General features: G+C 43.6%; 54 protein-coding genes (1 of these 54 running past the window's edge). 10 read left to right on the top strand and 44 right to left on the bottom strand.

The annotated features are described in order from the left end of the window. The 19 genes from trpB to Q4592_RS11680 form a co-directional block, all read right to left on the bottom strand. Positions 1-118, bottom strand: partial view of a tryptophan synthase subunit beta gene (gene trpB, locus Q4592_RS11770; protein WP_303513162.1) — the 5' portion only. It extends 1,106 nt beyond the left edge of the window; 118 of the gene's 1,224 nt are visible here — the first part of the coding sequence; the start codon lies at positions 116-118; the stop codon falls past the left edge of the window. A 154-nt stretch (positions 119-272) separates the two neighbouring features. Then, the gene (gene glmU / locus Q4592_RS11765) at positions 273-1,634 is read right to left on the bottom strand and encodes a bifunctional UDP-N-acetylglucosamine diphosphorylase/glucosamine-1-phosphate N-acetyltransferase GlmU (protein ID WP_303513160.1); all 1,362 of its coding nucleotides are present in this window, start codon (positions 1,632-1,634) and stop codon (positions 273-275) included. A 90-nt stretch (positions 1,635-1,724) separates the two neighbouring features. Next, positions 1,725-3,164 (bottom strand): ATPase RavA stimulator ViaA, encoded by a 1,440-nt coding sequence (gene viaA, locus Q4592_RS11760; protein ID WP_303513159.1) that lies wholly within the window; start codon positions 3,162-3,164, stop codon positions 1,725-1,727. Positions 3,165-3,167: 3 nt separating this feature from the next. Continuing rightward, positions 3,168-4,817, bottom strand: a complete 1,650-nt coding sequence (locus Q4592_RS11755) for an ATPase RavA domain-containing protein (protein ID WP_303513157.1) — start codon at positions 4,815-4,817, stop codon at positions 3,168-3,170. Positions 4,818-5,016: 199 nt separating this feature from the next. Continuing rightward, the gene (locus Q4592_RS11750) at positions 5,017-5,442 is read right to left on the bottom strand and encodes a F0F1 ATP synthase subunit epsilon (protein WP_137673524.1); all 426 of its coding nucleotides are present in this window, start codon (positions 5,440-5,442) and stop codon (positions 5,017-5,019) included. 31 nt (positions 5,443-5,473) lie between these two features. Next, positions 5,474-6,850, bottom strand: coding sequence for a F0F1 ATP synthase subunit beta (gene atpD, locus Q4592_RS11745; RefSeq protein WP_137673525.1), 1,377 nt, complete (start codon positions 6,848-6,850; stop codon positions 5,474-5,476). A 37-nt stretch (positions 6,851-6,887) separates the two neighbouring features. After that, positions 6,888-7,751, bottom strand: coding sequence for a F0F1 ATP synthase subunit gamma (gene atpG / locus Q4592_RS11740; protein ID WP_137673526.1), 864 nt, complete (start codon positions 7,749-7,751; stop codon positions 6,888-6,890). A gap of 29 nt (positions 7,752-7,780) precedes the next feature. Next, positions 7,781-9,322 carry a F0F1 ATP synthase subunit alpha gene (gene atpA / locus Q4592_RS11735; protein ID WP_137673527.1) on the bottom strand — a complete coding sequence of 514 codons (1,542 nt, stop codon included), beginning with the start codon at positions 9,320-9,322 and terminating at the stop codon, positions 7,781-7,783. Between the two features lie 14 nt (positions 9,323-9,336). Further along, complete coding sequence (atpH, locus tag Q4592_RS11730) at positions 9,337-9,867, bottom strand: F0F1 ATP synthase subunit delta (RefSeq protein ID WP_303513151.1); 531 nt, start codon at positions 9,865-9,867, stop codon at positions 9,337-9,339. 19 nt (positions 9,868-9,886) lie between these two features. Then, a complete protein-coding gene (gene atpF / locus Q4592_RS11725) occupies positions 9,887-10,360 on the bottom strand; it encodes a F0F1 ATP synthase subunit B (protein ID WP_137673529.1) in 474 nt (157 codons plus the stop codon). A gap of 34 nt (positions 10,361-10,394) precedes the next feature. Continuing rightward, on the bottom strand, positions 10,395-10,649 hold the full coding sequence (gene atpE, locus Q4592_RS11720) for a F0F1 ATP synthase subunit C (RefSeq protein WP_137673530.1): 255 nt from the start codon (positions 10,647-10,649) through the stop codon (positions 10,395-10,397). Between the two features lie 51 nt (positions 10,650-10,700). After that, positions 10,701-11,513 carry a F0F1 ATP synthase subunit A gene (gene atpB / locus Q4592_RS11715; protein ID WP_137673531.1) on the bottom strand — a complete coding sequence of 271 codons (813 nt, stop codon included), beginning with the start codon at positions 11,511-11,513 and terminating at the stop codon, positions 10,701-10,703. Next, positions 11,503-11,907 (bottom strand): ATP synthase subunit I, encoded by a 405-nt coding sequence (locus Q4592_RS11710; RefSeq protein ID WP_137673532.1) that lies wholly within the window; start codon positions 11,905-11,907, stop codon positions 11,503-11,505. The genes atpB and Q4592_RS11710 overlap by 11 nt, the downstream gene beginning before the upstream one ends. A 262-nt stretch (positions 11,908-12,169) precedes the next feature. Beyond that, the gene (locus Q4592_RS11705) at positions 12,170-13,090 is read right to left on the bottom strand and encodes a ParB/RepB/Spo0J family partition protein (RefSeq protein WP_137673533.1); all 921 of its coding nucleotides are present in this window, start codon (positions 13,088-13,090) and stop codon (positions 12,170-12,172) included. Positions 13,091-13,107: 17 nt separating this feature from the next. Further along, positions 13,108-13,899 (bottom strand): ParA family protein, encoded by a 792-nt coding sequence (locus Q4592_RS11700; RefSeq protein WP_137673534.1) that lies wholly within the window; start codon positions 13,897-13,899, stop codon positions 13,108-13,110. An 11-nt stretch (positions 13,900-13,910) separates the two neighbouring features. Further along, entirely contained in the window at positions 13,911-14,537 is a 627-nt protein-coding gene (gene rsmG, locus Q4592_RS11695) for a 16S rRNA (guanine(527)-N(7))-methyltransferase RsmG (protein WP_303513140.1), read from the bottom strand. A 9-nt stretch (positions 14,538-14,546) separates the two neighbouring features. After that, entirely contained in the window at positions 14,547-16,436 is a 1,890-nt protein-coding gene (mnmG, locus tag Q4592_RS11690) for a tRNA uridine-5-carboxymethylaminomethyl(34) synthesis enzyme MnmG (protein ID WP_303513138.1), read from the bottom strand. A 366-nt stretch (positions 16,437-16,802) separates the two neighbouring features. Further along, positions 16,803-17,246, bottom strand: a complete 444-nt coding sequence (mioC, locus tag Q4592_RS11685; RefSeq protein WP_303513136.1) for an FMN-binding protein MioC — start codon at positions 17,244-17,246, stop codon at positions 16,803-16,805. A 194-nt stretch (positions 17,247-17,440) separates the two neighbouring features. Beyond that, positions 17,441-18,319, bottom strand: coding sequence for a LysR family transcriptional regulator (locus tag Q4592_RS11680; RefSeq protein ID WP_303513132.1), 879 nt, complete (start codon positions 18,317-18,319; stop codon positions 17,441-17,443). A gap of 156 nt (positions 18,320-18,475) precedes the next feature. Between Q4592_RS11680 and Q4592_RS11675 the strand changes: the two genes are divergently transcribed. Further along, a complete protein-coding gene (locus Q4592_RS11675; protein ID WP_303513131.1) occupies positions 18,476-19,198 on the top strand; it encodes an oligogalacturonate-specific porin KdgM family protein in 723 nt (240 codons plus the stop codon). 58 nt (positions 19,199-19,256) lie between these two features. Here Q4592_RS11675 and Q4592_RS11670 read toward each other — a convergent pair whose 3' ends face one another. The 11 genes from Q4592_RS11670 to Q4592_RS11620 all read right to left on the bottom strand — a co-directional run bounded on the left by Q4592_RS11670 (position 19,257) and on the right by Q4592_RS11620 (position 28,707). Beyond that, positions 19,257-20,261: a cytochrome d ubiquinol oxidase subunit II gene (locus tag Q4592_RS11670; RefSeq protein WP_137673540.1), complete on the bottom strand. Its 1,005-nt coding sequence runs from the start codon at positions 20,259-20,261 to the stop codon at positions 19,257-19,259. Continuing rightward, positions 20,258-21,649, bottom strand: coding sequence for a cytochrome ubiquinol oxidase subunit I (locus Q4592_RS11665; RefSeq protein WP_303513127.1), 1,392 nt, complete (start codon positions 21,647-21,649; stop codon positions 20,258-20,260). The genes Q4592_RS11670 and Q4592_RS11665 overlap by 4 nt, the downstream gene beginning before the upstream one ends. A 30-nt stretch (positions 21,650-21,679) precedes the next feature. Continuing rightward, a complete protein-coding gene (locus tag Q4592_RS11660; protein WP_303513126.1) occupies positions 21,680-22,240 on the bottom strand; it encodes a GbsR/MarR family transcriptional regulator in 561 nt (186 codons plus the stop codon). Positions 22,241-22,497: 257 nt separating this feature from the next. Further along, on the bottom strand, positions 22,498-23,862 hold the full coding sequence (gene mnmE, locus Q4592_RS11655) for a tRNA uridine-5-carboxymethylaminomethyl(34) synthesis GTPase MnmE (RefSeq protein WP_303513124.1): 1,365 nt from the start codon (positions 23,860-23,862) through the stop codon (positions 22,498-22,500). Between the two features lie 87 nt (positions 23,863-23,949). After that, positions 23,950-25,590 (bottom strand): membrane protein insertase YidC, encoded by a 1,641-nt coding sequence (gene yidC / locus Q4592_RS11650; RefSeq protein WP_303513122.1) that lies wholly within the window; start codon positions 25,588-25,590, stop codon positions 23,950-23,952. 8 nt (positions 25,591-25,598) lie between these two features. Further along, positions 25,599-25,853 carry a membrane protein insertion efficiency factor YidD gene (yidD, locus tag Q4592_RS11645; RefSeq protein WP_137673571.1) on the bottom strand — a complete coding sequence of 85 codons (255 nt, stop codon included), beginning with the start codon at positions 25,851-25,853 and terminating at the stop codon, positions 25,599-25,601. After that, positions 25,823-26,176 carry a ribonuclease P protein component gene (rnpA, locus tag Q4592_RS11640; protein WP_137673572.1) on the bottom strand — a complete coding sequence of 118 codons (354 nt, stop codon included), beginning with the start codon at positions 26,174-26,176 and terminating at the stop codon, positions 25,823-25,825. The genes yidD and rnpA overlap by 31 nt, the downstream gene beginning before the upstream one ends. A gap of 4 nt (positions 26,177-26,180) precedes the next feature. Continuing rightward, a complete protein-coding gene (rpmH, locus tag Q4592_RS11635; RefSeq protein WP_016400276.1) occupies positions 26,181-26,315 on the bottom strand; it encodes a 50S ribosomal protein L34 in 135 nt (44 codons plus the stop codon). 217 nt (positions 26,316-26,532) lie between these two features. Continuing rightward, complete coding sequence (locus tag Q4592_RS11630) at positions 26,533-27,279, bottom strand: amino acid ABC transporter ATP-binding protein (protein WP_303513111.1); 747 nt, start codon at positions 27,277-27,279, stop codon at positions 26,533-26,535. Between the two features lies 1 nt (position 27,280). Continuing rightward, a complete protein-coding gene (locus Q4592_RS11625) occupies positions 27,281-27,949 on the bottom strand; it encodes an amino acid ABC transporter permease (RefSeq protein ID WP_303513109.1) in 669 nt (222 codons plus the stop codon). Next, the gene (locus Q4592_RS11620) at positions 27,949-28,707 is read right to left on the bottom strand and encodes an amino acid ABC transporter substrate-binding protein (RefSeq protein ID WP_303513105.1); all 759 of its coding nucleotides are present in this window, start codon (positions 28,705-28,707) and stop codon (positions 27,949-27,951) included. Before Q4592_RS11620 ends, Q4592_RS11625 begins: the two co-directional genes overlap by 1 nt. A 227-nt stretch (positions 28,708-28,934) precedes the next feature. Between Q4592_RS11620 and dnaA the strand changes: the two genes are divergently transcribed. The 5 genes from dnaA to Q4592_RS11595 all read left to right on the top strand — a co-directional run bounded on the left by dnaA (position 28,935) and on the right by Q4592_RS11595 (position 35,633). Continuing rightward, positions 28,935-30,338 carry a chromosomal replication initiator protein DnaA gene (gene dnaA, locus Q4592_RS11615; RefSeq protein ID WP_303513102.1) on the top strand — a complete coding sequence of 468 codons (1,404 nt, stop codon included), beginning with the start codon at positions 28,935-28,937 and terminating at the stop codon, positions 30,336-30,338. Positions 30,339-30,358: 20 nt separating this feature from the next. Next, on the top strand, positions 30,359-31,462 hold the full coding sequence (dnaN, locus tag Q4592_RS11610) for a DNA polymerase III subunit beta (RefSeq protein ID WP_303513099.1): 1,104 nt from the start codon (positions 30,359-30,361) through the stop codon (positions 31,460-31,462). A 10-nt stretch (positions 31,463-31,472) separates the two neighbouring features. Beyond that, positions 31,473-32,558 carry a DNA replication/repair protein RecF gene (recF, locus tag Q4592_RS11605; protein ID WP_303513096.1) on the top strand — a complete coding sequence of 362 codons (1,086 nt, stop codon included), beginning with the start codon at positions 31,473-31,475 and terminating at the stop codon, positions 32,556-32,558. Further along, positions 32,551-34,968 carry a DNA topoisomerase (ATP-hydrolyzing) subunit B gene (gyrB, locus tag Q4592_RS11600; protein ID WP_303513094.1) on the top strand — a complete coding sequence of 806 codons (2,418 nt, stop codon included), beginning with the start codon at positions 32,551-32,553 and terminating at the stop codon, positions 34,966-34,968. Before recF ends, gyrB begins: the two co-directional genes overlap by 8 nt. Before the next feature lie 188 nt (positions 34,969-35,156). After that, complete coding sequence (locus tag Q4592_RS11595) at positions 35,157-35,633, top strand: Hsp20 family protein (RefSeq protein ID WP_303513092.1); 477 nt, start codon at positions 35,157-35,159, stop codon at positions 35,631-35,633. Positions 35,634-35,688: 55 nt separating this feature from the next. Here the strand turns inward: Q4592_RS11595 and Q4592_RS11590 are convergent, their stop codons facing one another. From Q4592_RS11590 to fadB, 14 genes are all read right to left on the bottom strand, one after another. Beyond that, entirely contained in the window at positions 35,689-36,936 is a 1,248-nt protein-coding gene (locus tag Q4592_RS11590; protein ID WP_303513089.1) for a valine--pyruvate transaminase, read from the bottom strand. Positions 36,937-37,089: 153 nt separating this feature from the next. Continuing rightward, positions 37,090-38,928 (bottom strand): alpha-amylase, encoded by a 1,839-nt coding sequence (locus Q4592_RS11585; protein WP_303513087.1) that lies wholly within the window; start codon positions 38,926-38,928, stop codon positions 37,090-37,092. An 85-nt stretch (positions 38,929-39,013) separates the two neighbouring features. Beyond that, entirely contained in the window at positions 39,014-39,463 is a 450-nt protein-coding gene (locus tag Q4592_RS11580) for a hypothetical protein (RefSeq protein WP_137673583.1), read from the bottom strand. A 240-nt stretch (positions 39,464-39,703) separates the two neighbouring features. Beyond that, a complete protein-coding gene (gene glyS / locus Q4592_RS11575; RefSeq protein WP_303513084.1) occupies positions 39,704-41,782 on the bottom strand; it encodes a glycine--tRNA ligase subunit beta in 2,079 nt (692 codons plus the stop codon). A gap of 10 nt (positions 41,783-41,792) precedes the next feature. Continuing rightward, complete coding sequence (glyQ, locus tag Q4592_RS11570; RefSeq protein ID WP_137673606.1) at positions 41,793-42,698, bottom strand: glycine--tRNA ligase subunit alpha; 906 nt, start codon at positions 42,696-42,698, stop codon at positions 41,793-41,795. 131 nt (positions 42,699-42,829) lie between these two features. Continuing rightward, positions 42,830-43,081, bottom strand: coding sequence for a sulfurtransferase TusA (gene tusA / locus Q4592_RS11565; RefSeq protein WP_137673585.1), 252 nt, complete (start codon positions 43,079-43,081; stop codon positions 42,830-42,832). 174 nt (positions 43,082-43,255) lie between these two features. Further along, entirely contained in the window at positions 43,256-44,368 is a 1,113-nt protein-coding gene (locus tag Q4592_RS11560; protein ID WP_303513082.1) for an ABC transporter ATP-binding protein, read from the bottom strand. 6 nt (positions 44,369-44,374) lie between these two features. Next, positions 44,375-45,229: a carbohydrate ABC transporter permease gene (locus tag Q4592_RS11555; protein ID WP_137673587.1), complete on the bottom strand. Its 855-nt coding sequence runs from the start codon at positions 45,227-45,229 to the stop codon at positions 44,375-44,377. Between the two features lie 2 nt (positions 45,230-45,231). Further along, positions 45,232-46,104, bottom strand: a complete 873-nt coding sequence (locus Q4592_RS11550) for a carbohydrate ABC transporter permease (protein WP_201798740.1) — start codon at positions 46,102-46,104, stop codon at positions 45,232-45,234. Between the two features lie 106 nt (positions 46,105-46,210). Continuing rightward, the gene (locus Q4592_RS11545) at positions 46,211-47,461 is read right to left on the bottom strand and encodes an ABC transporter substrate-binding protein (protein ID WP_303513074.1); all 1,251 of its coding nucleotides are present in this window, start codon (positions 47,459-47,461) and stop codon (positions 46,211-46,213) included. 138 nt (positions 47,462-47,599) lie between these two features. Then, complete coding sequence (locus Q4592_RS11540; RefSeq protein WP_137673590.1) at positions 47,600-49,039, bottom strand: ATP-binding protein; 1,440 nt, start codon at positions 49,037-49,039, stop codon at positions 47,600-47,602. After that, entirely contained in the window at positions 49,029-49,745 is a 717-nt protein-coding gene (locus Q4592_RS11535) for a response regulator (protein ID WP_137673591.1), read from the bottom strand. Before Q4592_RS11535 ends, Q4592_RS11540 begins: the two co-directional genes overlap by 11 nt. A 131-nt stretch (positions 49,746-49,876) precedes the next feature. Continuing rightward, positions 49,877-51,040, bottom strand: coding sequence for an acetyl-CoA C-acyltransferase FadA (gene fadA / locus Q4592_RS11530; protein ID WP_303513069.1), 1,164 nt, complete (start codon positions 51,038-51,040; stop codon positions 49,877-49,879). Positions 51,041-51,054: 14 nt separating this feature from the next. Next, the gene (fadB, locus tag Q4592_RS11525; protein WP_303513066.1) at positions 51,055-53,214 is read right to left on the bottom strand and encodes a fatty acid oxidation complex subunit alpha FadB; all 2,160 of its coding nucleotides are present in this window, start codon (positions 53,212-53,214) and stop codon (positions 51,055-51,057) included. Between the two features lie 271 nt (positions 53,215-53,485). On the opposite strand from fadB, the gene pepQ reads away from it, so the two are divergent. From pepQ to hemG, 4 genes are all read left to right on the top strand, one after another. Further along, positions 53,486-54,811, top strand: coding sequence for a Xaa-Pro dipeptidase (pepQ, locus tag Q4592_RS11520; RefSeq protein WP_303513063.1), 1,326 nt, complete (start codon positions 53,486-53,488; stop codon positions 54,809-54,811). Next, positions 54,802-55,431, top strand: coding sequence for a YigZ family protein (locus Q4592_RS11515; protein WP_303513062.1), 630 nt, complete (start codon positions 54,802-54,804; stop codon positions 55,429-55,431). Before pepQ ends, Q4592_RS11515 begins: the two co-directional genes overlap by 10 nt. Positions 55,432-55,500: 69 nt before the next feature. Further along, positions 55,501-56,958: a TrkH family potassium uptake protein gene (locus tag Q4592_RS11510; RefSeq protein ID WP_137673596.1), complete on the top strand. Its 1,458-nt coding sequence runs from the start codon at positions 55,501-55,503 to the stop codon at positions 56,956-56,958. A 2-nt stretch (positions 56,959-56,960) separates the two neighbouring features. Continuing rightward, positions 56,961-57,494 carry a menaquinone-dependent protoporphyrinogen IX dehydrogenase gene (hemG, locus tag Q4592_RS11505; RefSeq protein ID WP_303513058.1) on the top strand — a complete coding sequence of 178 codons (534 nt, stop codon included), beginning with the start codon at positions 56,961-56,963 and terminating at the stop codon, positions 57,492-57,494. The last annotated feature ends 177 nt before the right edge of the window (positions 57,495-57,671 follow it).

Below are 57,671 nucleotides of genomic sequence, written 5' to 3'. Positions count from 1 at the left end.
GGTACGCCTGGTTAATATCGTTCATCACCGCTTGTAACTCTGGTGGAATAAAGCTGCCACCATACTCACCAAAGTAACCTTCGCTATTTGGTAGCGTGTGCTCAAACTGTTTATTCATGGTCTATCCCTACAGACAAAAGCCTAGTTATACCTAATAAAAGTAAGGATTTATGTGCGCTAGTTACAGCTTCAAAAGATTCAATTTTTTATAAAACGGTCCCTAAAACAAAAAAAGCGACCTAAGGTCGCTTTTTTAACAGAGTATTAATTAGTTAAGACTTTTTAACTGGTCGTTGCCAACCGCTAATATTACGCTGTTTGGTACGAGAAATAGCTAAGGTTTCTGGCTCTACATCGCTAGTAATAGTAGACCCAGCCCCTACCGTTGCGTTCTTACCCACAGTAACTGGCGCTACTAACTGAGTATCACTGCCAATGAATACGCCATCTTCAATAATGGTTTGAAACTTGTTTACACCATCATAGTTACAGGTAATCGTGCCGGCACCAATATTCACTTTTGTACCCACCGTAGTATCACCTAGGTAAGTTAAGTGCCCAGCTTTAGAGCCTTTGCCTAATGTTGATTTCTTCATTTCTACGAAGTTACCCACATGAGCGTCTTGCTCTAATTTAGCACCAGGGCGTAGGCGAGCAAATGGACCCGCTGAAGCATCAGCCGCTAAGCTCGCTTGCTCAATAATGCTGTTAGCCTTAATGGTTACGTTATCGCCAATCTCACAGTCAATTAAAATGGCATTCGCTTCGATAGTTACATTGTTACCAATGGTAACTTTACCTTTAATAATAACGTTGATGTCGATGAAACAATCGTTGCCAATACTTAACTCGCCACGTAAGTCAAAACGATTAGCATCGGCTAGGCTAACGCCATCTCGCAATAACTGCTCCGCTTGTCCTTTCTGGTAAGCGCGCTCTAAACCATTAAGTTGAACCCTGTCATTTACCCCTTGAACTTCAACAATAGAGTCTGGTTGAACCGCTTGTACCACGTTGCCTTCTTTCGTCGCCATTTCAATAATGTCGGTAACGTAATATTCACCCTGAGCATTATCGTTACTTAACTGAGCTAACCAACGGGTAAAGTCATTGCTGTTTGCCACTAGCACACCGGTATTTACTTCGGTAATAGCCAGTTGCTCTGGAGTGGCATCTTTATGCTCTACAATCGCTGCTACGCTGCCGTTTTCACGCACAATACGTCCATATCCAGTAGGGTCAGCTTGGTCAACCGTTAGCAAGCCAATACCATTGTTAGGCAAAGCTTCGATCAAACGTTGAATTGTTTGCTCGCTAATCAGTGGCGTATCGCCATATAACATCACAACCGGCTGATTAGCAACGAAGTGAGGGGCAGCTTGTTGCATCGCATGGCCCGTGCCTAGTTGCTCAGCTTGTTCTACCCAGTTTAAACTTGGGTCTTGGATTTGCTGTTGAATTAAATCGCCGCCATGGCCGTAGATAAGGTGAATGGCATCAGGTTTCAGTCTTTTAGCGGTATCGATAACATGTTGCACCATTGGTTTGTCTGCTAATTTGTGCAGAACCTTAGGTAATGTTGAACGCATCCTTGTTCCTTTACCCGCAGCCAAAATCACGACACTAAAATTCATTTTGTTTCCTTTTTTACGGCTAATTTTTCCCAATTAACCAATCTGATTCGATAACCCAACAAGTGTAAGCGAAACTGATTCGCTTTGGAATTAGCGTTTAAACAAGCGCTGAATGGGTGAGCGAGTGTAGTCCCACAAATGATCGAAAATTTGCATTAGCTCTGGATTACCGTAGCTAGATAAGTTTAAGGCATGGAACCGGTTTTTCTCTGCTTTTAGCTGCTCGATTTTTTGCGTTAAGGCTGCTGGCGGCGCGGGAGCAATAAAATCTGATAGCACCACTAAATCAGCATTTTTATATTTGTCATCGAGCATCTGTTCGATGGCTCGTTCAAGCGCAGACGGCATATCTGTGCCGCCATGAAAACTATAAGACAAGAAATTGAGAACTTCTCGCAGACCATCTTTTTTAGTGAGTTCGTAGGTAATGAGTTCGGTAGAAAACATCACTACATAGCAATCGCGCTCTTCCGCCAAGGCTATCTGCATCAAACCATAGGCCAGAGCTTTAGCGCATTTCTCAGGGAAACCTTCCATAGATCCCGAGCTATCAATCGCTAAAATAAACGGGCCTTTATCTAACATGGCTTGTTCAGCAGCTTTTTTGTGGGTTTTTACTTTGCGTAACTTACGCTGCTTACCCTGCATATGGTAATTCATTAATTGATGATCGACTAAGTGCTTATAGAAAATCACTTCGAGCTCAGGGTAGGCCAAAAACATGGTTTCATTGGGCAGTAATTTGGATAAATCATTACCTTCATGAATACCCACAATATCGTCGGTCACTTGATCTAACTGTTCTTCAACCAGCTCAAGTTCTTCCACTGGAGCTTTGGAACTATTAGGGTCACTTACTTGGTCAGCCATTCTTCCTAGCTGCTCAGCTATTTTTTGCAAACCCTTTTGCCCTTTTAAAAAAGCGGCAAATTGCTGAAGCAGATTGACTTCAGTTTTACTGAGTTTAGCGGCAGCCATATCCCACAGACGGCCAAGTTTATTAGCGTCGCCAGACTCGGTCATTTCAGGCATCGCGTTTAAGGTATCAACTCGCTGATAGAGATCAGTTAACAAGGCTTGTTTGTGTTGCTTCACTTCATCACTTTGGGCTTGTTTAAGCTCAGCGGCAATGCTTTCAAACCATTGGTTGCAAAAATAACTCTGAAACATAGGGCTGTAACGATGATGAGGGTGGGCGGCTAATTCGCTGGCTTTACCAAAGAAAGCCGAACAAACGCTGAGTTGTATAAGAATATCGTCCAGCCGTTTTACAAATTCAGTACTGTCTAATTCAATAGACAATTGATAGAGCGCGATCTCTTCGGCGAACTTTTCTTCAATAGTTACTTGACCAAGTTGAGCGCGAATTTGGTTTTTCCATTTGCTCACTTGGCTTTTCATTGCGCTTTGAATACCGGGGCTAGATTCTGCAATCATCATTAGCTGCGGGCGCATCATCACTTCACGCACCGCTTCGTCAAGCAGTCCCGATTCGGCCAACATAACCCCAAATTGCAGGCTATCTAGCATAGATTATTCAAAAAACTCGTTTATATTGCGCATTCTGTAAGCCTGCTTGTCCAATAACTCACTCACTGCATTCACCATTTGGTCCACTTCCATTAAGCTTATTTCAATCGCTTCTGGGAGTTGGTTAGCAATGAAATTATGCGGTAAAGCCCCGTGAAATTGACCACGACAACGCTTCAACTCAAATTCCGCCTGTTTGATGGTAGCCAATACCGCGTCAATTTGCTGCTGCCAACCTTTAACCAGCTCTTCTGCTAAAGCTTGCTGTTTAGCTAAACCGAGTAATAGCGGTCGGTTGGCAATATCTTTAATCACCAACTGGTGATTAATATCAATCTCAAATTGTAGTCGACATAATTCAGAACCTTGGTTAATTCGACCCAGCATTTCACAACTGCCGCTTTTTATTTTCTTAGTAAACTCTGCTGCATCAACGTATACCCAACGGGTTTCACCTTTATCTTTTTCACTCACCGCTAGGTTGCTTTGCAGAACCACTAACTTAAACAATTCACCGCCATGTTTGTTGGCGTAACGTTTAGCGTTGCCAAAATCAAACTTGTATTGGTCTTTACGCAAACCGGAGTCATGGGTGAACTGCACACGCAGTTGCTCACAAATATCGTCTACCGTAGCGTTATAGTGGCGCTCTGCGCCCTCAGCAAGCTCTTTAAGCTTAAGCTGGTCAAAGGCATGATTAACCGCATAATCACTGATACAGGTCTGTACAAATTGCCGATCTTCTAAGTTATGCCACAGACAGTCTTGTAGCAGGATGAGGTCCAATGGATTGATTTCTGAACGACCATTAAAAAACGCACTGGTTTGCAGTAAGTGAACCGACTTTTTCCAGCGCCTGTCCGATACATACAAATCGCTAATAATGGTGGCATCGCCTGCAACTGGTGAGCCTTGTTCAATCAGGCCTTTAATCAAGTATATTTTTTCAAAAACACTATCGCTCATGCTTACTTGGCCAAGTTGATTTTGCCAAGCTTGATACTCAGAATCCTTAATCACTAAGTGTTCAGGAATATCCTGCAGAGTTTGGTTGTCTAACAGTAGCGCTTTAAAGTTATCTTTGTGCTGAATACGGTTTACAAATACCCGCAGTAACATACGGTCATAAAGTGCTTCTAAGCCGCTGTCTTCTTCGGGTAATTCGTTAGACGCAGAGATAAGTAAGCGCATCGGTACCGGTAGGTTTTCATAGCTATTTCTAAAGGTACGCTCGTTAACTACGGTAAGTAGAGTATTAAGAATTGCAGGTCCGGCTTTCCAAATTTCATCGAGAAATACGATATGTGCAGTGGGCAAGTAACCTTCGGTTAAACGCACATACTTGCCGTTATCTTTGAGCTCTTGAATCGATAAGGGGCCAAATACTTCTTCTGGCGTAGAGAAGCGAGTCATTAGGTAATCAAAAAAGCTTTGGCTTTCAAACGCTTTAACTAAACGTTTGGCAATCATGCTTTTGGCTATGCCTGGCGGACCCAATAGGAATACGCTCTCTCCTGCTAAGGCCGCTAACAAACATAACTTAAAGCTTTCTTCACGCTCGTAAATGCCCGCCGAAAGGGCCTTAATAAGGCCTTGAATACGCTCCGACAATAACGCTTTATTAGCCTGATTTAATGGCGCAATTGTTGCCATAACCATCCTTTGCCTTTTTGGTCGCAAAGCTCTCGCTCTGTCAGCCAACTATTGTAAATGTACTAATTAACACTGTTAACTAGCGGTCTGTATTAAAACCTATAGTAGCGGGTAAATTGCGATCTTTCGTTGATGTTAACATCATTTTACACAGACAAAAAAGGCGCTCTGAGAGCGCCTTTTTATTATCAAACTAAACCTATCGGATGTTTTTTCCGAGGATTTCGATAACCTGAAGTTGAGCCATCGCTTTGGCTAATTCAACTTGAGCTCTCGCAAAATCCACATCGCTGTTTGGATTGCTAATGCTTTCCTCAGCTGCTTGTTTAGCTTGCTGGGCTTTGGCTTTATCGAGCTCGTTGCCTCGAATCGCGGTATCAGCTAGTACGGTTACATTTCCTGGTTGTACTTCCAAGAAACCACCCGAGATGTAAATCACCTCTTCGTGACCGTGCTGTTTTACCATGCGAACCATACCAGGCTTAATTGGGGTTAGTAGTGGAGCATGACCATGCAATACTCCTAACTCACCCTCTTCACCGGTTACTCGTAGATGTTCAACGCGACCCGAGAAAATCTTCTCTTCGGCGCTAACCACGTCCAAGTGAACTGTCATCGCTGCCATTTCAGCCTCCTGTTACGCCAATTGGCGAAGCTTACATATTTTTGGCGCGCTCAAGCACGTCATCAATATCGCCTGCATACAAGAACGCTTGCTCTGGAATATCGTCGTAATCGCCAGCCAATAGGCCTTTAAAGCTACGGATAGTATCTTTAAGCGGAATAAGTTTACCTGGGTTACCAGTGAAAACTTCGGCTACGTGATAATCTTGAGTTAAGAATTTCTCAATCTTACGCGCACGAGCTACGGTTTGTTTGTCTTCTTCAGACAATTCATCCATACCTAGAATCGCAATAATATCTTTCAATTCTTTATAACGTTGTAGTACACCTTGAACGCCACGAGCAATGTCGTAGTGCTCTTGACCAACCACTAGTGGATCTAACTGACGAGAGTTTGAGTCCAATGGGTCAATGGCAGGGTATAAGCCCATAGCAGCAATGTTACGGTTTAGAGTAACGGTTGCGTCTAAGTGAGCAAAGGTGGTTGCTGGAGATGGGTCAGTCAAGTCATCCGCAGGTACATATACCGCTTGGATCGAAGTAATCGAACCAGTCTTAGTAGATGTAATACGTTCTTGAAGAACACCCATTTCTTCAGCCAGTGTTGGCTGATAACCTACCGCTGATGGCATACGACCTAACAGTGCAGATACTTCGGTTCCGGCTAAGGTATAACGGTAGATGTTGTCGATGAACAACAATACGTCTTTACCTTCGTCACGGAACTTCTCAGCCATAGTCAAACCAGTTAACGCTACGCGTAAACGGTTTCCTGGTGGCTCGTTCATCTGACCGTAAACCATGGCTACTTTATCTAGTACCCCGGCTTCTTCCATCTCGTAGTAGAAATCGTTACCTTCACGAGTACGCTCACCAACACCAGCAAACACAGATAAACCTGAGTGTGCTTTAGCGATGTTGTTGATTAACTCCATCATGTTTACGGTTTTACCTACACCGGCACCACCAAACAGACCAATTTTACCACCCTTAGCGAATGGACAAATCAAGTCGATAACTTTAACGCCCGTTTCTAACAATTCGTTAGACGTAGCTTGCTCTTCGTAAGAAGGAGCAGCACGGTGAATTTTGTAGCGCTCTTCAGTCTCAATTTCACCTTTGTGGTCAATTGTATGACCTAGTACGTTCATAATGCGACCTAGGGTGGCTTCACCCACAGGTACTTTAATCGCGTCACCAGTATCAACCACTTCTAGGCCGCGACGAATACCTTCCGATGCACCCATACAGATACAACGAACTACGCCACCACCAATCTGCTGTTGAACTTCAAGTACGAGATCTTCGCCTTGAACTTCTAGAGCATTGTATACCTTCGGTACACTGTCATGTGGAAATTCAACGTCCACAACAGCGCCAATTACTTGGACGATGTTACCGTTACTCATGTTGATTCCTCTAAATATTTTTGCTTAATGCCTCGCCTTAAACGGCTGCAGCTCCCGCAGAAATTTCGCTCAATTCTTGAGTAATTGCTGCTTGACGTTCTTTGTTGTAAATCAACTGAAGATCGTCAATTAAATTACCCGCATTGTCGGTTGCCGCTTTCATTGCAACCATTCGTGCAGCTTGTTCACAAGCGAGGTTTTCTACCACACCTTGATAAACTTGAGATTCGATATAACGTACCAATAAACCGTCGAGTATTTCTTCGGCACTTGGTTCATATAAATAATCCCAACTGCGAGACGCAATTTCTGGGTCATCTGCTTTAGGCAGCGGCAATAATTGGTCCATTGTTGGTTCTTGTACCATGGTGTTAACAAAATGGTTATACACCACATAAATGCGATCCAATTTGCCTTCATCGTAGGCTTCAAGCATCACTTTTACGGTACCGATTAGCTCTTCAACGGTTGGGTTATCACCCAAGCCTGAGTTTTGAGCTACCACATTGCCACCGTGGTTATTAAAAAATGCGGTTGCTTTTCCGCCAATAACGGCTAAATCAGCTTCAACACCTTTATCTTTCCACTGCTGCATGTCTGTAACAACTTTCTTAAACAAGTTAATGTTTAAGCCGCCACACAGACCGCGATCAGTAGACACCACGATGTAACCAACACGCTTAGCTTCTCGTTCTACAGCATACGGATGCTTATATTCGAGTTTACCAAGCGCGATATGACCAATTACTTTGCGCATAGCTACTGCGTAGGGGCGGCTGCTTTCCATGCTGTCCTGAGAACGACGCATTTTACTCGCTGCAACCATCTCCATCGCTTTGGTAATTTTTTGAGTGTTTTTAACACTACCAATCTTACCTTTAATTTCTTTAGCGCCGGCCATATCTATTCGCTCCTATTCGTCAGGGTTGATTACCAAGATTGCGTAGATTTAAAGCTTTCTAACAAGCCTTTAATCGAAGCTTCAATCTCGTCGTTGTAATCGCCTTTTTCGTTAATAGATGCCAATAGATCAGCATGCTCGTTGTTAGCATAAGCTAGCAACGCGGTTTCAAAATCAACAATCTTGTTAATTTCGATATCCATTAAGAAACCTTTTTCCGCTGCGTATAAACCTAGCGCCTGCTCAGCTACAGATAATGGGCTGAATTGCTTCTGCTTCATTAGCTCTGTTACTTTTTGGCCATGGTCTAACTGCTTACGGGTTGCATCATCTAAGTCAGATGCAAACTGAGCAAATGCCGCTAATTCGCGGTATTGCGCCAGTGCGGTACGAATACCACCAGACAGTTTCTTAATAATCTTAGTTTGTGCAGCACCACCAACACGAGATACCGAAATACCTGGGTCAACCGCCGGACGAGTACCAGAGTTAAACAACTGGCCTGTTAGGAAGATTTGACCATCGGTAATCGAAATTACGTTGGTAGGTACGAATGCAGATACGTCACCGGCTTGAGTTTCAATAATCGGCAATGCCGTTAATGAACCTGATTTGCCTTTAACTTCACCTTTAGTGAACTCTTCTACGTATTTCTCGTTAACTTGAGACGCACGCTCTAATAGACGAGAGTGAAGGTAGAAAACATCACCAGGGTAAGCTTCACGACCAGGAGGTCGACGTAGTAGCAATGAAATTTGACGATAAGCAACTGCTTGCTTAGATAAATCATCATAGATGATTAACGCGTCTTCACCGCGATCACGGAAGTATTCACCCATAGTACAACCCGCGTAAGGCGCTAGGTATTGTAATGCGGCTGAATCAGAAGCAGATGCTGCAACAATCGTGGTGTATTCCATTGCGCCATATTCTTCTAACTTACGAACAACGTTCGCGATAGTTGAAGCTTTTTGACCAATAGCAACGTACACACACTTAATGCCAGAGCTTTTCTGGTTAATGATGGTATCTACAGCGATAGCTGTTTTACCGATCTGACGGTCACCAATAATCAACTCACGTTGACCACGGCCGATTGGAATCATAGAGTCAATCGCTTTAATCCCTGTTTGCACAGGTTTGTCTACCGATTTACGTTCCATTACGCCAGGTGCAATAACTTCGATTGGCGAGAAACCATCGTTGTCTACTGCGCCTTTACCATCAATTGGCTCACCCAGTGTATTAAGTACACGTCCTAGCAGGCCACGACCTACAGGAACTTCCAAAATACGACCAGAACTTTTAACTTTATCGCCCTCTGCTAAATCAGCATAAGGACCCATTACTACAGCACCAACAGAGTCACGCTCTAGGTTTAGTGCGATAGCATAACGGCTACCAGGAAGCTCAATCATCTCGCCTTGCATTACGTCGGCAAGACCATTAATACGAATAATACCATCACTTACAGAAACGATAGTACCTTCGTTACGAGCTTCACTGACAACTTCGAACTGTTCAATTCTTTGCTTGATCAGTTCACTTATTTCAGTGGAATTCAGTTGCATACTCTATTCCCCAATTACGCTTGCAGTGCGTCGGATAGTTTTGCCAATTGCCCTTTTACAGAGCTATCAATCACCAAATCGCCAGCGTGAACAATCACTCCAGCCATTAGCGAGGCATCAACACTACAGTTAAGCTTCACTTTGCGTGATAAACGCTGTTCCAAGGAAGCACTAATTTGCGCTTGCTGCGCGGCATCTAGTTCTGTAGCAGAAACAACATCAGCTGTTATTTCTTTAGCCAATTCGGCCTTGTACTCCAAAAATAGTGCTAACACAGCAGGCAACGCGTCTAAACGTGCATTTTCAGCCATTAACTTAATTAAGTTAAGGCCATGCTCGTTAAGCTGCTCAGCACATACAGTGGTAAATAAATTAACCAAAGTACCTGCAGATTCCTTTTTCAGTTGCACAGAAACATGCTCGTTGGCTGCCACTTCGGCAACAAACGCTAACATTTCAGTCCACTCATCTAAGGCTTTGTGCTCAACGGCAAAATCAAACGCAGCTTTAGCGTAGGGACGAGCAATGGTGGTTAAATCAGCCATAAGCTCTACCTTTTATCCCTTATTTCAGCTCAGCGACTAGCTTATCAACAATATGCTTGTTGGCTTCTTTGTCGATTGAACGCTCAAGAATTTTCTCAGCGCCAGCGATGGCTAAAGCAGCGACTTGTGCACGTAACTCTTCACGAGCACGATTACGTTCTGCTTCAACTTCAGCATTACCTTGAGCAAGAATTTTCTCACGCTCTAGGTTAGCCAACTCTTTTGCTTCGTCGATGATTTGAATTTTGCGCTTATTAGCTTGCTCAACAATCACAGCAGCTTCCGATTTAGCATCTTTCATTTGCTCAGACGCTTTCGCTTGAGCTAATTGAAGATCTTTACCGGCACGTTCAGCGTCAGCTAAACCATCCGCAATTTTCTTTTGACGAGCTTCAATCGCGTCGATTAATGGTGGCCATACGTATTTAACGCAGAACCAACAGAAGATCGCGAACGAAATAGCTTGTCCAAACATGGTTGCATTGATATTCACAACGACACCTCCCTATTTGTTAGGAATCGAAGGATTAACCTAACAAGGCAACAAACGGGTTAGCGAATACGAAGAATAACGCGATACCCACAGCAATCATTGAGATCGCATCTAGTAGACCAGCAATAATAAACATTTTAGTTTGTAGTGCAGGGGCTAGCTCAGGTTGACGGGCTGATGCTTCTAATAATTTACCGCCTAAAAGTGCAAAACCGATAGCAGTACCAAGAGCGGCCATGCTCAGCATGATTGCAACAGCGATAATAGTAAAACCAACAACAGTTTCCATGAATTTCTCCAAAAGTATTTATTAGGTTAAAACAGTTTTTATTAAACTTAATTAGTGATCTTCATGGGCTAAGGCTAGATAAACTATCGTTAGCATCATGAAAATAAACGCCTGAAGCACAATGACCAAAATATGGAAAATTGCCCATGGAACAGAAAGTGTCCATTGAGCCCATAAAGGAACAAGTGCGGCAATAAGAATAAAGATCAATTCACCTGCATACAGGTTACCGAACAAACGCAAAGCGAGCGAAAATGGCTTGGCCAATAAAGTGACCGTTTCCAATAAGAAGTTAAAAGGAATAAAAGCCCAGTGATTAAAAGGTTGAAGCGTAAGCTCTTTAGTAAACCCTTTAACACCCTTCACTTTAATACTGTAAAAAATGATTAAACCAAACACGGCAATAGACATGCCTAATGTAATGTTTAAATCAGTGGTAGGTACAATTTTAAAGTACTCAGCGCCCATCAGTCCGGCGACGTGGGGTATAAAGTCAACAGGGACTAAATCCATCAAGTTCATGAGGAAAATCCACACGAAGATGGTTAAGCCAATTGGCGCAATAACACGGTCAGTGCGATGGAAGGCATCTCGTACCGCCCCATCAACAAACTCAACCATCATTTCAACAAAACATTGAAACTTGCCAGGTACGCCAGTTGTTGCTTTTTGCCCAGCCTTATAAAAAAGAAATAAGAACAAGGCACCCAAGCCAACTGAAAACAGGAGTGAATCAATGTGCCAGGTCCAGAACCCTGCATCCTTACAAGCGTAATTAAATGCCAGACCGCCATCGGCCATACACATTTGAGCGTTTGTCAGGTGGTGCTGGATATAGCCTGAAACGTTACCTTCAGCAGCCATTTATCATCCTATTTTTGTTACTAAGAAAAATAGAGGCAGTCCATTGCGTTAACGTACTAAGTATAAAACCAAGCAATAGGGCCAAAGGCTCTACATTTAGCAAGGCAAATACCAGTATGAACATTATGGCTGTAAGAGAAAGTTTTACGACTTCCCCGAGATAAAAACTTAATACTACGTATTTTTGATGTCTAGCGCCGACAAACATAAATGCCATCAACGTAAACAACGCATTCGGTAGTAAGAAGATCAAACCTCCGATTAACACAGAAACAGCAACGTCTTTATCAAAAAAGAAACCACTTTTAAGTGTTAGCAGTGCGACAAACCCTGTCTGAAAAATAACAAAATATAGCGCCTTAAGGCGAACTTCTGTTGTTAAAGACCCAGACATTCTCGACCTCTACTAGTTTTTACATTTAACCCATTACCTAAAAATAGGTAAAAAGGGCTTGCGAAAAAGCCTAATGATTATACGTTGAAAGTGTGGTTTTGCAATCAGTAGCGGTGTCCAAGACACTAATTTGTAACAGGCTATATAAACAAATAGCGGTTATTGTTAAATTTTGTGTTACAAACCAGTGATTTTGGTCATTTTAAGGTGAAAAGAAGGTAAGTGAGATCAAGGAAATGTAGGCGAAGATAGTTTATAAAAACTAAAGTGTTTCATCAGAATCGATGAAGAGCGCCAAAATAGCATCTAACTCATCCAAATTAGCATAATCAATAACCAGTTTTCCTTGGCCTTTCTTATTTTGTTGGATTTTAACGCCAGCCCCTAACCGTTCGCTTATTCTTTGCTCTAGTCTGTTAATGTCTGGATCAACTTTAGCTTCGGGTTTAGGTGCTTTAGGGTTCAAAACAGTCTTAACTAGCTTTTCAGTATCGCGCACCGTTAGGCCTTTGGCTGCCACATTTCGAGCCGTTTCAGCTTGAGTTTCGCCACTTAACGCCAGCAACGCACGAGCATGACCCATTTCAATGTCGCCATGCTCCAGTAAGATTTTTACGTCTTCGTCTAAGCTATTTAAGCGCAATAAGTTAGTCACGGTTGTACGTGATTTCCCCACAGCTTCAGCCACTTGTTGGTGGGTTAACTCAAACTCGGTCATTAAGCGATCTAGCGCCACCGCTTCTTCCATGGCGTTAAGGTCTTCACGTTGAATGTTTTCAATCAGCGCAATAGCCACTGCATTTTCATCACTAACGTTCTTAATTAAACAAGGCACTTCATGCAGGTGAATTTGCTGTGAAGCACGCCAGCGGCGCTCTCCTGCAATAATTTCAAACTGGTTTTCACCCAACTCTCGAACCACAATAGGTTGAATAACACCTTGTGCTTCAATCGAATGGGCAAGTTCTTCAAGGGCTTCTGCCGACATGTCTTTACGCGGCTGGTATTTTCCAGGACGTAGCCATTCAATGGGTAATTTGCGTAAATCTCCGCGGTTTTGATCAACGGTTTGTTGATTAGAATCGGCTTTTGTATCTTCTTCAACTTGGCGTTGACGAGCGTTATTACTGGTACTCAGTAATAAGTCTAAACCTTTGCCTAATCCACGTTTTCTCGCTGACATGTCTTTATCCGTATTCATTAATCGACAACCACTGCTTCGGTTTCTTCTTCGTGTCGGCGAATAATTTCACCGGCTAAAGCGAGGTAAGCCTTAGAACCATTTGATGTTTTATCATAATACATGGCTGGTTTACCAAAGCTAGGCGCTTCGGCCAAACGTACATTTCTTGGGATCACAGTACGGTAAACTTTCTTACCAAAGTGCTGTTTAAGTTGATCACTCACATCTGAGGACAAACGATTACGAGGATCAAACATAGTTCGAAGAATCCCTTCAACTTGTAGATCTGGATTTACTACCGAGGCTAACTTACTAATGGTATCTACCAAAGCCGTTAAGCCCTCTAAAGCATAGTATTCACATTGCATTGGCACCAGCACACTGTCTGCTGCGGCCATTGCATTCACGGTAAGCATGTTTAGCGAGGGCGGACAATCAATGAAAATGTAGTCGTAATAGTCTCGTACAGGTGCTAGTGCATTGCGCAGTCGCACTTCGCGAGCAAAGAACTCCATTAATTTTATTTCAGCAGCCGTCACATCAGAGTTGGCTGCCACTAAATCAAAAAAGCCGCTGGTATCTTTAACGGTCACTTGATCGATAGGTTCTTCATCAATCAATAATTCGTAGGCTGTTTTTGGTACTTCGTATTTATCTACACCACTGCCCATGGTGGCATTCCCTTGTGGGTCAAGGTCAATTAACAAGACTTTGCGTTTAGTGGCCGCCATTGACGCCGCTAAATTTACGCTGGTTGTTGTTTTTCCTACGCCACCTTTCTGGTTGGCTACCGCAATTACTCTACCCACAATATTTTCGCCTAAGGGTTATTTTTATCAATAATAACTAGATGTCGCTGACCTTCAAGTTCGGGAACCGATAAACTCTCGATACTGTGTAAGTTTAGCCCTTCAGGCAGGTTTTCTAGTTCTTGTTCAGGCACTAAGCCTTTTAAGGCATAGAATTTACCACTATTTGCCGGTAGGTGAGAACACCAACTCAGCATATCCTGCAAAGAAGCGAAGGCTCTGCTTATTACGCCATCAAATTCGAGGTTTTGTTGGTAATCTTCTACTCGACATTGCACTGCAGTCACGTTTTCTAGTTTAAGCAAGTGGCTTACTTGGCGAATAAAAGTAATGCGTTTACCTAAACTGTCGAGCAATACAAACTGTTTATCAGGATTAATAATGGCTAACGGCAAACCGGGTAAACCTGGCCCCGTTCCCACATCAATAAAACGTTCACCTTGTAAGTGAGGGCTCACCACTAAACTATCGAGAATGTGTTTTACCATCATCTCCATAGGATCTCTTACCGACGTAAGATTATACGCTTTGTTCCATTTATCGAGTTGCTCAACCAAAGTAACCAGTTGAGATATTTGCAGCTCGGTGAGCTGTAAGGTCGTTTGGGCTAATAAACCCTGTAAGCGAGATTTTAACACCCGATCATCCTAAGCCGACTTGCGCGCTAAGTCGTGTTTCTTCAAATAAACCAATAATAGCGATACGGCCGCTGGAGTAACACCTGAAATACGCGCGGCTTTACCAATGGTCTCTGGGCGAGAATTAGTTAGCTTAGCGACCACTTCGTTTGATAAACCACTGATCTTAGAAAAATCCAGATCGATAGGCAGCAGGGTGTTTTCGTGTTTTTGGGTTTTCTTAATTTCTTCAAGTTGACGCTTAATGTAACCGTCGTACTTAATTTGAATTTCTACTTGTTCCGCTGCTGCGGGTAAATCGACTCCTGGTCCAAAACCATCAATACGCATAAGTTGTTGATAAGTTAACTCTGGTCTGCGGATCAATTCTTCTAAAGAATGCTCGCGATTGATCGGGTTTTTCAACATTGGATTCAATTGATCCAATTGAGTCGAATTAGTGTGTACCCACGTGTCTTTTAAACGCTGCCGTTCTTGCTCAACCACTTCCATTTTGGTGTTAAATAATTGCCAGCGATGCTCATCAACTAAGCCTAGTTCGCGGCCTTGTTCAGTCAAACGTACATCGGCGTTATCTTCGCGTAATAACAAGCGGTATTCAGCACGGCTAGTGAACATTCGGTAAGGTTCTTTGGTGCCTAATGTGGCGAGATCATCAATCAATACGCCCATGTAGGCTTGATCGCGACGTGGCGCCCATGAATCTTTACCTTGAGCAAACAATGCTGCATTTGCACCAGCAATTAAACCTTGAGCACCGGCTTCTTCGTAACCAGTGGTTCCGTTAATTTGCCCAGCAAAGAACAAACCTTTTAAGTATTTGTTTTCTAAACTTTGTTTCAAATCTCTAGGATCGAAAAAGTCGTATTCAATGGCGTAGCCTGGACGCGTGATATGGGCATTTTCTAGCCCTTTCATCGAGTGCACTAGCTCAACCTGCACATCAAACGGCAAGCTGGTTGAGATGCCATTTGGGTAAACCTCGTGAGTGGTTAAGCCCTCAGGTTCAATGAAGATTTGATGCGAATTTTTGTCTGCAAATCGAGTAACTTTGTCTTCGATAGACGGACAATAACGTGGCCCAATACCTTCGATTACCCCAGTAAACATAGGGCTTCGGTCTAAACCACCACGAATAATATCGTGAGTAGATTCGTTAGTATGAGTGATATAACAAGGGATCTGCTGTGGGTGATCACTTTGTTTGCCAATAAACGAAAATACTGGTGTTGGGGTATCACCTGGTTGAGGTTGCATTTGGCTAAAGTCGATACTACGGGCATCAATACGTGGGGGCGTACCGGTTTTTAAGCGATCAACACGCAATGGCAATTCGCGTAAACGTTGCGCTAAAGCGATCGACGGTGGATCGCCTGCTCGGCCACCAGCATGATTATTTAAACCAATGTGGATCATACCACCTAGAAAGGTCCCTACAGTGAGTACTACGCTGCGTGCGCGCAACTGTAAGCCCATTTGAGTCACTACCCCTACCACTTGGTCGTTTTCTACGATCAAATCGTCACAGGACTGCTGAAAGATAGTTAAGTTAGCTTGGTTTTCTAAACGTTCGCGAATAGCTGCTCGATACAATACGCGATCTGCTTGTGCGCGGGTGGCTCTAACTGCTGGGCCTTTTGACGAATTTAAGGTTCTAAATTGGATCCCAGCTAAATCTGCAGCTTGCGCCATCAAGCCGCCTAAGGCGTCAATTTCTTTGACTAAATGGCCTTTACCAATGCCACCAATGGCTGGGTTACATGACATCTGACCTAAGGTCTCAATGTTATGAGTAAGCAATAAGGTATTTTGTCCCATACGCGCAGCTGCCGCTGCAGCTTCTGTACCGGCATGACCACCACCGATCACAATGACGTCGTATTGTTGTTTATAGAACATGTGTTATTACCTCAAACCAAGCAGATCCCAAAAGGGTGCGATATTTTACTGGTTAAGTGACGATAAGGGAATGCTTAGATCAGAATTAGATCAAGGGTAGATCTCTTAATATATATATAAGATCTTTTTTTAAAGATCTTTTATTAGATCTACTATTAGGATCGGCCTGATCTGTAGATAAGTCATTTTTTAACTTTTAGATCATTAACTTAGATTAGATCAGATCATGTTGACGGATAGCGATCTAAACGGGGGACAAGCTGGGATCTAAATTAGCACTTATCCACAGATGAATAGTAGGTAAAGGTTATCCATAGGAATAACTATAGTAAATTAATAGCTAATCCCTATGCTTATCCACAGAGTTTAGGTTTGAATAAGTTCATTTTTCCAGCTTTTTAACCATAAAGCTGCTGGTTCTTCGGGTACAGGTTCAAGGTCTACGTCTATTTCTAAGCGTGGTTTTAAGGATTTTGCGCCTAGTTTTTCCATTTGTTGGTCAAGATCTTTGCCTGCACCACAAAAAGTATCGTAGCTACTGCTCCCTATTGCTACAACACTGTAAGACACCGTTGAAAGATCGGGTTGTTGTTCAAGTAAGTGTTGGAAAAAAAGCTGCAAATTGTCTGGTACATCACCTGCACCATGCGTTGAGCTGCAAATTAGCCAAAAAGCACTTGGATTTAACTCAGAAAATTCAGCATTTAGATGAATTTTTACCTGATGGTCATCTTTTAGTAGTGCTTCTAGCTCATCGGCTACGTATTCAGCTGAACCTAAGGTTGAACCTACAATAATCTCTATATCCACTTACGATCCTGTTAACAGCAGAGGTTTTAACCATTGTAACGTGATCATGACTGAATTAACTAGCTGCGTGTTAGCTGTGATCTAGTTGTTGATAGTTTCACGTGGAACTATTCCAATATTGAATCTAATCCAGCAAAGACAATAGTGATCCCCTTTTTAAGGTGTGAATAAATACTTGTTCACAAACTAACGACTTAAGCCGAGGACTCGTTGTTGAATTCTGCCTTACACACTTTGATTAAAGCCTGAAGTGTTGGGTTTGGACTCGCGTGTTTGCTGTAAATTAACCCCAACTGTTCATTCGCAATGGCGTCGTTATGCGCAATCACTTTAAGCTCGCCAGATTTGATATAGGGGATGAGCTGCTGCTGTTGGCCTACAAATACGCCTACTCCCTGTCGGCATAGTTCTATTGCGAGTGAGTGTTGCTCTACTTCAATTTGTCGTTGAATACTGTCTGGATCCCACACTTGGGTATTAGATGAAGCGAGAATAGTTACCCAAGTGTAACTAAGTACTTGTTGCAGATTCGGGGACTTTTCTTTTGTTAGTGGATGAGTTGCAGAACACACCGCCACTAGCGGCATTTCGCAAAGTGGTTCTATGGTGTAGTCATTGGGAAAGGCATCTCGGTAAAAACAAATGGCTAAATCGAGTTTAGGGCCCTGCCAATTAAGTAGCAGTTCGTCGCGACGCTGAAAGATTTTTAAATCAACATTGGGATAAGCGTGATTAAATCGACTTAGTATTTTAGCTACGGTACTGTCTTGTAAAAAACTACTTACTCCTAGGTTTAATCTAAAACACCCTTGCTGTGCTATCTGTTCTACTTGCTGACTAAGATGGTTTTGCGCTTTAAGCATTTGCTCACACAAAGGCAGCATTTTTAAACCCTGTTCACTGAGCACTGGTTTATGGCCGCTGCGGGTAAACAATTCAACGTTCCAATCTATTTCTAGATTACTGATCCATTGGCTTAACTGGGCGCGGTTCTTTTGCATATGTTTAGCTGCGGCAGAAATACTGCCCAGCTGATGACTCAGTACAAATGCTTCAATGGCTTGCAGGTTCATGTTGTCGATCTCTCTGTTAATAAAAGCTAACACAGTCTGATTTGTTCAGGTTGCCCAATCTCATCATCATAGCGCCGATGGATATATTTGTGAGTATGTTACTGATACTCAGCGATGCACGGATGTTTTAGTAAAAATCTACTGAAAGGTTCCAAAATGAAAAAAATTATAGTTGCTTCAACACTTTCTCTTGCTGCTTTTAGTCAGTTTGCTGCCGCAGACGCTATTCGTGGTGAAGTTGCTGCCGAGAGTAATCGAAATGGTCCGCACCTGGGTATTCTAAAAGGTGGTTATGAGTTTGATACTGATTATGGTCAGTTTGGTTTTGATGTTGAAGCAAAAAGCCGTTTGGGTGGTCGCCCTTATGGTGAAAACCAGCACGAGTCTGGTTTACATGAAGCCACCTTCGCTGCCGATTACACCTACAAGTTTGGTAACGCTTATGTTCAACCGCGTGCTGAATACACCCGTAATGTAGCGAATGATGCAAATACTGGTAAGTTTGCCTTAAAAGGTGGTTATAACTTTGATAATGGTATTTTTGTCGCTGCCCGTTACCGTTATGAGGATACGCAAAATAATGGTTTTAGTAAGACCGAGCTTGGTGATGTGAAAACTAACCGTACCGATTTAACCGCGGGTTGGGCTGGCGATATCGTTGGTATATCTTTTAACTACATCAATAAAGATGCAAACGCTGAACACAAAAACAACAACCTGAAGGTGAATGAACTAGAAACCAGAGTGTTTCTTACTAACTTAGGCAGTTATCAGCCTTACGTTCAATACACGCAGAAAAACTTCGATAGTACCGGCTACGATAGTTCTCCTATTAAAGATGATAGCCAAATCAAACTTGGCGTAAGCATGAAGTTTTAAGGTTTATCCTGATAAAAAAAGAGCGCCAATTGGCGCTCTTTTTGTTTGTGTTAGTAACTTAGTGGTAGTTAAGAGAGGTAGCTTTACCTCTAAATACCCAATATGAAAAAGCGGTATAAGCCAGAATCACTGGCACTACAATTAGTGCTCCAATCAAAATCACCGATAAAGATTCCGGTGCCGATGCTGCTTCCCATACGTCCATTTGACCCGGTACAACATCGGGGAAGAAGCTGAATCCCAGTGCGCTAAAACACAGTAAGAAAATAAGCATCACTAGGCAAAATGGTACCCAGCAATGGCGATCGTCTGATTTCGGTAAACGACCCAATAAAAAGTCATTAAACAAAAATGCGGTGAAACATAGGGCTGGGATCAGCAATACAAACATCACCAGTGGAAAATCAAACCAGCGATCAAATACACCAGGGTTAACTAGTGGGTTTACTATTGATACTGCAATCACGCCAACTAAACAAAAGCGGCCAGTAAGTTTTGCCCAAGTAACGGCCCGCTGTTGTAGTTGGTGTTCGGTTTTCATTACCAACCATGCCGCGCCAATATAGCTATAGGCCGCAGTAACACCTAAGCCACTTAATAAGCCAAATAAGTGAGTGGTTACGCCTCCTTCAAAGCCCATTACATATAAACCTAACATGTAGCCTTGAGCTAATGTTGTGAGGATAGAACCGGCTTTGAAAGTACGATCCCAGGCTAACTTATGGTCTACCGCTGCTTTAGCTCTAAAGTCGAAGGCTACGCCACGCATAATAAGTCCGATCAGCATAATCGCCACCGGAATATACAAATGGTAAAGCACAATGCTATGGGCAGCAGGGAAGGCGATAAGCATGATACCAACGGCCAGTACTAGCCATGTTTCGTTGGCATCCCAAAATGGGCCAATTGACGCAATCATGGTATCGCGCTGCGCTTCATCGGCTTCGCCCATAGGCAGTAAAATACCTACCCCTAAATCATAACCGTCGAGTATTGCGTAAATAAGAACCGACAGGCCCATTAAACCGATGAAAATTACCGGCAACCAGTAAGCGTCCATCATGCTTTGGCACTCCCTTCAGTAGTGTCTTGCGGATTATTAATATTAGTTAAATTACCGTCTGGTTGGGGTTCATTGGTTTCAAACTCTTCTTCTTTAATCGCTTTTCGTGCCATTAAGAATACCGTGTGAATATAGGCAATCAGCAAAAAGGTATAAACGATTAAATATAGCGCCAATGAAAAGGCAACGTTTGAAGCGGGCAATGACGTTACTGCATCTTCGGTACGTAAAACACCGGTGACTAACCAAGGCTGGCGGCCTATTTCGGTTACATACCAACCTGCCAGCGTAGCAACCCAACCAGAGAACGTGGTGGCCACTAGTACCTTGAGCATCCAGTTAGGCATTTTGCCTTTGCGAACCATGTGGTAAGAACCAAACCAGCTTAGTGCCAACATTAGTAAACCTAAGCCAACCATGACTCGGAAACTCCAAAATACCGGAGCTACTGGCGGATGTTCGTTTTCAAACTCGTTAAGGCCTTTTAACTCACCGTCTAGTTCGTGGGTTAAAATTAGGCTGGCCAGTTTAGGAATACCAATCGCGTATTTATTGGTTTTGGTTTCTTCGTCTGGCAATGCAAACAACAATAAGGGCGCGCCTTTCTCGGTATGCCAAATACCTTCAATGGCCGCTATTTTTGCTGGCTGATGCTCAAGCGTATTCAAGCCATGAAAATCACCGACTAAAGCTTGAGTTGGCGCTAATACTGCGGCCACCAGCAAGCTGATTTTTAAGGTTAGGCGAGGGGCTTTTTTTACATCACCTTTCAATATGCGATAAGCAGAAATGCCCGCAATAAAGAACGATGCCGTTAAGCCAGACGCAATTAACATATGAGTTAAGCGGTAAGGAAATGAAGGGTTAAATACAATGGCTACCCAGTCGGTTGGAAATGCGACGCCATCACGCATTTCAAAACCGGTTGGCGTTTGCATCCACGAATCTAGCGCTAGGATCCAGAAGGCCGATAAACTCGTGCCTACCGCGACTAAAACAGTCGCTAAGGTATGTACCTTATTGGGTACTCGCTTTATGCCGAATAACATAATGCCCAAGAAGGTGGCTTCCAAGAAAAAGGCGGTGAGTACTTCGTAACCTAGTAATGGGCCAGCAATGTTACCTACGGTTTCCATGTAGCCAGGCCAGTTAGTACCAAACTGGAATGACATAGTAATACCGCTTACGACTCCAATCGCAAAAGAGAGCGCAAAGACTTTTACCCAAAAGCGATAAGCGCGCATCCATACCGGATTGCCGGTCATGTCGTGTCGAACTTTAAAAAAAACTAGGAACCAACACATCGCAATGGTGATGGTGGGAAACAGGATGTGAAAGCTGATATTTGCAGCAAACTGTATCCTTGAGAGCATTAGGGCATCAAGCATGGTTTAGCCTCGTTAAGGTTGATAATCTCATTAGCTGGCGGCAGATCCTTTGTTACCAACGATTTTGTCTTTTAATTCCAAAATTCTGCTAATACCAGAGCCCATCTTCATCAAACTCTGTAGTTTGTCTGGGTTCATGGTATTGAGTGCATATGACCATTGGGTGATTAACTCGAGCAGGTCGTGGATCTCTTCCATCTTTTGCTGGGTAAACTGGTCTTCTTCGTTTTCTGGCGTTTCTAATAAATTAGAACGTAATAAGGAAAGGGTTGGATCCACTTCGCGTTTACTGCGCTCTTCAAATACGGTTCTGGCCATTTCCCAAATAGAACCGGCGGCAGTAAAAAATTCACGACGTTGACCTGCTTGATGACTAAGTTTAACTAAACGCCAAGACTGCAGTTCTTTTAATCCCATGCTCACGTTGCCGCGGCTAATGCCAAGTTGTTGCATAATTTGTTCGGCGTGCAAAGGGTGCTGGTTAATCACCAACAAAGCCAGTATTTGGCCTACGGTACGATTGAATCCCCAACGGCTGCCCATTTCTCCAAAGTGGAGAACAAAGGCTTGGCTCTTCTCTGATAATTGCACGCGACAAATTCCTTTTATTGAACTTTCAGAAAACAGTGAAACTTTAATCCAAAATTGATTTAAGTCAATATTTTTAGTCTTAATTGATGCGGAATTATTAAACTGTGAGGTCGCTTGAGCTTAGTTTTAGTGAATGCTTAAAACGTTGATAGGATAGTTAGGTAATGGGGCTTGGTAGTTGTTTTTTATTTTATATTTTTGATTAAAGGGCTTTATTTATAAAGCCCTTAACGAATGTGAGTGTTTACTAACTTTGGTTACTTTCCGATACAGAAACTAGTGAAAATGCGGCTGAGTAGATCGTCTGAACTGAACTCACCGGTAATTTCACTTAAATGTTGCTGAACCAATCGCAGTTCTTCAGCCAATAGCTCGCCAGCTTGGTAAACCTCTAACTGGGTTTTACCATTATCCAGGTGCTCAGAGGCCAGCTCTATGGCATTAAGGTGTCGGCGCCTAGCCATAAAGCCCCCTTCCATATTGCCTTGAAAACCCATGCATTCTTTTAGGTGGTCTTTTAGTTCTATTAAACCAAGTTCAGTTTTGGCGGAGAGTTTATACACCGGGTGACCATGATCCATGACTACGTCTAAGCTTTCACCTGTTACATCGGCTTTATTACGAACTACAGTCATGCCTATATTGGTGGGCAGTTTTGCTACAAATTCAGGCCAAATTTTCACGGGATCTAATTCTTCGGTGGTGGTTCCATCCACCATAAACAATACCCGATTAGCATTATTGATTTCTTCCCAGGCGCGCTCTATACCAATTTGCTCTACTACGTCAGCATCTTCTCGCAAACCAGCGGTATCAATGATGTGTAAAGGCATGCCATCAATATGGATATGCTCGCGCAATACATCACGAGTCGTGCCGGCTATGTCGGTAACAATGGCGGCTTGTTTGCCTGCTAAGGCATTCAGTAAGCTTGATTTACCCGCATTTGGCCTACCCGCAATAACTACCCGCATGCCTTCTCGTAATAGCGAACCTTGGCGTGCTTGCGCTTGAACAGTACTTAGCTCATTGATTATCGCGTGTAAGTCGGATTGAACTTTACCGTCACTTAAAAAGTCGATTTCTTCTTCTGGGAAATCGATGGCAGCTTCTACATAAATACGTAAGCGAGTGACGTTTTCTACCAAGCTGTGAATCTTGTTAGAAAATTCACCCTGTAGCGATTGTAAGGCACTTTTAGCGGCTTGCTCACTGGTAGCTTCAATAAGGTCTGCAATGGCTTCTGCTTGGGCTAAATCGAGCTTATCGTTGAGAAATGCCCGCTCACTAAATTCACCTGGGCGGGCCATTCGCAATCCGTCTATTTGGCTTATTTCGCGGATTAGCATATCAATCACTACTGGGCCGCCGTGGCCTTGTAGTTCTAATACATCTTCGCCGGTGAAGGAGTTTGGCCCTTTAAAGTACAAAGCTATGCCTTGGTCTAAGGTATCGCCTTTTAGGTTTTTAAACGCTAGGTAGTCGGCATAACGAGGAGCAGGGCATTTACCCAATAATTTTTCTGCCACTTGTTGTGATAAGGGACCGGATACACGAATAATACCTACGCCGCCACGACCAGGTGCAGTGGCTTGGGCCACAATCGTATCATTTGAATTCATGCTGACTCTCTCTGAAATTATGCGTCAAAAAAAATGCCACTCAGTTTTCACTGAATGGCATTTTAGCATTGTAGCTAAACTTTGTGCTTAGCGTTTATGCAGGCCGTTTTTCTCTAGGTTACGGTAAATAATGGTTTGCTGAATCAGCGTTACCACGTTACTCATTAGCCAGTAAAGTACTAGACCAGCTGGGAACCATAAGAAGAATACGGTAAAGATAACAGGCATAAATTGCATTATTTTAGCCTGCATTGGGTCAGCAACCGTAGTTGGAGACATCTTCTGAATGAAGAACATGCTCACACCCATTAGCACTGGCAAGATGTAGAACGGGTCTTGAACCGATAAATCGGTAATCCAACCAAAGAACGGTGCATGACGCAGTTCTACGCTTTCCATTAATGACCAATACAATGCAATGAAGATAGGCATTTGCAGCAAGATAGGGAAACAGCCACCTAAGGGGTTAACCTTTTCTTTCTTGTAGAGTTCCATCATGCCTTGCGACATTTTCTGACGGTCGTCACCATACTTCTCACGTAGTGCTGCCATTTTTGGCTGTAGCAAACGCATCTTCGCCATTGAGGTGTATTGCGCTTTAGTTAGCGGGTACAACAAACCTTTAACGGTGAAGGTAATCAGGATAATAGCTACACCCCAGTTGCCTACAAAGCTATGGAAGAACTTAAGCAGCTTAGATAGCGGTTGAGCAATAAACCATAACCAACCGTAATCTACAGTAAGATCTAGGTGCTTAGCTGATTCAGCCATTTGTTCTTGAAGCTTAGGACCCACCCACAATGCACTGCTTAACTTAGCACTTTGGCTAGGCGCAACGGTTTGTACAGGAGCTTTATAACCCATGAACACAAAACCATTGTTGCTGTTAGAGTACAGTTGATTGGTGTCGCCAGCATTTGGTAGCCAAGCCGTTACAAAGTAATGCTGCATCATGGCAACCCAACCACCTGTAGTGGTTTCACTTAGGTTAGATTTTTTGATGTCTTTGATGCTGTACTTAGAGTAGCGCGTAGACTCACTTGAGTATGCGCCACCGCGGTAAACAGGCATTACCATACTAGAGCTATGCTCTTTTTCGGTTTGCTTAATTTGGCTGTAAAGTTGCAGACTTAAAGCGTTGTCACCATTGTTGGTCACATCAAAATCTACTTTAACGTCGTAGCTACCGCGGGTAAGGGTAAAGCTTTTAGTAAAGCTACTGCCGTTTTCGTCTTGGTAAGTAAAGGCTACTACCAATTCATCGCTGCCATCGGTCATTTCAAAACTGTCGCTGCTTACTTGATAAACAGGGCGACCGTTGGCGTTGGCGTCTGGACCATCACGACCAATCAAACCGCTTTGGGCGATGTAGGTAAAATTCGGGTTTTCTTCAAGTAGCACAAACGGGTCTGCAGAGTCTTCTTCTATTGGGTAAGCCAATAGCTCAGCACTTACTACATCACCGCCTTGAGCGCTAATTTTAAGTTTTAATACGTCTGTCGTTACAGTGACTAACTGACCCGCCGAAGTGGCTTGAGTTAAGTCTGAATCGTCGTGAGATAATGCACTGGCTGGCACATCACTATTTGCATTCGCACCAGTTGCGTTAACAGTATTGGTGGCAGTTGCTACTACAGGCTGTGGGCCGTAGTCTTTTTGCCATTGCTGATATATAAGAAAACTTACAAACAGCAACCCAATTATCAGTAAATTGCGTTGAGATTCCATAATATTAGTTAATCACTATTTGTTTTTTCGGAACCTGGAACCGGATCGTGTCCGCCAGGATGTAGAGGATGGCATTTTAATAGACGTTGGCTTGCTAACCAACAACCTTTTATCACACCGTGCAAATTAATTGCTTCAATCGCATAGTCTGAACACGATGGCGTAAATCGGCAGCGCGGGCCAAGTAGTGGACTTATCACATATTGATAAGCCTTTATCGGCATAATTGCGATTATTCGCAACGGCGCGTTAGTCTTCGCCATGATTTCTCCAGAAGCTTCATCAATTCTTGATTACTTAAATCTGAAATACCGTTCTTGGAAATAACCACAATGTCTACTGCAGGTAATTGATGCTGATGCAGACGAAAGCTTTCTCTTGCTAAACGCTTAATACGATTACGACCTACAGCGAGTTTAATACTTTTTTTGGAAACAGCTAAACCCAAACGAGGATGAGAGAGAGTATTGGTTTTTGCAAGGATGGTGAGTTGAGGAGTACCCACACGAACGGGGTTGGAGAATACGTGTTTAAAATGCATGGGAGTTAACAAACGTAACTCCCTGCCAAAAGTTTGTCTTTGCACTTAATTATGCAGACAAACTTGCGCGACCTTTAGCGCGACGACGTGCCAAAACTTGGCGGCCGTTTTTAGTTGCCATGCGAGCGCGGAAACCGTGGCTACGCTTACGCTTTAATACGCTTGGTTGAAAAGTACGTTTCATATTTATTACTCTTGCTAGCTAGTTTTTTACTGTACAGTCGGTGCAATTAACCAAAATGGTAGGCGCACCGGGTAAAAAAGAGGCGAAATTCTAATCATTCGCCACTTCTAAGTCAAACGAAATATCGCTTAATCTTAAATACTCTTTTTCAAAAGATCCTTTGGATCTTGGGCGGCATTATAGTGCTCCTATATATAGGTGCAACAGATCTATTTAATTAGACTTCGCCGCGCTTTACAATTCGAGAGATAAACTGTTGAGTTCTGGGATCTTTTGGGTTGTTAAATAGTTGCTCTGGGCTACCTTGCTCTACTATTGTCCCGTCACTCATAAATACCACTCGATCCGCTACTTCTCTTGCAAAGGCCATTTCATGGGTGACAATAATTAGGGTTTGCTTTCGCTGGGCCAGATTTTTTATCAAGGCCAGCACTTCGCCCACCCATTCAGGATCAAGTGCCGAGGTGGGTTCATCAAACAAAATGGCTTTGCTATGGGTGGCCATTGCTCGACCAATACCTACTCGTTGCTGTTGACCACCCGAAAGTTGGCTAGGGTAATGTTTAGCTTTATCCGCTAAACCAATGTCGCTTAAGATCTCTCTGGCTGTATTCAGTGCTTCTGTTTTTGGTTGTTTCCACACAGTAATTAACGCTTCGGCGATATTCTGCTCAGCATTTAGATTGGCAAACAAGGAGTAGTTTTGAAAAACAAAAGACAACTTCCTGCGTAATGCCAATATATCCTGTTGTTGATGATGCTTTGCCTCAACATTCAAATTGTCGACACTAACGGTTCCTGAGTCTGGTTGCTCAAGGTAGTTAATGCAGCGCAAAAAAGTAGATTTACCCGTTCCAGAAGGCCCGATGATAGCGACAACTTCGCCCTCTTTAACCTCTAAATCGATGCCGTTAAGCACTGTTTGACCATCAAAGGCTTTACTAAGGTTGGATACTTTAATCATGCTAATAAGCCTTGGATAATCGTTTTTCTGCTACGTTTTGTAGCTGGGTAAACACGGCCACTACGGCCCAATAAATAAGTGCAACAGCTAAAAATGATTCAAAGAACTTAAAGCTACTTGAAGCTTCCATTTGCGCTTTGGCCATGATCTCGGCAACCCCTAAGGTGAATGCTAAAGAGGTGCTCTTAATCATATCAATCAGGTAGTTCATTAAAGACGGCAACGCGGTACGTAATGCTTGCGGTAATACTACTCTGCGCAGCGCTTGCAGGCGGGTCATGCCAAAAGCATAGCTAGCATCCCACTGGCTTTTATCAATAGAGTTTATTGCTGCTCTAATGCTCTCTGCTTTATATGCCGAGAAATGCAGGCTTAAACCTATGACTGATGCGCTAAAGGCGTCTAAGCCAATCAGTATTGGGAATACTTGTGGTAAACCGTAATACAAAATAAACAGTTGGACTAACAATGGAGTACCACGGAAAAACGAGATAAACACCACTGCAAATTGGTTGAGCACTGGCAGCTTAAATACCCTAAATAGGGCTAAAATTAAGGCCAGTATTAACGCAAAAACGGCTGCAATTGCAGCCATTTCCATGGTTGTTCCCAAATACTTAAACAGTATTGGGAACAATTCCATCATGTAGTTAAAGTCAAAAGTTGACATTATTTGGTGATGTCTCCGTCAAACCATTTTTCAGATATGGCGCTTAGGCTACCATCTTGCTGCATTGCTTCTAAGCTGGCATTTACTTTTGCTTTTAAGGCTTGGCCTGCTTCGTTGTTTTTGAAAGGCATCGCGTTTTCAATGGTTTCGAATGGCTGGCCTGCTAACGCTAAGGGTAGACCAGATTTTTTAATCAAGGCTAAAGATGATACTCGGTCCATTACGAAAGCGTCTGAGCGACCCAAGGCAACGTCTTGCTCAATGCCAGTGTCGTAGGTAGCAATATTAATTTGCTTATCGCTATCGTGTTTTCTTAATAGCTGCTCAAAGTTTGAACCTAGGTTAACTGCTACTTTTTTGCCTTTAAGATCGTTAATGTCCTTTATCTCGTCGTTACCTTTACGCACAACAATTTGCGCACCGTCTACAACGTAAGGATGTGAGAACAAGTATTTGGCCTTACGCTCATCAGTAATCGTTATTTGGTTAGATATCGTATCTACTCTACCTGTTTCTAACATGCCAAATAAGCCAGAGAAGTTTGCGGTTACGTACTCAACCTTCCAGTCGTTACGTTTAGCTATTTCATCCCATACATCAACTTCAAAACCTTGGAGCTTGTCTTGCTGAACAAAAGTGAAGGGGAAGTAACGACCAGACATACCCACTTTGACGGTATCTTGAGCAAATGCTGACCAAGGACTTAGGCTAACCAGCAGTAAAGCCATTAGTAATCGTGATTTATTTAGTAGTTTCATTTCGATTCTTCTATTCAGCGAGTAGTGTATGGCAAAAAATTCTAGTTCATAGATGATATTTGCACAAATACGCTGTTGTTATATCAAATAACCAAGCTGTTATGTGGTGACCAGAATGTTATTCACATATTTGTTATCTGCTTGTGAATAATTCATAAGAAACCTAGAGTTTAAGCGGCTTCCGTTATAAAATAGACGGTCTTTTTGGTGATAACGCGGAGTCGCGAGTGAGTGGGTCTCTTTGGCAACAAATCTTAGTACGTTTACAAGATGAATTGCCGGCAACAGAATTTAGTATGTGGATCCGACCACTTCAAGTAGAACAAGATGCAGAGCTATTGGTGTTGTACGCGCCAAATCGTTTTGTACTCGATTGGGTAAAAGACAAATACCTGATTCGTGTGAACGCCTTGCTCGAAGAGTTTTGTGGAAGTGATAAGCCTAGTTTGCGTTTTGAGGTAGGCAGTAAACCTGCAAGCGTAACCAGAACCGCTACGGTAAAAAGCGAGCCTGCTCCAACAGGTGTGAGCAATGTTTACGTTAATAACAATGACTCAGGTAAAAGTTGGGATAAGGAACCCGCTGTTAAATCAGCTTTAGAAGCTAATCACCGCAACAACATTAATGCCACCTACCAGTTTGATAACTTTGTTGAAGGTAAATCAAACCAGTTGGCCAGGGCGGCAGCTACGCAAGTTGCTAATAACCCTGGTGGGGCGTATAACCCACTATTCCTATATGGCGGCACCGGCTTAGGTAAAACTCACTTATTGCATGCTGTGGGTAACGGCATTATTGCTAATAAAAAGAACGCCAAAGTTGTGTATATGCACTCTGAACGTTTTGTTCAGGATATGGTAAAAGCCCTACAAAACAATGCGATAGAAGATTTTAAACGCTACTACCGCAGTGTAGATGCCTTGCTCATTGATGACATTCAGTTTTTTGCTAATAAAGAACGCTCACAAGAAGAGTTCTTTCATACCTTTAACGCACTGTTAGAAGGTAATCAGCAAATCATCCTTACCAGTGATCGCTACCCTAAAGAAATCGACGGCGTTGAAGACCGTTTAAAAAGTCGTTTTGGCTGGGGCTTAACTGTTGCTATTGAACCACCTGAGTTAGAAACGCGGGTGGCTATTCTAATGACTAAGGCTAACGAAAATAATATCCGCCTGCCTGACGAAGTTGCTTTCTTCATTGCCAAACGCTTACGTTCTAACGTACGTGAATTAGAAGGGGCATTGAACCGGGTGATTGCTAACGCTAATTTCACTGGGCGCGCTATTACTATTGATTTCGTTCGTGAAGCTTTGCGCGATTTACTGGCGCTGCAAGAGAAGTTAGTCACCATCGACAATATTCAAAAAACCGTTGCAGAGTACTACAAGATTAAAGTGGCCGACCTGCTATCTAAGCGTCGTTCTCGCTCTGTGGCTCGTCCACGCCAGTTAGCTATGGCCTTGGCCAAAGAGCTAACTAACCATAGCTTGCCAGAAATTGGTGATGCTTTTGGCGGGCGAGACCACACCACGGTATTACATGCGTGTCGTAAAATTGCTCAGCTAAAAGAAGAAAGTCACGACATCAAAGAAGATTACCAGAATTTAATTCGTACATTATCGTCATAATCGGAGAGGCGTTATTAAGTATGCAATTTAGTATTAATCGGGAACAACTGCTTAAACCTTTACAGCAGGTAAGTGCCGCACTCGGTGGGCGCCCAACTATTCCTATTTTAGGTAACGTATTGCTAGATATTAGCAATCAGCAATTGTCTATCACTGGCACCGATATGGAAGTAGAGCTTATCGCTACGCTTCCTTTAGAGAGCGCAGTAAATGAAGGGCGTGTAACCGTACCGGCTAAAAAGTTTGTTGATATTTGCCGAGGCTTGCCAGATGGTTGTGAAATTAGCTGTAAGGCTGATGACAACCGTTTAGTGCTTAAATCTGGTCGCAGCCGTTTTTCTCTGGCTACATTACCAGCCACTGATTTTCCCAATATTGAAGATTGGCAAAGTCAGCAAGTTATTCAACTTACTCAGGGTCAGTTAAAGAACCTGATTGATAGCACACAGTTTTCTATGGCGAGCCAAGATGTTCGTTATTACTTAAACGGTATGCTGTTTGAAACCGACGATAAAGGCTTAAAAACCATTGCTACCGACGGCCACCGATTGGCCTTAGCAGAGCAAACTTTTGATCAGCCTTTACAACCGCAACAAGTGATTGTGCCACGAAAGGGCGTAATTGAGTTGGCGCGGATGTTGGAACATGAAGACCAATTGGTTGAACTGCAAATTGGCAGTAATAACATCAGGGCAAGTGTTCAAGGTTTCACGTTTACCAGCAAATTAGTCGATGGTCGCTTTCCTGACTATCGCCGGGTGCTTCCAGCAAATAGTGATAAAGCCTTGATCTCGGGTCGTGATGAGCTTAAACAGGCATTTTCACGAGCGGCTATTTTGTCTAATGAAAAATTTAGAGGCGTGCGACTTCAACTAGAGTCAGGCACCTTAAATATTACTGCTAATAATCCTGAGCAAGAAGAGGCCGAAGAGATCTTGGATGTTGATTACAACGCCGAAGACTTAGAGATTGGCTTCAATGTTGTTTATGTACTCGACGTGCTTAATGCGCTTAAGTGCGAGCAAATTCGCATTAACATGAGTAACAGCAATAGCAGTGCGCTAATTGAAGACGCAGAGCAAACAGGCAAAGCAATGTATGTTGTTATGCCAATGCGTTTGTAGAACTGTTTAGATGCAGATACAAAGCTTAGGCTTACAACATTTTAGAAATATAGAAAGTGCCAGCCTTAGCCTCAATCCACAGCTTAATGTGGTATTGGGAAAAAATGGCAGCGGAAAGACCAGTGTACTAGAAGCTATTTATTATTTGGGTTTTGGTCGGTCTTTTCGTAGTAATAGAGCCAGTAAGGTGATTAGTTACCAGCAAGACAGTTTTGTAGTGTTTGCTCAGTTGGAGGAACACAAAATTGGTTTGCAAAAATTTAAAGGCGGAGACACAGCCTTAAGAATTAACAAGGAAACAGTACGTAGCCAAGCGGTTCTTGCTTCTTTGTTGCCTATACAGATTCTTCACCCCGAAGGGTACGGCTTAGTAGATGGCAGTCCTAAACATCGAAGAGCCTATTTGGATTGGGGAGTGTTTCACGTGGAACATCAGTTTCACGGAGCTTGGCAGAACTACAAACGAATATTGAAACAGCGTAACGCACTGTTAAAACAAACGCGTCAGTACCAAGACTTAGTTTACTGGGATAAGCAGCTTGTTGAACTGGCTCAAGTAGTTAGTACGCAACGGCTTGAGTATGTTACGAGTATTAAGTCGACTCTATTTGATTTGGTTGAAGAGTTTCTTCCTGAATACAAATTTGAGTTAGCCTTTTATCAAGGATGGGACGAACAAAGCGATTTAGCTGATTTGCTAAAAAGCAGTTTTGAGAGGGATAGAATGTTGGGTTACACCCAATATGGGCCTCACAAAGCAGATTTAAAGTTTAAGTTTAATGGCATCAATGCGGTTGATTTAATCTCGAGAGGGCAGTTAAAGCTATTTGTGTGCGCATTAATATTGGCGCAAGGGCAACATGCTCAACAAACTAGTGGTAAGAAAACTGTATACCTTATCGATGATTTTGCTGCCGAACTAGATATGTCTAAACGACAGTTGTTGGCAACGTGCTTACAACGACATGGGTCTCAAGTTTTTGTTTCTGCAATTGAGGAACAAATGCTAGATGGATTTGATTTAGAAGGATGCACAATGTTTCACGTGGAACATGGTGTTATCAGCGACTATAAAACGAGAGTAAAACATGGCTGAAAATGAATATGGCTCATCGAGTATTAAGGTACTAAAGGGCCTTGATGCAGTAAGAAAACGTCCTGGGATGTATATTGGCGACACCGATGATGGCTCAGGTTTACATCACATGGTCTTCGAAGTTGTAGATAACTCTATCGATGAAGCATTGGCTGGTCACTGTACAGATGTGGTTGTTACCATTCATAGCGATGGTTCTGTATCTGTATCTGATGATGGTCGTGGTATCCCTGTTGATATTCACCCAGAAGAGGGTGTATCCGCAGCTGAAGTAATTATGACGGTACTTCACGCAGGTGGTAAATTCGATGATAACTCTTATAAAGTATCGGGTGGTTTGCACGGTGTTGGTGTTTCTGTAGTAAATGCTTTATCTATTAAGTTACAACTTACAGTTAAGCGCCAAGGACATGTTTACGAACAGTTCTACACTTTAGGTGAACCAGATGCACCTTTAACAGTTGTAGGCGATACCGACAAAACAGGTACTGAATTACGTTTTTGGCCAAGTGAAGAGATTTTCTCTGATACTAAATTCCACTACGATATTCTTGCTAAGCGCTTACGTGAATTATCATTTTTGAACTCGGGTGTATCGATCATCCTTAAAGATGAGCGTGATGATAAGCAAGATCACTTCTGTTATGAAGGTGGTATTGAAGCGTTTGTATCTTACCTAAATACCAACAAAACGCCGATTCACCCTAAAGCATTTAGCTTTAACTTCCAGCGTGAAGATGGCATTGCTGTTGAATTAGCGATGCAGTGGAATGATGGATTCCAGGAAAACGTTTATTGTTTTACCAATAACATTCCTCAAAAAGATGGTGGCACCCACTTAGCTGGATTTAGAGCGGCGTTAACTCGTACTCTAAATAGCTATATGGAGAAGGAAGGCGTTAACAAGAAAGACAAGAATAACGCGACCGGTGACGATGCTCGCGAAGGTTTAACTGCCGTTGTTTCAGTTAAAGTACCTGACCCTAAGTTCTCAAGCCAAACTAAAGATAAGCTAGTTTCTTCAGAAGTTAAGTCTGCGGTTGAACAGACCATGGGTGAGAAACTAAGTGAATACTTGTTAGAGAACCCTCAAGAAGCCAAAATTATTACCCAGAAAATTTTGGATGCTGCTCGCGCACGAGAAGCTGCTCGTAAAGCACGAGATATGACTCGTCGTAAAGGTGCGCTAGATTTAGCTGGTTTACCAGGTAAGCTGGCCGACTGCCAAGAGAAAGATCCTGCTCTTTCTGAACTATACATAGTGGAGGGTGATTCTGCGGGAGGTAGTGCTAAGCAAGCGCGTAACCGTAAGAACCAAGCTATTCTTCCGCTAAAAGGTAAAATTTTAAACGTAGAAAAAGCCCGTTTCGATAAGATGCTTTCTTCTCAAGAGGTCGCTACCCTTATTACCGCCATGGGTTGTGGTATTGGTAGAGATGAATACAACCCGGATAAAACGCGTTACCACAACATCATCATCATGACCGATGCGGATGTGGATGGCTCGCACATCCGCACCTTGCTACTAACTTTCTTCTACCGCCAAATGCCTGAAATTATTGAGCGTGGTTACATTTATATTGCTCAGCCTCCTTTATATAAGGTGAAGAAAGGTAAACAAGAGCGCTATGTTAAGGATGAAGAGTCTCTAACAGAATACCTAACAACTTTAGCCTTGGATAATTCAGGGTTGTATGTGAACCCTGAAGCGCCTGCTATTGGTGGCGAACAGTTGGAAGGTTTAGTAACCCAGTACCGTCGAGTATGGAAAAACAACGAGCGTTTGTCTCGTCGCTACCCAATTGCTCTGCTTAGCCAAATGGTATATCAGCGTCCTATTAGTGTTGAAGAACTAAAAGACAATGAAGTGTTAGAGCAGTGGTCAGAAGAGCTTATTGCACCAATTAATGCTGAATTGCCAAGTGGTAACTACTACTCTATTGAAGTAGAAAAACACGAAGAACGCGATATCTATTACCCAGTCGTTACGCTTCGCCAACATGGTGTTGACGTTCAGTTTAAGTTTGAGCCGGAGTTCTTTGCTTCAAATGACTACCAAGATATTTGTAGTTTACATGGCAAGCTAAATGGCTTGATCGAGGAAGGTGCTTACATTAAGCGTGGTGAGAAAACCAAGCCAGTTAAGAACTTTGAAGAAGCGCTTAATTGGTTAATGGCTGAGTCTCGTCGTGGTCTATATATCCAACGTTATAAAGGACTAGGTGAAATGAACCCAGACCAATTGTGGGAAACTACAATGGACCCTGAAACTCGCCGTATGCTGCAAGTAACGGTTGAAGATGCGATTGCCTGTGATCAATTATTTACTACTTTAATGGGTGACCATGTTGAACCTCGTCGTAACTTCATTGAAGCTAACGCGTTGAACGTGGAAAACCTTGACGTGTAATCGATAGCGTTAAAGGTTAAGACTAAAAAAGGCAATATGAAAATATTGCCTTTTTTGTACTTGAAAGAGTAAAACTTACCCCCATATATAGTAATAACAGGATGCCGCATAGGTGGGTGCTGTTTAGAAAGGGACGCAGCAATAGTGCTGGTCCAATACAATTTATTGCTCTATGAGGATAATATACAATGCGTAATCAATATGACTTTTCACCTCTTTATCGCACCGCTATTGGTTTTGATCGCTTAGCTAGTTTTATTGAAGCGGCTTCTAACCAAAGCGCCCAATCTCAAAACAATGGTTACCCGCCTTATAATATTGAAGCGGTAGACGAAAACCATTATCGAATCACTTTAGCTGTTGCAGGTTTTGCTGAAGATGAGTTATCAATCGTTGCTCGAGAAAATGCATTGATTGTTACTGGAACTAAGCAGAAAAAAGCCAACAATACAGAAACTAAGTTCTTACACCAAGGTATAGCTGAACGCGGCTTTGAGCGAAAATATCAAATCGCTGACCACGTTAAAGTGAAAGCTGCAAACCTTGAGAACGGGTTACTGTTTATTGAACTGGAGCGCGAGATTCCTGAAGCGCTTAAGCCTAAGCAAATTCCAATTAATGGAAAGATAAATTCGGTAGAAACTTTGGAAACTAAAACAGCTTAAAGACGAAGTAATATAGATAAAGAATGAAAAGGGCCACAAGGCCCTTTTTTAGTGTTTAAGCCTCGAGTAGAGGATTAACGACTGAGGCGAGTATTTCAATGCCTTGTTTTACATTGGCTTCACTTTGGGCGAAATTAAGTCGAATACATTCTTGAGTATGTCGCCAGCTATTACTCACACCAGGGAAGAAATAACTACCAGGTACAATCAATAGACCTTTCTGTTTAAGCGCTTGGTATAGCTCTTTATCACTGATGGCTAAACCTTCGAACCATAACCATAAAAACATAGCACCTTCTGATTTATGAATCCTGAATTTGGTTGAGGGTATTGCCGCTTGTAACCAATCTATTGCCTGCTGAGATTTACGCTGATAAAAAGGGCGAATAATGTTGTTGCTGGCATCTAGTAGGCTATTGTCTTTAAGCATCTCATTCGCTAATGCAGGGCCAACACCACCGGGAGACAAATTAATAATCCCAGATAAATTACTCACCGCCTTAATGGTTTCTGGCTTGGCTATTACAATACCGCAGCGGGTGCCTGGTAATCCAAGCTTCGATAAGCTCAAACACAAAATCGTATTGTCATCCCAAAATGGCGTAGCTTCGTCGGTAAACACCAAGTTAGGGAAGGGCAGGCCATAAGCATTGTCGATAAGCAGTGGCACGCCATGTTGCTTGGCTAGCACCGATAGTTTGCTAATTTCGTCATCGGTAATGACATTGCCGGTAGGGTTGGTTGGCCGAGATACACAGACTAGCCCAATGCTTTGATCAAGATGTAGGTGGTCAAAATCAACGTGGTACTTAAACTGTCGCTTATCCAAATACTCAATGTTGGGTTTGTTGCCAATAAATAGGTCTTCGTCTATGCCGCTGTCTTCGTAACCGATATATTCAGGTGCTAAGGGAAACAGGACCTTCTTGCTGTTTTTACCCTTTCCAGCAAATAGATTGAAAAGGTAAAAAAATGCGCTTTGGCTACCATTTGTTAAGGCGATGTTCTCACTTTTTATATCCCAATGGAATTCATTACTTAGAAATTCAGCTAAGTTAGAAATAAATGCCTTATTCCCTTGGGGGGCGTCGTAATTACATAGCGCGTTGAGCAAGCTCTTGTTATCTAAGCCGCTACGAAGATGTTGCTCAAAAATTTCGGTCATTTCTGGTATTTGAGCTGGGTTGCCACCGCCAAGCATGATCATCTCATCGCCAGCTCGAATACCTTCATCAAGGTCATCCATAAGCTGAGTGATGCCTGCATGGCGAGTGAATTTATTACCAAAATCTGAATATGTCATAACGCACCTTTTTCTATATAGGCGTCACCATAACAAAGATTGCTTTCTAATGGCAATTAGCCCCAGTTGTTCTAGGTTGATTAGTTAATCAAAGAGGAAATAGATATAAAAAAAGCGGCCTAAGCCGCTTAAATATATGTTGTGAGTATCGCTTTAGTTAGCTGTTTGGCCTACATAAACTACCACTACTGCATCATCACCTTTGCGTCTTTCAAATACGTAAGGAGCGGTATTCAACTGTTTATGCTCCCCTGCGCCAATAGCTTGGTGACGCTTACGGAATTGAAGCAATTTTTGCCAGTGATTGTGGACGGCTAAACGTTGCTCATCATTCAATTGCTCCCAATTCATATCTGAACGGGTCGCTTGATGTTTATCTGAGCTGCGTGGTCCTTTCTCGCGAGCAGTTTCATCACCGTAGTATACTTGAATGGCTGTTGGCATCAGTAAGAAAGCAGAGCCCAATTGTTTTTGTTGCTCTAGATCTTTGCTGATGCTGCCATAGGCAAGTTTTGTATCGTGAGATGATACGTAACTCAATACTTTGCCATCTCGCTTACCAAGTACGTCTGCGTAACGCTGATAGCCGTCTTGCATGTTAGTGAAACAATTCATGCCTTGTTTAGCTAAATCTGTTTGGTAAGTGAAGTCGATGAGTGAATCAAAACCGCTATTGAATAACTTTGAATTATTAAGGCCTTGCCCCCAGAACTCACCAGTCATCCAAAAGTCACTATCATCTAGCACTTTATCGGGGTTGTTTTGTTTCCACTCGCTAAAGGCTTTGCTTGAAGCCAGTTTTAGTTCCATCCACGCTTCTGGTTCTACGTGTTTCACCGTATCAGCACGGAAGCCATCGATACCGTACTCACGTACCCAATCAGACAACCATGTAACCAGGTAATCTCGAACTGTTGCACCAGGAATTTCTACTGCTTTTGTATCGGGCTTGTTTTTGTAGAAAGGAGGCAGGCTTACTACATTGTCTGACTCAGTTTTGAAATCTGGCAAGTAAGCCAAAGACATTTCTAAATCACTTGGGCCTGGATTTGGGTAGCCTGAAATATCAGTACGAACCCACTCTGGTCCCCACCACTTAACCCATTCTGTTCTCGCGCCGTAATCAATGTAGTCGTTAAAGCTGTGCCAAGTTTCGCCTTTACCTGGGGCCCAGTTAGTCCACTTCTCGCCTAAGTAGGTTTCAATGGGTACGTCATATTCTTGAGTCGCACCAAAACCGAACTCTTGCATATCGCCTAAGGTCGCGTAGCCGGTGTGATTCATTACAATGTCCATCACCACGCGTATGCCACGAGCATGAGCATCATCAACAAACTGCTTAAACTCTTCAGCGGTACCCATGTTTTGGTCCATTACTGTGTAGTCTTGTACGTAGTAGCCGTGGTAGCCGTAATGCTTAAAGTCGCCACGCATACCACCGCCAACCCAGCCGCGAATCTGCTCGTAAGGAGCGGTAATCCAAATGGCATTGATGCCTAAGTCTTCAATATAATCGAGCTTTTTACTTAAGCCCGCTATGTCACCACCATGGAAAGTACCAATTTCATTTTTGCCGTCATTACTGCGGCCGTAGCTATTGTCGTTGTCAGGGTTACCATTGTAGAAGCGATCGGTCATCACAAAGTAAACTGATGCGCTATCCCAATTAAACTCATCTGCTTTTTTAGTGACTGACTCGAGTAACAGTAAACCTCCACTTTCTGGTGCGGGAGTAAAGGTGACTTTACCTTGATATACAGTGCTCATTTGGCCGCTGTAAAAGTCTCTTACGGCTGTACCTTCTTCAAAGCTGCTGCTTACGTCCACAGATACGGGCTGACCATCCCATTGTAGACATTGAGCGCTTTGGCTTAATGCTTCGCTTGAACTACTGGCTGCGCTGGTGCTATTGCCTGTTTGAGGCGAAGAACAACCGGCTATAGCCATGCTGACTAAACAGCCGAGCAGAGCGGGTTTAATGACTTGCTGCATTTTTTACATCCATATAGTTTTTGTTAGTGACCGACAGAAACAAAAAAGCCCCCTCATAGGGGGCTTTGAATAGAAAAGCTAAGGCTTACATTTCAACTTTTTCTACGTAAGTTACAGGAATCTCTTCTGACCAGTCTAAGTAGAAGCGGTATACGCCATCAACTTCTGGAGTGAATTTGAAGTTATCAAATGCTGAACATTTGTTTAACTGGCGACGGTCACCAATTTTAATTTCTGCTTCACCAGCTAGGAAACCAAAGTTAGTACCACACTGCCATGCAGCATCACCAAATTTCCACTCGTACGGTTGGCCATCAGCAATTAAAGGCTCATCAACAGATGAAGTAGCTGACCATACGTTTTTCTTACCTTCTACAGGCATCAATTTGTATTCTGGAGCCGCGTCCCACCAAGTGAATACGCCACGTAGATATACGTCACGAGTTAATTTACTGTCGCCGCCGCTAGAAGCACAACCAGCTGCTACTATGGTGATTAGTGCTAGCACACCTGCTTTCATTAAATTCTTAAGCATTTCCAATTCCTTTATATTTTTATAGCTTTCCTTTGTCTTTGCAGACAAACATTACGTAATGAGCTGAACTCGAGCCTATTTATATCGAAGCTAGCCCAGAAAAAACGTGCCAAGCTCACACTACTATGCTGAAAAGGATTTCAAGATTTAGCTAATTTTATTAAAAGGGTTAACTAGATCAAAAAAAGCCACCTCCTTGTTTAGAAGATGGCTTTTTTATTACACTAATTAGCTGTGAAGCTACTGAATCACTGAGATGTCTGCAATTTCTAAAAATAGCTGACGAAGTGAATTTAGCAGGCTTAATCGGTTGATTTTTAAGCTGTCATCTTCACTCATTACCATCACGTTATCGAAGAAGTTATCTACAACATCGCGCAAGTTGGCAAGCTCGATTAGTGCTTGTTGATAATCGCCTTTTTCAAGCAAAGGTTTTAGCGTAACAGCCATCGAATCAACTGCTGATGCTAAGGCTTGTTCTTGCGGCTCTTGAAGCAAACTAGCGTCAACTTGTGGTTTAACAAAGTCTGGGTTTTTCGCCAGAATGTTAGACACTCGTTTGTTGGCGGCCGCTAATGCTTGGGCTTGTTCTAAAGAACGGAAGTGGCTTACCGCCTTAATGCGTTGCTCAATGTCCGCTAACTTAGTTGGTTTACGTTCTAATACGGCGGTAATCACGCTGGCATCAATACCTTGCTCAAGGTACATCGCGCGCAGGCGAGCATAAATAAACTCGATAAGCTGAGTATGAACCTTGGCTTGTTGATCTTGGCTAAGTTCAAGCGGCAATAACAGCAGTGCACTATTAATTAGCGTATCTAAATCTAATTCAAAACCTTTGTCTTGAATGATACGAATAATACCTAAGCTTGCCCGGCGCAAAGCAAATGGGTCTTTATCGCCTTTTGGTAGTTGGCCAATGGCAAAAATACCCACCAAGGTATCTAGTTTGTCGGCAATCGCGACTGCTGATGCCACCTTGGATTCAGGCAGTTTGTCGCCTGAGAAGCGCGGCCAGTATTGCTGATTTAAGGCATTAGCGACATCTTCATGCTCGCCGTCGAACTTGGCGTAATACATGCCCATAACGCCTTGAATATCTGGAAACTCAAGAACCATTTCGCTGTTTAAATCAGCTTTTGATAACAAACCTGCACGTTGAGCGTGCTGGCTATCGCCACCAATCTCACCTGCAATTTGTGCTGCTAATTCAGAAACGCGGTTAGCTTTATCTAATAAGCTACCGAGTTTTTGTTGGAATACCACGTTAGCAAGCTTATCTAAACGGCTGTCTAAACGTGACTTTTTGTCGGTATTAAAGAAAAATTCGGCATCGGCTAGGCGAGGGCGAACCACTTTTTCGTTACCAACAATTACTTGCTGAGGATCTTTGCTGACAATATTCGATACGAAGATAAAGCGCGGTAGTAAGTTACCTTTGGTATCTAAAATTGGGAAGTATTTCTGGTTATCCTTCATGGTGTAGATAAGCGCTTCAGCAGGAACGTCTAAGAACTTGTCCTCAAAACTACCTACCATAGCCACTGGCCACTCAACCAATGAACATACTTCTTCAAGTAGTGCTTCATCCATTTCTACTACACCACCTTCGCGGGCAGCTTCAGCTTCGATTTGTTCTCGAATAATCGCTTTACGCTGTTCGTAGTTCACTATCACTTTACCGCGACGGTCTAACTGTTGAACATAATCGTTGGCGTGGTTTAGTTCAAATTCAGCGTCACCCATAAAGCGGTGGCCACGCACAGTGCGAGCAGATTCGATACCAAGAATATTGCCTTGAACTAATTTTTCACCGTACAGCATCGTAATAGTATGTACAGGGCGAATGAATTGAATCGATTTCGCTCCCCAACGCATTGGTTTAGGGATAGGCAGTTTTGCTAAGGCATCTGCAACAATATCAGGGAACAATTGATAAATAGTTTGGCCGCTAATTTCAGCCTTATGCAGTAGCCATTCGCCTTTGTCGGTTTTTAGTCGTTCGGCTTGTTCAACGGTAATGCCATTTGAGCGTGCCCAACCTTCGGCTGCTTTAGTGGCATTGCCGTCAGCATCAAATGCGCTGCTAATGGCTGGGCCGCGTTTTTCTACGACTTTATCGGGTGTTTTTTCATTCAAAGCTTGAACAGAAAGGGCTAGGCGACGAGGCGCAGCAAACCATTCAATACTATCAAATTCAAAACCGGCTTTTTCTAAGCTTTGTTGTACATTGCTTTTAAAAGACTCAGCCAAGCCACGTAAGGCTTTTGGTGGCAACTCTTCGGTGCCGATTTCTACTAATAGGTTCTCGTTACTCATGCTGCCTCCGTTACTTCTTGTCTTTGCATAAAGGGAAACCAAGCGCTTCTCGCGCACTGTAATAGGTTTCCGCTACGGCTTTTGATAACGCTCTAACGCGCAAAATGTAGCGTTGGCGTTCGGTGACCGAAATGGCATGACGAGCATCAAGTAAGTTAAACGCATGAGACGCTTTCATAACTTGTTCGTAAGCGGGTAAAGGTAAACCTGCTTCAACTAATTGTTGGCTGTCTTTTTCGCACTGATCGAATTGTGCAAATAGTGCAGTAGTGTCGGCGTGTTCAAAATTGTAGGTTGATTGCTCAACTTCGTTCTGGTGGAACACATCGCCATAGGTCACTTTACCCATTGGCCCGTCGGTCCACACTAGGTCGTAGATACTGTCTACGCCTTGAATGTACATGGCTAAGCGCTCTAAACCGTAGGTGATTTCACCGGTTACTGGTGAGCACTCTAAGCCACCCACTTGTTGGAAATAAGTGAACTGAGTAATTTCCATACCGTTCAACCAAATTTCCCAGCCAAGGCCCCAAGCACCTAAAGTCGGCGATTCCCAGTTATCTTCTACGAAGCGGATATCGTGAACTTCAGGGTTAATACCTAGTTCTACTAATGAACCTAGGTATAACTCTTGAATGTTATCTGGAGAAGGCTTCATCACTACTTGAAATTGGTAGTAATGCTGCAAGCGGTTAGGGTTTTCACCATAACGGCCATCGGTTGGACGACGACATGGTTGTACATAAGCACTCGACATCGGTTCTGGACCGATAGAGCGCAAAAATGTTTGCGGATGAAAGGTGCCTGCACCTACTTCCATGTCTAAAGGTTGAACAAGAACACAGCCCTGACGAGCCCAGTAGTCTTGCAGGGCCAAAATAAGGCCTTGAAAGGTTTTAATATCGTATTTATGCATGATTTTAGTGTCGCGCGTATGAAAAATAATCGGTTTTATAACTGACGGAGTATACCCTAGCATGCAGGCAGACCCTAGTGCTGTTGTATCGGGAATCGCTGATAAATTAGACTTTTTTGAAACAAACTCGGCTAACTACCTTTCTTGATCAAATATTGAAAGGGAGTTTGGTCGGTTTTTTTGGCCACTAAAGTGTGATCCATAAACTCACAAAAGCTTACCATGTCACGAGTGGTGGACGGATCGTCGGCTTGCACCAGCAAGGTTTCGCCGATATTTATGTTACGAATGGCTTTGCGCACCATCATCACCGGTTCTGGACAACGCAGGCCCAAAGCATTTAATTGGTGATCGGCTTGGCTAAATTCAGTGTTATTGCTCATCAAACGTGGTCTCTTTTTGCTACTTTGTCATTGTATAACAGCTGGTTGAAAAGTGGCAGCTGTCAGCATTGACGATTGACAGCTTAACTTGTAGAGAGCGATGTTCAGATAAAAGAAAAGAGGCCGAAGCCTCTTGATTAAAGGGATAACTAAAGGGAGCAGTGCAATAAATACTTAGCGAATGCGCTGTTCGTTATTCGGGTCGAAATACACTGCGCTAGACAGATCAAACATTAAATCTAGGTTTTCTCCCATTGTTGCTGGTTTATCGGGGTCGAGTCGGCAACTAATTTCTTTGCCATTCAAGGTTACCAAGGCAATGGTGTCGGGGCCCGTAGGTTCTAACACACCTAGCTTTAAGTTAAGGGTGGTGACTAAGGCTTTGTCTTTTTTGTAAGGATTCACATGGGTTATTTGTTCTGGCCTTATGCCAACCACTAATGATTTACCCGCATATTTGCCTAGGTGCTCTGGCAGCGGAATATGATGTTGCTGTTGTTGGTCACATACCAATGAACCCATCAAGCCATGTTCACTTTGCTCAACACTGCAGTGTAAAAAGTTCATTGCAGGAGAGCCCATAAAACCAGCGACAAACATATCAGCAGGATCGTTATAAATCTCCGAGGGGCTACCTAGTTGCAATAGCTGGCCGTCTTTCATCACGGCAATTCTGTCGGCTAGGGTCATTGCTTCAATTTGATCGTGAGTAACGTAAACAATAGTGGTGCCTAAACGTTGGTGTAGTTTTTTAATCTCGTGGCGCATTTCTACGCGCAGTTTGGCATCTAAGTTACTTAAGGGTTCGTCAAACAAATAGATTTTGGGTTGGCGGGCTAGGGCGCGTCCCATTGATACTCGCTGTTGCTGACCGCCAGAGAGCTGTGAAGGCTTACGGTCTAACAGGTGTTCAATTTGCAGTAACTGCGCGACTCGAGTTATTTCAGTCTCGCGGGCATCTTTATCCATTTTTTGAATTTTTAGGGCAAATTCGATATTGCCGCGAACGGTCATATTTGGATATAGCGCATATGATTGAAAAACCATGGCGATGTCGCGATCTTTGGGGTCAACGTCGTTAACCACTTTTCCGTCAATGCAAATGTCGCCGCTAGTTATTTCTTCTAAGCCGGCAATCATATTCATGAGTGTAGATTTACCACAGCCAGAGGGACCCACTAAAATTAAAAACTCGCCGGCATTAATCGAGATATTAATGTCTTCCAGGGTATTAGGGGCACTTTTACCATAGCGTTTGTAGAGCTGTTTTATATCTAAGGTCGCCATTGTTTCTTATCCTTTTACTGAGCCAGCGGTTAACCCGCGCACAAAATACTTTCCAGCTACTACGTAGACAAACAGAGTGGGTAGCGCAGCAATAATGGCAGCGGCCATATCCACGTTGTATTCCTTCACTCCGGTGCTGGTATTTACTAGGTTGTTTAACGCGACCGTAATGGGTTGTGAATCGGAGCCCGAATACACCACTCCAAACAAGAAGTCGTTCCAAATTTGTGTGAACTGCCAGATGATGCACACCATGATGATGGGCTTAGAAATAGGCAGCATAATTTTGAAGAAAATAGTGAAGAAGCCTGCGCCGTCGAGCTTAGCCGCTTTAACTAACTCCCCGGGAACCGATACATAGAAGTTGCGGAAGAATAGGGTAGTAAATACCAAACCGTAGACAACGTGCACAAACACTAAGCCGGTGGTGGTATTGGCCAAGCCAAACTTACCTAAGGTGGCGGCCATGGGCAGCAAGATCACTTGAAAAGGTATGAAGCAACCAAATAGCATTAAGGCAAAAAATAGGTTTGAGCCTTTAAAGCGCCAATGAGCAATAACGTAGCCGTTTAGTGCTCCAATTAAGGTTGAAATGAAAACCGCAGGAACCGCCATTTTAAAGGAGTTCCAGAAATAACCTTTTACTCCCTCACAGGTAACCCCGGTACAGGCTGTGCCCCAGGCTTTAAACCATGCGTCAAATACCCATACTTCAGGCAGAGATAGCAAGTTGCCACCGCGAATATCCGGCAAAGACTTAAACGAGGTAAGCAGCATTACTAATAGCGGCATTAAATAGATGGCGCAAAACAGCACTAATATTGAATAGATGAAGATGCGACCCGGTGAAAATTTAGTCATGATTATTGCTCCCGGTTACGCAGTTCTGAGTACAAATACGGCACTAAAATGGCGAGTACACCGGCTAGCATCATCATCGCACTGGCGGCACCTAAGCCCATTTGCCCGCGGGTAAAGGCGTGGGTATACATAAACAGTGCAGGTAAGTCTGACGAGTAACCCGGCCCACCGGAGGTGAGTGCGGTCACTAAATCAAAACTCTTAATCGCGATGTGCGAGGTAATAATCACCGCACTGAAAAAGACCGGACGTAAACAAGGCAGGATGATTTTCCAGTAAATAGTGGGCATGCTAGCGCCGTCGATCTGAGCAGCTTTAACAATGCTTGAATCAATGCCGCGTAGGCCCGCCAAAAACATCGCCATAACAAAGCCTGAAGATTGCCACACGGCAGCAATAACCAGGGTATACACCGACATGTCATTGCTCACCAGCCAGTTAAATTCAAAACTGGTCCAGCCCCAATCATGCATCATTTTCTCTAAGCCCAGCCCAGGGTTTAAAATCCACTTCCAAGCTGTGCCGGTTACAATGAACGACAAGGCCATAGGGTAGAGATAGATAGTACGAATAGCTCCTTCTTGGCGAATGTTTTGGTCTAACAAAATAGCCAGTAAGGTGCCTAAAATTATTGAAATGATAATGAACAGTACGCCAAAAATCAGCAGGTTGATGCAGGAGGTAACCCAGCGATCATTCTCCATCAGTTTGTTGTATTGCAGTAAGCCAGCCCACTTAAAATTAGGTAAAAAACGTGAGTGGGTTAGAGACAGGTAGCCAGTCCAAGCTACGTAGCCATAAATACATACCGTTACCAAAAATATCGAAGGTGACAAGATGATTTTGGGCAACCATTTTTGCAAGGTATTAAACATAGTACAGCCTCGTTCGAACGCCATGTTCAAACTAACAAGGTAATAGCAGGTGCAAGCTCCGACCGGCTGGCCGGAGCATGATACTTATTTAGATAAGTGGGTAGGTTTACTTAGCAGCTTTAACAACACGCGCTAATTTAGTCACGGTTTCTTTAGGGTCACCATCAGGGTCGTTAAAGAAGTTCGTTACTACGTCATAAATAGCGCCTTGTACATAACCCGTGGTGGCTAGGCCGTGGGCCATACTTGGCACCAAATCACCCGAGGCATTACTGGCCTTGAAGGTAGCCATTGAATCCAAGGCACAGCTATCAAATTTGCTCATATCCATATCGGTACGTACTGGAATCGAGCCTTTGTTTAAGTTGAAGACCTCCTGGAATTCAGGGGTTAAAATAGTTTTCGCTAAACTCTTTTGGGCAGTCACATTATCGGCATTACTTAGCTCAAACATGGCAAAGCTATCGATGTTAAAGGTGAACTGTCCATCGGTACCTGGTGCTGGTAAACAAACAAAATCTTTACCGGGTACTTTGCCTGCAGCAATAAATTCGCCTTTCGCCCAGTCACCCATAATTTGCATGCCTGCTTGGCCATTTATCACCATGCTGGTGGCAATGTTCCAGTCGCGGCCTGGGGAGTCACTGTCGATGTAGTTACGCATTTTTTTGAATACGGTGAAAACTTCCACCATTTTGTCGCCACTAAGTACTGCATCATCGTGCATTACAAACGCTTTGTTGTAGTCTTCTGAGCCCAGTATATCTAAGGCTATAGCTTCAAATACTGTGGCGTCTTGCCAAGCTTGGCCACCGTGAGCTAGCGGAATAATGCCTGCAGCTTTTAGCTTCTCAGCTGAGACAAAAAATTCATCCATGGTGGTAGGGATCTTAGCGCCGGCTTTTTCAAATACGGCTGGGTTTGCCCATAACCAGTTTACTCGGTGAACGTTTACCGGTACTGCTACATAGTCACCGTTAAACTTCATTACATTCGTGACAACTGCTGGAACAACATCATCCCATTTTTCTGCTTTAGCCACGTCGTTCAAGTTGCTTAGGAAGCCAAGATCAGCCCATTCTTGAATATCATGACCTTTAATTTGCGCTGCCGCTGGGGGGTTACCTGAAATAGCGCGGGTTTTTAATACCGTCATAGCACTTTCACCGCCGCCGCCTGCTACTGCAAAGTCTTTCCACGAATGACCTTGAGCTTCTAGCATTTCTTTAAGTACGCCTACCGATTTGGCTTCACCACCTGAAGTCCACCAGTGTAAAACTTCTACTTCACCTGCGTATGCCAGGTTAATCGCGCTAGTAAGTGCCAGGGTAGAGGCTAGAGTTGCAAATTTACGCATATTGATGCCTTTGTTATTTTTTTGTGAATTCCATTCCTTATTCACCAATCTTTACCGCAGGCGATTGGCTAATTAATAGACTAGATGAAACAGCTTGATAACAAAGTAACCTTTTGTAACCAGGTTGTTACAAAGTGGTTATTTTATGTGAGGCAGTTGGAGTTTTACTTCTAAACCTCCTTGAGGCAGGTTTTGCAGGGTAATATCACCACCATGAGCATGGGCAATATTGCGAGCAATACCTAAGCCCAAACCCGAGCCTGAATCATCTTTGCTGATACGAACATAAGGGTTAAATACCTCTTTAATCCGTTCCTCGGGAATGCCGGGACCGTGATCTACAAACAGTAAACACAGCTCTACATCGTCATCGAGTAAGTAAATCTCAATGTCGTTGCCGTACTTAATGCCATTTTCAACCAGGTTGCTAATACAGCGCTTAATCGCCAATGGCTTACCGCGGTAAGGTTCAAGAGCCTCACCAAACACAATCACCTTACCCGAGAAGGGTTCTATGCAGTGTTTAAGGTGAGTCATTATGTTTATATCACTTAAGTTTTCGTGAATATCGGTATCTTTTACCGTTTGTAATGCGCCTTTGGCCATGATTTCCAGTTCATCTAAATCACGGTTAAAGGCATCAATGACGGTATCGTCGTCTAATAACTCTGCGCGTAAGCGCAAACGAGTAATCGGAGTTTTTAAATCGTGTGAGATAGAGCGGAACAGCAATTCCCGATCTTCTATATACCGTTTCAATTTACCCTGCATGGTATTAAAGGCACGGGTGGCCTTACGGATTTCGTCGCTGCCTTCTTCTGTTAGTGGCGGCTGGAATAAGTCGATAGTCAGCCGAGAAGCCGCTTTAGCTAAACGCCGCAGTGGTCGAGTTTGTCTACGCACTAATACAAAAGTAAACAGCAGCAAGAAGAACGTCATAAGAGCGATAAACATCACTCGATCTTGCGGCAGTAAATTGTCTTGCAGCGTCATATAGGGGGCGGGTAAAAGCGCAGCTAAGTAAATCCATTCGCCACTCTCTAGTTCGATTTGAGTAACCAAAATTGGTGGGTTTAGCGGTTCAATTTGCAGTGTATGTGAGGCCCAAGACGAGGGTAAATCTTTAAGTAAAATGTCATTTTTAAGAACATGCAGCTTGTCGGGCATGGAAAAATCAACATCAATCATTGGGCTGCGGCTTAGCTCACGATGTAATACTTCGCCAACCGTTTGAATCACAATGTTTTTGCGGTGGCTGTCGGGAATAGATTCAATGTTAATGTAATCTTTGTTCAAGGAGACAAAGAAACGAGTACCGCCCATTTTACGAAGCTGATTCAACACAATGTGCCGATACTCAGAAGGTAACGATTCAAAAAAGGTGACCGTAGAGGCTAGGCTCAAGGCCAAGTTTTGCGAGGTAGAGCGCAAGCCATCAGATTCTGATTGCCGTAGCTGATAAAACCAAATAAAGCTGCTGGCTCCTTGTGCTAAGCCAATGGCCAGTAACAGTAACAGCAGCATCCTCGCTAATAGCGAGTTAGGCTTTATTCGTTCAATAAAGGCCTTAAACTTCATGGCTGACTTGCGTCACCATCATATAACCTACGCCACGTATGGTGCGAATTAGGCGAGTTTGGCTGCCGTCATCTTTGAGGCGCTGGCGCAAACGACTAATTTGTACATCTATACCGCGCTCCATAGGCAGGCTTTCACGACCGCGAGTCGCATCGCTAATGGTGTCTCTGTCTAGGGTTTCGTTAGGGTGTTGCAAAAACAGCTGTAGCAAGCGGTAATCACTGCTCGATAACTCAAGCTTGTCGCCATCTTCATGCTCAAGCTGTTGTGTTTGACTGTCTAAACGCCATTGACCAAAGCGAATGTAGCGGGTGTTTTGCTGGGCATTGGCGGTGACTTGCGAGCGTCGTAACAAGGCTTTGATTCGAGCCAGTAGTTCACGCGGATTAAACGGTTTGCCAATATAATCGTCGGCACCCAGCTCTAAACCCACAATGCGATCCATTTCGTCAGAGTTAGCGGTTAGCATGATGATAGGCACGTTTGAAGTGCGGCGAATTTTTTGACACAGAGTGAAGCCATCATCTCCCGGTAGCATGATGTCGAGAATGATCAGTTCTGGGTCATTGGTTTCAAGCAATTTGGCCATTTCTTCACCGTCATTGGCGCTAATCACATCAAAACCTGACTTACTTAAATACTGTTCAAGTAAGCTACGAATTTCTAAGTCATCATCAACAACCAATAACTGTTTAGCTAAAACCATGGGCCTCTGTACTATTTTTTGCGAAGTAAGTGGCGTTAAGGATAACAAACAACCGGCTTAGGAAAAATGCCTGCGGAGCGTGAGTAAAAAAAATGGGAGCTCAATGCTCCCATTTTTGAGTTAAAGCTTGCTTATGGTCGTTCAAATACCGTGGCAATACCTTGGCCTAAACCAATACACATGGTGGCCACACCTAGCTTGGCGTCTTTGGCTTCCATTAGATTGATAAGGGTGGTGGAGATTCGGGTGCCCGAACAACCTAGTGGGTGGCCTAACGCGATGGCGCCACCGTTTAAGTTAACCTTGTCTTCCACTTGGTCCAATAACCCTAAATCTTTCACGCAAGGTAATGATTGCGCAGCAAAGGCTTCATTAAGTTCAAATAGGTCAATGTCTTCTACCTTTAAACCAGCACGTTTAAGCGCTTTATGTGTAGCAGGTACAGGGCCATAACCCATGATAGAAGGATCGCAACCAGCAATCGCCATTGAGCGTACTTTGGCGCGAACGGTTAAACCCAGCTCGGCGGCTTTGTCTGCCGACATCACCAACATGGCTGAAGCACCGTCTGATAAAGCCGAAGACGTACCGGCGGTAACTTTACCGTTGGCGGGGTCAAATACTGGGCGTAATTGCGACAAACCTTCAGCTGTGGTTTCAGGGCGAATTACTTCGTCAGTTTCAATTAACTTTAAAGTGCCGTCTGCATCGTGACCTTCAATAGGGAAGATTTCGTTGGTGAATCGACCTTCTAGGGTTGCCTGATGTGCTAAGCGGTGTGAACGCGCACCAAACTCATCCATGGCTTCTCGGCTAATGCCGTGCATTTGTGAAAGCAATTCGGCGGTTAAACCCATCATACCGGCAGCTTTGGCTACCGATTTAGCCATACCCGGGTGAAAGTCTACGCCATGGTTCATTGGTACGTGACCCATGTGCTCAACACCACCAACAATAAATACATCACCTTGGTCGGCCATAATTGCGCGAGCGGCGTCATGCAAAGCTTGCATTGACGAACCACATAAACGGTTTACGGTAACAGCACCCGTTGAATGTGGTAAACCCGCCAACAGCGCCGCATTACGCGCTACGTTGAAACCTTGTTCTAGGGTTTGTTGTACACAACCCCAGTACACGTCTTCAATGTCATTTGGGTCTAGTTTAGGGTTACGTTCCACCAAGCCTTTCATTAGCTGGGCAGACAAATCTTCGGCGCGAACATTTCTAAAACAGCCATTTTTTGAGCGGCCCATAGGAGTTCGAATACAATCAACAATCACTACTTCTTTCATTTTATGTTCCTCCATTAGCCTTGTTTGCCATAGTAAGTTTCACCAGCCGCTGCTTTAGCGCGCAAACCGTCAGTCACTTGATAAAGTGGACCTAAATCGGCGTATTGATCTGCTAAAGCTACGTACTTATCAAGACCCATGGTATCTAAGTAGCGGAACACGCCGCCACGGAAAGGAGGGAACCCTAAGCCGTACACTAGCGCCATATCGGCTTCTGCTGGGCTTTGAATAATGCCTTCTTCTAAACAACGTACTACTTCGTTAATCATTGGGATCATCATTCGAGCAATAATCTGCTCGCTGCTGTATTCGTAACGTTCGTTGCAAATTTGCTTGAGTAAGTCGTAGCTGGCTGGATCGGCATCTTTCTTGGGTTTGCCTCTACGATCTTTGGTGTAGGCATAAAAACCTAAGCCATTTTTCTGGCCAAAACGTTCAGCTTGGTACATCACATCAATGGCATCTTCACCATCTTTGCTCATGCGCTCTGGGAAGCCACTTGCCATTACCGCGCCGGCGTGGTGGCCGGTATCAATGCCGACGACATCAAGTAAGTAAGCAGGGCCCATTGGCCAACCGAATTGCTTCTCCATGATTTTGTCTACTTTTACAAAGTCGGCACCGTCTTGGAGTAAGCGAGTAAAGCCAAAGAAGTATGGGAACAATACGCGGTTAACAAAGAAGCCTGGGCAGTCGTTAACCACTACCGGGGTTTTACCCATTTTAGCGGCGTAGGCGACTACGCTGTCTATGGTTTCCTGTGAGGTCTTCTCACCGCGAATCACTTCGACCAACGGCATACGATGCACTGGGTTGAAGAAGTGCATACCACAGAATTTTTCTGGGCGGCTTAAGTTTTTCGCCAGTAGCGAGATAGGGATAGTAGAAGTATTAGACGCCACAATGGTGTCTTCAGATACTTTTTGTTCTACTTCTTGTATTACAGCCGCTTTAATTTTTGGATTCTCTACTACTGCTTCTACTACGATATCGCAGTTAGCAATGGCTTCGTAATTAAGGCTTGGGTTAATGGCCGATAGAATTTTACCCATCTTCAAGCCATCAATGCGGCCACGCTCAAGTTGCTTGTTCAGTAACTTGCTGGCTTCATTCATGCCAAGCTCTAATGCCGCTTGGTTAATGTCTTTCATTACTGCCGGTACGCCTCGGCTAGCGCTTTGATAAGCAATGCCGCCACCCATAATACCTGCGCCTAATACAGCCGCTTGATTAATGTTTTGGGCATTTTTTGAGGCTTTTTTAGCAAGGCCTTTAAGTTGTTGGTCGTTTAAGAAGATACCGACTAAGGCTTGGGCTACCTCAGATTGAGCCAAACCGATGAAGTATTTGCCTTCTAAAGCAAGGGCCTCGGTGCGGCCACAACGGGCTGCTTTTTCCATGGTTTTAACCGCGGTGATCGGCGCGGGGTAGTGAGGGCCTGCTTTAGCTATCACCATGCCTTTGGCACAGTTAAAGCTCATAGTGGCTTCTATTTGGTTTAAAGCTAGTGGTGATAACTTAGCTTGGCGACGACTCTGCCAGTCGATTTTTTCGCTAATGGCGTCTTGCAACATCGCTAAGGCGGCATCACGCAATTTCTCTGCTGGGACTACGGCGTCTAACATGCCAAATTTTTGAGCGGCTGCAGCCTTGTAGTTTTTGCCGGTGGTAATCCACTCCATCGCATTGTCGGCGCCAATGACTCGTGGTAACCGCACTGTGCCGCCAAAACCAGGCATAATACCTAATTGGGTTTCTGGCAGGCCTATACGCGCACCCGGCTCGCCTACACGTAAGTCGGTAGACAGTATAAATTCGCAACCGCCACCTAGGGCGTAACCATTAATCGCAGAAATAGTTGGAACGGCTAAATCTTCTAGGGCATTGAAGATGTCATTCGCTTTGGTTAGCCATGCGGCTAACTCTTGCTCTGGTAGGGCGAATAAGCCCAAAAACTCGGTGATGTCAGCACCAACAATGAAGGCATCTTTGGCTGAGCTTACTAACAAACCTTGTAAAGCTGATTGCTGCTGCAATGCAGTAATAGCCTCATCCAGTGAGACTAAAGTGCTTTTGTCGAGCTTATTTACACTTCCTTGCTTGGCATCGAATGTTAGTTCAGCGATACCGTCGGCAATATAGCGAACACTGAGGTTCTCGCCTTGATATATCATTCTGCTCTCCTTGTAGCTGGCGTACATTGCACCAGTTTTGTGTAGGGGTTAGAGATTAATTTTGTAATCAGTTTGTTACTCAAACATTAAAACAAATATAACGACCATTTAAAACACTTGTTTAATTTTTTGTCGGAAGCCGCACAAAACGAATGGGTCACTGCAACTTGTTTCCAGCAAGAAATCGTCAATTAACTGCTCTAGATCCAACAATCTGTTTATTAAATGCGCTATAACTAAATAGCTAATTAATAGTCGTAGAGAGGGTGCTATGCCAACTATTCATCAACTGTTTACTCAGCATATCGAGCAACTACAGCATCGGGTGGCTGATGTATTAGAGCGAGAGAACCTTGAGGCGCTGATTATTCACTCGGGTTATCCCCTTAGAACCTTTCTTGATGACCAGCATTACCCTTTCAAAACAAATCCGCATTTCAAACATTGGTTGCCACTAACCGCTCATCCACATTGTTGGCTAGTGGTTGATGGTCACACTAAACCCACGCTTATTTATCACCAACCGAGTGACTATTGGCATAAAGCCGCGGGGGATCCTGAAGGCTTTTGGGTAGATAGCTTTAATATTAAGTTGATGGCAAACCCGCAAGATATAGAACCGTTTCTGCCCAGCAATAGAAATCGTTGCGCCTATATTGGTGAGCATCCAGAGTTAGCAGAAGCCTTAGCCATTGGTGAGCGTAATCCCGAATCAACACTAAGCTATTTGCATTACTACCGCGCCTATAAAACCGATTACGAAATAGAGTGCATTGGCGAAGCGAACCGCAGAGCAGTAAAAGCACATTTAGTCGCCAAGGACTTGTTCTTTGCTGGCGCTTCTGAGTTTGAAATTAACTTGGCGTATTTGTCTAGCTTAGGGAAAAGTGAGCACTCACTACCGTACTCCAACATTATTGCCTTAAACGAAAACGCAGCCACTCTCCACTACACTGCCCTAAGTGCAAAGAAACTGGCAGAACAACAACACTATTCGTTATTGATTGATGCGGGTGCAGAATATCGTGGCTACGCGGCAGACATCACCCGTACTTACGCTTATCGAAAAGGCTTATTTGCTGAGCTAGTGGCCGAGATGGATAAATTGCAGTTAGCCCTAATTGCTGATTTAAAACCTGGTCACCCTTATACCGACTTACACCTAAAAGCCCATCGTCAGCTAGCTAAGTTGCTGGTGGACTTTGAGTTTGTTTATTGCAGCGCAGCAGCGGCGGTTGAGAAAGGCATTACTCGATGCTTTTTCCCGCATGGTTTAGGCCATCACTTGGGGTTGCAGGTGCACGATGTAGGTGGTTTTATGCTAAATGAAGATGGTGAGGTTCAAGCTGCCCCGAGCAACGATCCATTTTTGCGCTGTACTCGCATCATCGAACCGCGTCATGTATTAACTATTGAACCTGGCTTGTACTTTATTGAAAGTTTGTTGAGTGAACTGGCTGAATCTGAGCATACCCGCTTGATTAATTGGTCACGGGTTGATGAAATGCGTCGCTTTGGCGGCATTCGCATTGAGGACAATGTGGTGGTTACCGCGCAAGCTTGCAACAACTTAACCCGAGAGCAGAATTGGAAATAGCACACACTAGCGACTATTTACGACCTATTGAGCAAGTTAGCACTGAAGAAACCATTAAACGTAGTCGTTTTATTAGCTACCTTATTCCGGTGACTAATCGGCAAATGGCTCAACAGCAGTTGGCAGAAATAAAACAAGTACACCCTCAAGCTCGTCATCACTGTTGGGCTTTTGTGGCGGGTCATCCAAATGACAGCCAATGTTTAGGCTTCAGTGATGATGGTGAGCCCTCGGGCACTGCTGGTAAGCCTATGTTGGCTCAATTACAGGGGAGTGGTTTAGGACAAATACTGGCAGTGGTAGTACGCTATTCTGGCGGAATAAAGTTGGGTACTGGTGGTTTGGTTAAAGCTTATGGTGGCGGCGTTCAACAAGCGTTAAAACAAGTTGATGCAGAAACGGTTGTGGCTAGTGGTCAGTGTTGGTTGGAGTTTGACTATGCCTTTACTACCCAAGTTGAAATGCTGCTTAGCCGCTTTCAAGCCAGCAAACTGGATACTCAGTTTTCAGATTCTGCGCAAATGCAGGTAAGCCTCCCCTTAAGCGAATATGAGTCCTTTAGACAGCAACTCATTAATGTCTCAAGTGGGCAAATTAGCGTGAGTAAGCTGTTGTCTTAAGTTGTCTTGTGTGGCGCTTTACTTCAAGATATACAGCATAAACTTTATTTAGACAGAGAAACGACACGGATGCAAATCAGAGCGATTATTAGGATCGTTGGGCTTCTAGTAATGCTATTTAGTCTCGCTATGATTGTTCCAGCCTTGGTGGCGGCTGTTTATAAAGATGGTGCGGGTAAAGCCTTTATGGCGGCATTTGCACTGTGTGTTAGTGCCGGTTTTCTGTTGTGGTTCCCCCAACGTCATCAAAAAACTGAATTAAAAGCCAAAGAGGGTTTTTTAATTGTGGTGCTGTTCTGGACAGTACTAGGCAGTGTAGGTGCGTTGCCGTTTATTCTGACCGAAAACCCCAACATGTCGATTACCGACTCCTTCTTTGAATCTTTCTCCGGGCTTACCACCACTGGTGCTACGGTTATTGTAGGCATAGAAGAGCTACCCAAAGGCATATTGTTTTATCGGCAAATGCTGCAGTGGTTAGGGGGGATGGGAATCATTGTTCTTGCGGTGGCGGTACTGCCTATTTTAGGTGTTGGTGGCATGCAACTCTATCGCGCCGAGATCCCTGGGCCAGTAAAAGATAAAAAGATGACTCCGCGGATTGCAGAAACCGCCAAAGTGCTGTGGTACATCTATTTGTTTCTCACCATTAGTTGTTCGGTGGCGTTTTGGCTAGCGGGAATGTCTTTGTTCGATGCGATATGCCATGCCTTCTCTACTATCGCAATCGGTGGCTTCTCCACCTACGATGCCAGCCTTGGCCATTTCGATAGTTCATTAATCAATACCATTTGTGCGGTATTTCTTATCATCTCTGGGATTAACTTCTCCTTACACTTTGCTGCCATTAATGGGCGAGCCATTACCTTTAAGTACTATTTTCTCGATCCTGAGTGTCGTGCTTTCTTCTTTATACAAATGAGTCTAACCCTGATTTGTGTGGCTATTTTGCTTGCTCAGCAAGTTTATAGTTCGCCTACTGTGGCCTTAGACCAAGCCTTTATTCAGTCTGTCTCCATTTCTACCACTGCCGGTTTCACAACAACCAGTTTCTCTGAATGGCCGCTGTTCTTGCCTGTACTACTGGTATTTTCTAGTTTTATTGGCGGCTGTGCAGGATCAACGGGAGGGGGCTTAAAGGTTATTCGAGTATTCTTGTTAAGCCTGCAGGGGATGCGAGAGTTAAAACGCTTAGTCCATCCGCGAGCGGTATTTCAAATCAAGCTGGCCAATAAAGCACTGCCAGACCGCGTGCTCGAAGCGGTTTGGGGCTTTTTCTCTGCTTATACTCTAGTGTTTGTTATTTGTATGTTAGGGCTTATTGCGGCGGGGATGGACGAACTGTCGGCATTTTCAGCCGTGGTCGCTTGTTTAAATAACTTGGGCCCAGGGCTGGGCCAGGTGGCGGTGCATTACTCAGACATTACCGACGCGAGTAAATGGGTGTTGCTTACTGCAATGCTATTTGGACGTTTAGAAGTATTTACCTTGTTGGTGTTATTTACACCTGCCTTTTGGAAAAGTTAATCATGAAACTACTGGTACTGTATTCAAGCTGTGAAGGGCAAACCTTAAAGATAGCTAAACATATTGTTGCTCAACAAGCTGACGCTATCGAGAGCGCAGATTACCTCAATATAGAAGAGGGTAATCAAACTCTTCAATTAGAAGGCTATGATAAAGTGCTTATTGGTGCGTCTATTCGTTACGGAAAGTTTAGGCCGCAATTGTTTGCATTGCTTTCTGAGTACCAACAACAGCTCGCCAAACTCCCCGTAGCATTTTTTGGGGTATGTTTAACTGCGCGCAAGCCAGAGAAGAATACGCCTGAAACGAGTGTATATATGAAGAAGCTAAATCAAACGGCAGCTTGGACCCCTAAACTTCAAGCGGTGTTTGCCGGCGCCTTGCTGTATTCTCGATACACATGGTGGCAAGCATTATTAATTCAACTGATTATGAAGATGACCGGCGGAAGCACAGATAAAAGCCAAGATATCGAATTAACCGATTGGAACAAAGTAGATGAATTCGCGACAGAGTTTGCAAATCTGCATGAATAAACAACAATCCGAGCGTTTTTTAAGTGTTCTTGCACAAGCTTTGAACACTTAAACAAAAAACTTCAATTTTCTTCAAAAAACGCTTGCACCAAAATCGCGGATCCCTATAATGCGACTCCACTGACACGGCAAGCGGCGCTGCAAAGCAAGGCTGAAACGAGGTCAGGGTTGGTAAGG

It is taken from the genome of Agarivorans sp. 1_MG-2023, from assembly GCF_030548385.1.
In the GTDB taxonomy this organism is placed as follows: domain Bacteria; phylum Pseudomonadota; class Gammaproteobacteria; order Enterobacterales; family Celerinatantimonadaceae; genus Agarivorans.
Note: the sequence above shows the minus strand (reverse complement) of the source record. Positions and strands in the feature narration are given on the sequence as shown.

Excerpts from the sequence above, each read along its gene's own strand:
- atpB (WP_137673531.1), bottom strand. The coding sequence starts at position 11,513 with ATGGCTGCTGAAGGTAACGTTTCAGGCTATATCCAGCACCACCTGACA.
- Q4592_RS11540 (WP_137673590.1), bottom strand. The coding sequence starts at position 49,039 with ATGAAGTTTAAGGCCTTTATTGAACGAATAAAGCCTAACTCGCTATTA.
- glmU (WP_303513160.1), bottom strand. The coding sequence starts at position 1,634 with ATGAATTTTAGTGTCGTGATTTTGGCTGCGGGTAAAGGAACAAGGATG.
- Q4592_RS11595 (WP_303513092.1), top strand. The coding sequence starts at position 35,157 with ATGCGTAATCAATATGACTTTTCACCTCTTTATCGCACCGCTATTGGT.
- Q4592_RS11545 (WP_303513074.1), bottom strand. The coding sequence starts at position 47,461 with ATGCGTAAATTTGCAACTCTAGCCTCTACCCTGGCACTTACTAGCGCG.
- tusA (WP_137673585.1), bottom strand. The coding sequence starts at position 43,081 with ATGAGCAATAACACTGAATTTAGCCAAGCCGATCACCAATTAAATGCT.
- Q4592_RS11585 (WP_303513087.1), bottom strand. The coding sequence starts at position 38,928 with ATGCAGCAAGTCATTAAACCCGCTCTGCTCGGCTGTTTAGTCAGCATG.
- rpmH (WP_016400276.1), bottom strand. The coding sequence starts at position 26,315 with ATGAAACGTACTTTTCAACCAAGCGTATTAAAGCGTAAGCGTAGCCAC.
- fadA (WP_303513069.1), bottom strand. The coding sequence starts at position 51,040 with ATGAAAGAAGTAGTGATTGTTGATTGTATTCGAACTCCTATGGGCCGC.
- hemG (WP_303513058.1), top strand. The coding sequence starts at position 56,961 with ATGAAACTACTGGTACTGTATTCAAGCTGTGAAGGGCAAACCTTAAAG.
- Q4592_RS11630 (WP_303513111.1), bottom strand. The coding sequence starts at position 27,279 with ATGATTAAAGTATCCAACCTTAGTAAAGCCTTTGATGGTCAAACAGTG.
- Q4592_RS11535 (WP_137673591.1), bottom strand. The coding sequence starts at position 49,745 with ATGGTTTTAGCTAAACAGTTATTGGTTGTTGATGATGACTTAGAAATT.
- atpA (WP_137673527.1), bottom strand. The coding sequence starts at position 9,322 with ATGCAACTGAATTCCACTGAAATAAGTGAACTGATCAAGCAAAGAATT.
- yidD (WP_137673571.1), bottom strand. The coding sequence starts at position 25,853 with ATGGCGAAGACTAACGCGCCGTTGCGAATAATCGCAATTATGCCGATA.
- Q4592_RS11675 (WP_303513131.1), top strand. The coding sequence starts at position 18,476 with ATGAAAAAAATTATAGTTGCTTCAACACTTTCTCTTGCTGCTTTTAGT.
- mnmE (WP_303513124.1), bottom strand. The coding sequence starts at position 23,862 with ATGAATTCAAATGATACGATTGTGGCCCAAGCCACTGCACCTGGTCGT.
- gyrB (WP_303513094.1), top strand. The coding sequence starts at position 32,551 with ATGGCTGAAAATGAATATGGCTCATCGAGTATTAAGGTACTAAAGGGC.
- Q4592_RS11755 (WP_303513157.1), bottom strand. The coding sequence starts at position 4,817 with ATGGCAACAATTGCGCCATTAAATCAGGCTAATAAAGCGTTATTGTCG.
- pepQ (WP_303513063.1), top strand. The coding sequence starts at position 53,486 with ATGCCAACTATTCATCAACTGTTTACTCAGCATATCGAGCAACTACAG.
- Q4592_RS11625 (WP_303513109.1), bottom strand. The coding sequence starts at position 27,949 with ATGTCAACTTTTGACTTTAACTACATGATGGAATTGTTCCCAATACTG.
- Q4592_RS11705 (WP_137673533.1), bottom strand. The coding sequence starts at position 13,090 with ATGTCAGCGAGAAAACGTGGATTAGGCAAAGGTTTAGACTTATTACTG.
- recF (WP_303513096.1), top strand. The coding sequence starts at position 31,473 with ATGCAGATACAAAGCTTAGGCTTACAACATTTTAGAAATATAGAAAGT.
- fadB (WP_303513066.1), bottom strand. The coding sequence starts at position 53,214 with ATGATATATCAAGGCGAGAACCTCAGTGTTCGCTATATTGCCGACGGT.
- dnaN (WP_303513099.1), top strand. The coding sequence starts at position 30,359 with ATGCAATTTAGTATTAATCGGGAACAACTGCTTAAACCTTTACAGCAG.
- atpG (WP_137673526.1), bottom strand. The coding sequence starts at position 7,751 with ATGGCCGGCGCTAAAGAAATTAAAGGTAAGATTGGTAGTGTTAAAAAC.
- atpE (WP_137673530.1), bottom strand. The coding sequence starts at position 10,649 with ATGGAAACTGTTGTTGGTTTTACTATTATCGCTGTTGCAATCATGCTG.
- viaA (WP_303513159.1), bottom strand. The coding sequence starts at position 3,164 with ATGCTAGATAGCCTGCAATTTGGGGTTATGTTGGCCGAATCGGGACTG.
- Q4592_RS11620 (WP_303513105.1), bottom strand. The coding sequence starts at position 28,707 with ATGAAACTACTAAATAAATCACGATTACTAATGGCTTTACTGCTGGTT.
- Q4592_RS11550 (WP_201798740.1), bottom strand. The coding sequence starts at position 46,104 with ATGTTTAATACCTTGCAAAAATGGTTGCCCAAAATCATCTTGTCACCT.
- Q4592_RS11710 (WP_137673532.1), bottom strand. The coding sequence starts at position 11,907 with ATGTCTGGGTCTTTAACAACAGAAGTTCGCCTTAAGGCGCTATATTTT.
- Q4592_RS11510 (WP_137673596.1), top strand. The coding sequence starts at position 55,501 with ATGCAAATCAGAGCGATTATTAGGATCGTTGGGCTTCTAGTAATGCTA.
- glyS (WP_303513084.1), bottom strand. The coding sequence starts at position 41,782 with ATGAGTAACGAGAACCTATTAGTAGAAATCGGCACCGAAGAGTTGCCA.
- atpD (WP_137673525.1), bottom strand. The coding sequence starts at position 6,850 with ATGAGTAACGGTAACATCGTCCAAGTAATTGGCGCTGTTGTGGACGTT.
- Q4592_RS11555 (WP_137673587.1), bottom strand. The coding sequence starts at position 45,229 with ATGACTAAATTTTCACCGGGTCGCATCTTCATCTATTCAATATTAGTG.
- Q4592_RS11580 (WP_137673583.1), bottom strand. The coding sequence starts at position 39,463 with ATGCTTAAGAATTTAATGAAAGCAGGTGTGCTAGCACTAATCACCATA.
- yidC (WP_303513122.1), bottom strand. The coding sequence starts at position 25,590 with ATGGAATCTCAACGCAATTTACTGATAATTGGGTTGCTGTTTGTAAGT.
- atpH (WP_303513151.1), bottom strand. The coding sequence starts at position 9,867 with ATGGCTGATTTAACCACCATTGCTCGTCCCTACGCTAAAGCTGCGTTT.
- Q4592_RS11560 (WP_303513082.1), bottom strand. The coding sequence starts at position 44,368 with ATGGCGACCTTAGATATAAAACAGCTCTACAAACGCTATGGTAAAAGT.
- Q4592_RS11670 (WP_137673540.1), bottom strand. The coding sequence starts at position 20,261 with ATGATGGACGCTTACTGGTTGCCGGTAATTTTCATCGGTTTAATGGGC.
- glyQ (WP_137673606.1), bottom strand. The coding sequence starts at position 42,698 with ATGCATAAATACGATATTAAAACCTTTCAAGGCCTTATTTTGGCCCTG.
- Q4592_RS11665 (WP_303513127.1), bottom strand. The coding sequence starts at position 21,649 with ATGCTTGATGCCCTAATGCTCTCAAGGATACAGTTTGCTGCAAATATC.
- Q4592_RS11750 (WP_137673524.1), bottom strand. The coding sequence starts at position 5,442 with ATGGCAGCGATGACAGTTCACTTGGACGTGGTTAGCGCCGAAGAGAAG.
- Q4592_RS11680 (WP_303513132.1), bottom strand. The coding sequence starts at position 18,319 with ATGAACCTGCAAGCCATTGAAGCATTTGTACTGAGTCATCAGCTGGGC.
- Q4592_RS11590 (WP_303513089.1), bottom strand. The coding sequence starts at position 36,936 with ATGACATATTCAGATTTTGGTAATAAATTCACTCGCCATGCAGGCATC.
- mnmG (WP_303513138.1), bottom strand. The coding sequence starts at position 16,436 with ATGTTCTATAAACAACAATACGACGTCATTGTGATCGGTGGTGGTCAT.